Source organism: Streptomyces tateyamensis (assembly GCF_003205575.1).
GTDB classification, from domain to species: domain Bacteria; phylum Actinomycetota; class Actinomycetes; order Streptomycetales; family Streptomycetaceae; genus Kitasatospora; species Kitasatospora tateyamensis.
In genome coordinates this window covers 1-55559 of sequence record NZ_PYBW01000058.1, presented here as the reverse complement: position 1 = coordinate 55559, position 55559 = coordinate 1, and the positions used below count along the sequence as shown (strand labels likewise).

General features: G+C 72.6%; 55 protein-coding genes and 1 pseudogene (1 of these 56 running past the window's edge). 30 read left to right on the top strand and 26 right to left on the bottom strand.

The features are described 5' to 3' along the window. From C7C46_RS18480 to C7C46_RS37725, 4 genes are all read right to left on the bottom strand, one after another. Positions 1 to 1258, bottom strand: the start of a protein-coding gene (locus tag C7C46_RS18480; RefSeq protein WP_110670963.1) for an ABC transporter permease. It extends 1322 nt beyond the left edge of the window; only the first 1258 of its 2580 coding nucleotides appear in the window; its start codon is at positions 1256 to 1258; the stop codon falls past the left edge of the window. A 16-nt stretch (positions 1259 to 1274) separates the two neighbouring features. Continuing rightward, complete coding sequence (locus C7C46_RS18475; protein WP_181442406.1) at positions 1275 to 2063, bottom strand: ABC transporter ATP-binding protein; 789 nt, start codon at positions 2061 to 2063, stop codon at positions 1275 to 1277. A gap of 211 nt (positions 2064 to 2274) precedes the next feature. Continuing rightward, positions 2275 to 2859, bottom strand: coding sequence for an NADPH-dependent FMN reductase (ssuE, locus tag C7C46_RS18470; RefSeq protein WP_110670961.1), 585 nt, complete (start codon positions 2857 to 2859; stop codon positions 2275 to 2277). 68 nt (positions 2860 to 2927) lie between these two features. Beyond that, on the bottom strand, positions 2928 to 3017 hold the full coding sequence (locus C7C46_RS37725) for a putative leader peptide (protein ID WP_425470091.1): 90 nt from the start codon (positions 3015 to 3017) through the stop codon (positions 2928 to 2930). Between the two features lie 423 nt (positions 3018 to 3440). Between C7C46_RS37725 and C7C46_RS18465 the strand changes: the two genes are divergently transcribed. Beyond that, complete coding sequence (locus tag C7C46_RS18465) at positions 3441 to 4415, top strand: LCP family protein (protein ID WP_342775410.1); 975 nt, start codon at positions 3441 to 3443, stop codon at positions 4413 to 4415. 294 nt (positions 4416 to 4709) lie between these two features. Continuing rightward, positions 4710 to 5396 (top strand): TetR/AcrR family transcriptional regulator, encoded by a 687-nt coding sequence (locus C7C46_RS18460; RefSeq protein ID WP_110670959.1) that lies wholly within the window; start codon positions 4710 to 4712, stop codon positions 5394 to 5396. A 167-nt stretch (positions 5397 to 5563) separates the two neighbouring features. Here C7C46_RS18460 and C7C46_RS18455 read toward each other — a convergent pair whose 3' ends face one another. Beyond that, positions 5564 to 6202 carry a DUF4232 domain-containing protein gene (locus C7C46_RS18455; protein WP_181442405.1) on the bottom strand — a complete coding sequence of 213 codons (639 nt, stop codon included), beginning with the start codon at positions 6200 to 6202 and terminating at the stop codon, positions 5564 to 5566. A 148-nt stretch (positions 6203 to 6350) separates the two neighbouring features. Next, on the bottom strand, positions 6351 to 7514 hold the full coding sequence (locus C7C46_RS18450) for an acyl-CoA dehydrogenase family protein (protein ID WP_110670957.1): 1164 nt from the start codon (positions 7512 to 7514) through the stop codon (positions 6351 to 6353). A 184-nt stretch (positions 7515 to 7698) separates the two neighbouring features. On the opposite strand from C7C46_RS18450, the gene C7C46_RS18445 reads away from it, so the two are divergent. Next, entirely contained in the window at positions 7699 to 9039 is a 1341-nt protein-coding gene (locus tag C7C46_RS18445; RefSeq protein ID WP_110670956.1) for a UDP-glucose dehydrogenase family protein, read from the top strand. 53 nt (positions 9040 to 9092) lie between these two features. Further along, positions 9093 to 9503 carry a CoA-binding protein gene (locus tag C7C46_RS18440; RefSeq protein ID WP_110670955.1) on the top strand — a complete coding sequence of 137 codons (411 nt, stop codon included), beginning with the start codon at positions 9093 to 9095 and terminating at the stop codon, positions 9501 to 9503. A gap of 59 nt (positions 9504 to 9562) precedes the next feature. Here C7C46_RS18440 and purE read toward each other — a convergent pair whose 3' ends face one another. Both purE and C7C46_RS18430 read right to left on the bottom strand, forming a co-directional pair. After that, positions 9563 to 10090, bottom strand: a complete 528-nt coding sequence (gene purE, locus C7C46_RS18435) for a 5-(carboxyamino)imidazole ribonucleotide mutase (protein WP_110670954.1) — start codon at positions 10088 to 10090, stop codon at positions 9563 to 9565. After that, positions 10087 to 11256 (bottom strand): 5-(carboxyamino)imidazole ribonucleotide synthase, encoded by a 1170-nt coding sequence (locus C7C46_RS18430; protein WP_110670953.1) that lies wholly within the window; start codon positions 11254 to 11256, stop codon positions 10087 to 10089. The genes purE and C7C46_RS18430 overlap by 4 nt, the downstream gene beginning before the upstream one ends. Before the next feature lie 140 nt (positions 11257 to 11396). On the opposite strand from C7C46_RS18430, the gene C7C46_RS18425 reads away from it, so the two are divergent. After that, the gene (locus tag C7C46_RS18425; protein WP_110670952.1) at positions 11397 to 11924 is read left to right on the top strand and encodes a GtrA family protein; all 528 of its coding nucleotides are present in this window, start codon (positions 11397 to 11399) and stop codon (positions 11922 to 11924) included. A 34-nt stretch (positions 11925 to 11958) separates the two neighbouring features. Here the strand turns inward: C7C46_RS18425 and C7C46_RS18420 are convergent, their stop codons facing one another. After that, positions 11959 to 13212 (bottom strand): ATP-binding protein, encoded by a 1254-nt coding sequence (locus C7C46_RS18420; RefSeq protein WP_110670951.1) that lies wholly within the window; start codon positions 13210 to 13212, stop codon positions 11959 to 11961. Between the two features lie 10 nt (positions 13213 to 13222). Further along, positions 13223 to 13897, bottom strand: coding sequence for a response regulator transcription factor (locus tag C7C46_RS18415; RefSeq protein WP_110670950.1), 675 nt, complete (start codon positions 13895 to 13897; stop codon positions 13223 to 13225). A gap of 470 nt (positions 13898 to 14367) precedes the next feature. Here C7C46_RS18415 and C7C46_RS18410 point away from each other — a divergent pair, with 470 nt between their 5' ends. Continuing rightward, positions 14368 to 15882 carry a peptide MFS transporter gene (locus C7C46_RS18410; RefSeq protein WP_110670949.1) on the top strand — a complete coding sequence of 505 codons (1515 nt, stop codon included), beginning with the start codon at positions 14368 to 14370 and terminating at the stop codon, positions 15880 to 15882. Positions 15883 to 15943: 61 nt separating this feature from the next. On the opposite strand, the gene C7C46_RS18405 is transcribed toward C7C46_RS18410, so the two are convergent. Continuing rightward, a complete protein-coding gene (locus C7C46_RS18405) occupies positions 15944 to 16861 on the bottom strand; it encodes a serine/threonine-protein kinase (protein ID WP_110670948.1) in 918 nt (305 codons plus the stop codon). Positions 16862 to 17160: 299 nt separating this feature from the next. On the opposite strand from C7C46_RS18405, the gene C7C46_RS18400 reads away from it, so the two are divergent. From C7C46_RS18400 to C7C46_RS18380, 5 genes are all read left to right on the top strand, one after another. After that, positions 17161 to 17364, top strand: coding sequence for a hypothetical protein (locus C7C46_RS18400; RefSeq protein ID WP_110670989.1), 204 nt, complete (start codon positions 17161 to 17163; stop codon positions 17362 to 17364). Beyond that, complete coding sequence (locus tag C7C46_RS18395) at positions 17348 to 17869, top strand: DUF6879 family protein (protein WP_110670947.1); 522 nt, start codon at positions 17348 to 17350, stop codon at positions 17867 to 17869. The genes C7C46_RS18400 and C7C46_RS18395 overlap by 17 nt, the downstream gene beginning before the upstream one ends. Then, entirely contained in the window at positions 17866 to 18693 is an 828-nt protein-coding gene (locus tag C7C46_RS18390) for a helix-turn-helix domain-containing protein (protein WP_245984494.1), read from the top strand. The genes C7C46_RS18395 and C7C46_RS18390 overlap by 4 nt, the downstream gene beginning before the upstream one ends. A gap of 65 nt (positions 18694 to 18758) precedes the next feature. Next, positions 18759 to 18962, top strand: a complete 204-nt coding sequence (locus C7C46_RS18385; RefSeq protein ID WP_110670945.1) for a hypothetical protein — start codon at positions 18759 to 18761, stop codon at positions 18960 to 18962. Continuing rightward, positions 18949 to 19146 (top strand): hypothetical protein, encoded by a 198-nt coding sequence (locus C7C46_RS18380; RefSeq protein WP_110670944.1) that lies wholly within the window; start codon positions 18949 to 18951, stop codon positions 19144 to 19146. Before C7C46_RS18385 ends, C7C46_RS18380 begins: the two co-directional genes overlap by 14 nt. Positions 19147 to 19330: 184 nt before the next feature. Here the strand turns inward: C7C46_RS18380 and hutI are convergent, their stop codons facing one another. The 6 genes from hutI to C7C46_RS18350 all read right to left on the bottom strand — a co-directional run bounded on the left by hutI (position 19331) and on the right by C7C46_RS18350 (position 26155). Continuing rightward, positions 19331 to 20497, bottom strand: coding sequence for an imidazolonepropionase (gene hutI, locus C7C46_RS18375; protein ID WP_110670943.1), 1167 nt, complete (start codon positions 20495 to 20497; stop codon positions 19331 to 19333). After that, the gene (locus C7C46_RS18370; RefSeq protein WP_110670942.1) at positions 20494 to 21864 is read right to left on the bottom strand and encodes a formimidoylglutamate deiminase; all 1371 of its coding nucleotides are present in this window, start codon (positions 21862 to 21864) and stop codon (positions 20494 to 20496) included. The genes hutI and C7C46_RS18370 overlap by 4 nt, the downstream gene beginning before the upstream one ends. Then, on the bottom strand, positions 21855 to 23039 hold the full coding sequence (locus C7C46_RS18365; protein ID WP_110670988.1) for an allantoate amidohydrolase: 1185 nt from the start codon (positions 23037 to 23039) through the stop codon (positions 21855 to 21857). The genes C7C46_RS18370 and C7C46_RS18365 overlap by 10 nt, the downstream gene beginning before the upstream one ends. Before the next feature lie 20 nt (positions 23040 to 23059). Further along, positions 23060 to 24715 carry a urocanate hydratase gene (gene hutU / locus C7C46_RS18360; protein WP_110670987.1) on the bottom strand — a complete coding sequence of 552 codons (1656 nt, stop codon included), beginning with the start codon at positions 24713 to 24715 and terminating at the stop codon, positions 23060 to 23062. 200 nt (positions 24716 to 24915) lie between these two features. Then, positions 24916 to 25266, bottom strand: a complete 351-nt coding sequence (locus C7C46_RS18355) for a hypothetical protein (protein ID WP_110670941.1) — start codon at positions 25264 to 25266, stop codon at positions 24916 to 24918. A 31-nt stretch (positions 25267 to 25297) separates the two neighbouring features. Further along, entirely contained in the window at positions 25298 to 26155 is an 858-nt protein-coding gene (locus C7C46_RS18350; RefSeq protein WP_110670940.1) for a MurR/RpiR family transcriptional regulator, read from the bottom strand. A gap of 184 nt (positions 26156 to 26339) precedes the next feature. Here C7C46_RS18350 and C7C46_RS18345 point away from each other — a divergent pair, with 184 nt between their 5' ends. Then, positions 26340 to 26762 carry a hypothetical protein gene (locus C7C46_RS18345; RefSeq protein ID WP_110670939.1) on the top strand — a complete coding sequence of 141 codons (423 nt, stop codon included), beginning with the start codon at positions 26340 to 26342 and terminating at the stop codon, positions 26760 to 26762. A 25-nt stretch (positions 26763 to 26787) separates the two neighbouring features. Here the strand turns inward: C7C46_RS18345 and hutH are convergent, their stop codons facing one another. The 4 genes and pseudogenes from hutH to C7C46_RS18325 form a co-directional block, all read right to left on the bottom strand. Further along, complete coding sequence (gene hutH / locus C7C46_RS18340; protein WP_110670938.1) at positions 26788 to 28362, bottom strand: histidine ammonia-lyase; 1575 nt, start codon at positions 28360 to 28362, stop codon at positions 26788 to 26790. 718 nt (positions 28363 to 29080) lie between these two features. Next, positions 29081 to 30208: pseudogene (locus C7C46_RS36615) on the bottom strand (GGDEF domain-containing protein); the annotation flags it as partial. A 202-nt stretch (positions 30209 to 30410) separates the two neighbouring features. Beyond that, positions 30411 to 31610 (bottom strand): adenylate/guanylate cyclase domain-containing protein, encoded by a 1200-nt coding sequence (locus C7C46_RS18330; protein ID WP_110670937.1) that lies wholly within the window; start codon positions 31608 to 31610, stop codon positions 30411 to 30413. A gap of 135 nt (positions 31611 to 31745) precedes the next feature. Next, on the bottom strand, positions 31746 to 32642 hold the full coding sequence (locus C7C46_RS18325) for a biotin--[acetyl-CoA-carboxylase] ligase (protein ID WP_110670936.1): 897 nt from the start codon (positions 32640 to 32642) through the stop codon (positions 31746 to 31748). A gap of 225 nt (positions 32643 to 32867) precedes the next feature. On the opposite strand from C7C46_RS18325, the gene C7C46_RS18320 reads away from it, so the two are divergent. From C7C46_RS18320 to C7C46_RS18300, 5 genes are all read left to right on the top strand, one after another. Continuing rightward, positions 32868 to 34466: an acyl-CoA carboxylase subunit beta gene (locus C7C46_RS18320; protein WP_110670935.1), complete on the top strand. Its 1599-nt coding sequence runs from the start codon at positions 32868 to 32870 to the stop codon at positions 34464 to 34466. Between the two features lie 27 nt (positions 34467 to 34493). Further along, positions 34494 to 34712 (top strand): acyl-CoA carboxylase subunit epsilon, encoded by a 219-nt coding sequence (locus C7C46_RS18315; RefSeq protein WP_110670934.1) that lies wholly within the window; start codon positions 34494 to 34496, stop codon positions 34710 to 34712. Between the two features lie 91 nt (positions 34713 to 34803). Beyond that, positions 34804 to 35403 (top strand): nucleoside triphosphate pyrophosphatase, encoded by a 600-nt coding sequence (locus tag C7C46_RS18310; protein ID WP_110670933.1) that lies wholly within the window; start codon positions 34804 to 34806, stop codon positions 35401 to 35403. A gap of 50 nt (positions 35404 to 35453) precedes the next feature. Continuing rightward, positions 35454 to 36218, top strand: a complete 765-nt coding sequence (locus tag C7C46_RS18305; protein ID WP_110670932.1) for a hypothetical protein — start codon at positions 35454 to 35456, stop codon at positions 36216 to 36218. 207 nt (positions 36219 to 36425) lie between these two features. After that, positions 36426 to 38213 carry an acetyl/propionyl/methylcrotonyl-CoA carboxylase subunit alpha gene (locus C7C46_RS18300; protein ID WP_110670931.1) on the top strand — a complete coding sequence of 596 codons (1788 nt, stop codon included), beginning with the start codon at positions 36426 to 36428 and terminating at the stop codon, positions 38211 to 38213. 104 nt (positions 38214 to 38317) lie between these two features. Here the strand turns inward: C7C46_RS18300 and C7C46_RS18295 are convergent, their stop codons facing one another. Then, positions 38318 to 39247: a DeoR/GlpR family DNA-binding transcription regulator gene (locus C7C46_RS18295; protein WP_245984495.1), complete on the bottom strand. Its 930-nt coding sequence runs from the start codon at positions 39245 to 39247 to the stop codon at positions 38318 to 38320. A gap of 197 nt (positions 39248 to 39444) precedes the next feature. Continuing rightward, a complete protein-coding gene (locus tag C7C46_RS18290) occupies positions 39445 to 40881 on the bottom strand; it encodes an NAD(P)H-quinone dehydrogenase (RefSeq protein ID WP_110670929.1) in 1437 nt (478 codons plus the stop codon). Positions 40882 to 41019: 138 nt separating this feature from the next. Here C7C46_RS18290 and C7C46_RS18285 point away from each other — a divergent pair, with 138 nt between their 5' ends. From C7C46_RS18285 to C7C46_RS18275, 3 genes are all read left to right on the top strand, one after another. Beyond that, the gene (locus C7C46_RS18285) at positions 41020 to 41457 is read left to right on the top strand and encodes a gamma-glutamylcyclotransferase family protein (RefSeq protein WP_110670928.1); all 438 of its coding nucleotides are present in this window, start codon (positions 41020 to 41022) and stop codon (positions 41455 to 41457) included. Positions 41458 to 41625: 168 nt separating this feature from the next. Next, positions 41626 to 42447 (top strand): purine-nucleoside phosphorylase, encoded by an 822-nt coding sequence (locus C7C46_RS18280; RefSeq protein ID WP_110670927.1) that lies wholly within the window; start codon positions 41626 to 41628, stop codon positions 42445 to 42447. 81 nt (positions 42448 to 42528) lie between these two features. After that, on the top strand, positions 42529 to 44199 hold the full coding sequence (locus tag C7C46_RS18275; RefSeq protein WP_110670926.1) for a phospho-sugar mutase: 1671 nt from the start codon (positions 42529 to 42531) through the stop codon (positions 44197 to 44199). A 75-nt stretch (positions 44200 to 44274) separates the two neighbouring features. Here the strand turns inward: C7C46_RS18275 and C7C46_RS18270 are convergent, their stop codons facing one another. Together C7C46_RS18270 and C7C46_RS18265 are read right to left on the bottom strand one after the other, a co-directional pair. Further along, complete coding sequence (locus C7C46_RS18270) at positions 44275 to 44955, bottom strand: PH domain-containing protein (RefSeq protein WP_110670925.1); 681 nt, start codon at positions 44953 to 44955, stop codon at positions 44275 to 44277. Between the two features lie 220 nt (positions 44956 to 45175). Continuing rightward, positions 45176 to 45484, bottom strand: coding sequence for a hypothetical protein (locus tag C7C46_RS18265; RefSeq protein ID WP_110670924.1), 309 nt, complete (start codon positions 45482 to 45484; stop codon positions 45176 to 45178). Between the two features lie 278 nt (positions 45485 to 45762). Between C7C46_RS18265 and deoC the strand changes: the two genes are divergently transcribed. The 5 genes from deoC to C7C46_RS18240 all read left to right on the top strand — a co-directional run bounded on the left by deoC (position 45763) and on the right by C7C46_RS18240 (position 50698). Continuing rightward, positions 45763 to 46749 (top strand): deoxyribose-phosphate aldolase, encoded by a 987-nt coding sequence (deoC, locus tag C7C46_RS18260; protein ID WP_181442407.1) that lies wholly within the window; start codon positions 45763 to 45765, stop codon positions 46747 to 46749. A 5-nt stretch (positions 46750 to 46754) separates the two neighbouring features. After that, positions 46755 to 48233, top strand: coding sequence for an aldehyde dehydrogenase family protein (locus C7C46_RS18255; protein WP_110670922.1), 1479 nt, complete (start codon positions 46755 to 46757; stop codon positions 48231 to 48233). Then, positions 48226 to 49128, top strand: coding sequence for an aldehyde dehydrogenase family protein (locus C7C46_RS18250; protein WP_110670921.1), 903 nt, complete (start codon positions 48226 to 48228; stop codon positions 49126 to 49128). Before C7C46_RS18255 ends, C7C46_RS18250 begins: the two co-directional genes overlap by 8 nt. A gap of 225 nt (positions 49129 to 49353) precedes the next feature. Continuing rightward, a complete protein-coding gene (locus C7C46_RS18245) occupies positions 49354 to 50007 on the top strand; it encodes an ATP-binding protein (protein WP_110670920.1) in 654 nt (217 codons plus the stop codon). A 106-nt stretch (positions 50008 to 50113) separates the two neighbouring features. Next, complete coding sequence (locus tag C7C46_RS18240) at positions 50114 to 50698, top strand: Uma2 family endonuclease (RefSeq protein WP_245984493.1); 585 nt, start codon at positions 50114 to 50116, stop codon at positions 50696 to 50698. A gap of 157 nt (positions 50699 to 50855) precedes the next feature. Here the strand turns inward: C7C46_RS18240 and C7C46_RS35090 are convergent, their stop codons facing one another. Beyond that, on the bottom strand, positions 50856 to 51599 hold the full coding sequence (locus C7C46_RS35090; RefSeq protein ID WP_245984492.1) for a SigE family RNA polymerase sigma factor: 744 nt from the start codon (positions 51597 to 51599) through the stop codon (positions 50856 to 50858). Positions 51600 to 51843: 244 nt separating this feature from the next. On the opposite strand from C7C46_RS35090, the gene C7C46_RS18230 reads away from it, so the two are divergent. From C7C46_RS18230 to C7C46_RS18210, 5 genes are all read left to right on the top strand, one after another. Then, entirely contained in the window at positions 51844 to 52521 is a 678-nt protein-coding gene (locus C7C46_RS18230; RefSeq protein ID WP_110670985.1) for a response regulator transcription factor, read from the top strand. Positions 52522 to 52613: 92 nt separating this feature from the next. Beyond that, entirely contained in the window at positions 52614 to 54107 is a 1494-nt protein-coding gene (locus tag C7C46_RS18225) for a sensor histidine kinase (protein ID WP_110670984.1), read from the top strand. Beyond that, complete coding sequence (locus C7C46_RS18220) at positions 54100 to 54456, top strand: hypothetical protein (protein WP_146259121.1); 357 nt, start codon at positions 54100 to 54102, stop codon at positions 54454 to 54456. The genes C7C46_RS18225 and C7C46_RS18220 overlap by 8 nt, the downstream gene beginning before the upstream one ends. Positions 54457 to 54589: 133 nt before the next feature. Next, positions 54590 to 55249: a VanZ family protein gene (locus C7C46_RS18215; RefSeq protein WP_181442403.1), complete on the top strand. Its 660-nt coding sequence runs from the start codon at positions 54590 to 54592 to the stop codon at positions 55247 to 55249. Positions 55250 to 55311: 62 nt separating this feature from the next. Then, complete coding sequence (locus C7C46_RS18210) at positions 55312 to 55494, top strand: PspC domain-containing protein (RefSeq protein WP_110670983.1); 183 nt, start codon at positions 55312 to 55314, stop codon at positions 55492 to 55494. The last annotated feature ends 65 nt before the right edge of the window (positions 55495 to 55559 follow it).

Here is a 55559-nt window from a genome sequence, read left to right as displayed (position 1 = left end):
CCAGGCCGATGATCACCCGGACCTTGTTGGAGGCGCCCTCGCTCGGAGTGCCGTGGTCGCGCAGCGCGGCCATCGGGGCGACCCTGGAGGCCCGGAAGGCCGGGATGATCGCGGAGACCACGGTGATCACGATGCCCACCGTGTAGGAGGCGATCGGCACCGTGGCGGTGAACTCCAGCGAGGAGCTGATGTTCATCCCGACCAGCTTCATCAACCCGATCAGCAACTGGGCCAGGCCCAGCCCGGCCAGCATGCCGATCGTGGAGCCGACCACGGCGAGCACCAGCGCCTCGATCAGCACCGAGCCGTTGACCTGCCCGCGGCTGCCGCCGAGGGCCCGCAGCAGGCCGATCTCCCTGGTCCGCTGGGCCACCAGCATGGAGAAGGTGTTGATGATCAGGAAGCCGCCGACCAGCAGCGAGACGCCGGCGAAGCCGAGCATCACGTACTTCATGAAGTCGAGGACGGACCCGATCCCCTTGCTGCCGTCGGCCTGCTGCTCGGCCGCGGTCTTGACCTGGTAGCCGCTGCCGAGGGCGCCGAGCGCCTCGCTCTTGAGCTGGTCGTTGGAGACGCTGCCGTCGCCGAACGCGGCGATCGAGGTGTAGACGTCGCTCTGGCCGAGCAGGTCGTGCTGGGCGGTCGGGACGTCCAGGAAGACCAGCGCCGCACCGGGGTTGGTGCCGGTGAAGGTGGCGATTCCGGAGACGGTGTAGGTGTAGGTGCCCAGCGCGTCGATCACCTCGATCGGGTCGCCGAGGCCGAGCTTGGCCTTCTTGGCGGTGTCCGCGTCGAGCATCGCCTGCTGGGCGCCGGCCGGTGCCGCGCCGGAGGTGATCTTCATCGGGCTGCGCGGACCAGGGGTCCAGGAGCCGACGATGGTCGGAGCACCGCTAACCGGGCCCGCCTGCTTCTTGGTCTTCGGGTTGACCAGGGTGGCGTCGACCACCGAGATGTCACCCTGGGCGCTCTTCACGCCGGGCTGGGCGGCGATCTGCTGGACCGCCGAGGCCGGCACCGTCAGCGTCTTGGCGCTCGGGCCGCCCTGCCCCGCCCCGGCGTCCTTCTTGGCGGGCGCCTGGCTGATCTGGATGTCCGAGGCGGTGGAGGCGAACAGCTTGTCGAAGGTGCTGGTCGCGGTGTTGGAGAAGACCAGGGTGCCGGAGACGAAGGCCACCGACAGCACGATCGCGATCAGGGAGAGCACCATCCGGCCCTTGTGGGCGACGAAGCTCCGTAGTGAAGTCTTGAGCAGCATGAGTCCTGACCCCGCCTCAGCTGGTGCGCTTGCCGTCGAAACGGCGCATGCGCTCGAGGACGGAGTCCGCGGTCGGAGAGTTCATCTCGTCCACGATCGAGCCGTCGGCCAGGAACAGCACCCGGTCCGCGTAGCCCGCGGCCACCGGGTCGTGCGTCACCATGACGATGGTCTGGGCGAGCTCGTCCACCGAGCGGCGCAGGAAGGTGAGCACCTCGGCGCCGGAGCGGGAGTCGAGGTTGCCGGTCGGCTCGTCGCCGAAGATGATCTCGGGGCGGGCGGCCAGCGCCCGGGCCACCGCGACGCGCTGCTGCTGACCACCGGACAGCTGGGTCGGGCGGTGCTTGAGCCGGTCGGCCAGGCCCACCGTGTCCACCACCTGGTCCAGCCAGGCCTGGTCGGGCTTGCGGCCGGCTATGTCCATCGGCAGCGTGATGTTCTCCAGCGCGTTCAGCGTCGGGAGCAGGTTGAAGGCCTGGAAGATGAAGCCGATCTTGTCCCGGCGCAGCTGGGTCAGCTGCTTGTCCCGCAGCCCGGTGATCTCGGTGTCGCCGATCCAGATCCGACCGTCCGTCACACTGTCCAGGCCGGCCAGGCAGTGCATCAGGGTGGACTTGCCGGAGCCGGAGGGGCCCATGATCGCGGTGAACCGGCCGCGCTGGATGTCCACGTCGACCGCATCGAGCGCCGTGACGCGGGTCTCGCCCTGGCCGTACGCCTTGGTCACCTGCCGCGCCGCGGCGGCGTTGGCGGACGGGCCGCCAGGGTTCTCGGATGTCTGCACGGCTGCGGATGCCGTCGTCACGGTGTGCTCCTTGGTGAAGTGATCCCCCGAGCCCGGCCCCGGAAGAGAGGGTGGCCGAGCCGATGTCACCAAAGTAGAGCCTTACGGCGTACAACTCGTCATCCGCCGGGAGGACCCTGGGCGACGGGAGTCGTACGGGACGCGGACGGCCTCCCCTAGGGGACGCGCGCCCGCTGTCAGGGGCGCCCTTGCGAGCACCGCCGACGACCGGTCAGCGGCCCGCCGCCAGCGCCGGTTCGGGCCGCCCCGACAGCGCGGGTTCGGCGCGGCCCGACAGCGCTGCCGCGAAGGCGTCCACCACCGGGGCGAGCAGCACCTCGGTCTCCGGCTCCAGCACCGTCGCCCCGTCCGGGCCGGTGCCGATGTGACGGTCCAGCACGAACCAGCCGTGGGTGATGTGCGGGGCGCCCATCGAGGCGAGCACCGGGCGCAGCGCGTAGTCGACCGCGAGCATGTGCGCGGCGGAGCCGCCGGTGGCCAGCGGGAGCACCGTCTTGCCGCGCAGCGCGTGCTGCGGCAGCAGGTCCAGCAAGGTCTTCAACAGGCCTGAGTAGGCGGCCTTGTAGACCGGGGTGCCGATCACCAGGCCGTCCGCGGCGGCCACCAGCTCGACGGCCCGGGCTATCGCGGGGTTTCCGGTGTCGGCGGCGAGCAGCGCCTCGGCCGGCAGCTCGCGGGCGTGCAGGGTCACCACCCGGTGCCCGTGGTCGGCGAGCCGGGCGCCGACGTGGTGCACCAGGCGGGCGGTGCGGGAGCCAGCGGAGGGCGAGCCGGTGAGGGCGAGGACGGTGGCCATGGGGGGTTCACCTCGGGGCAGGGCGGACCGCGGGTGGGGACCGCGGGGAGTACTGCGGGCGACGGGGATCAGCCGCGGGCGAGGGAACGACAGAGCGAGCCGCTGACACGCTTGAGGTCGACGTGGCGCCGACGCGTGAGGCTGGGCTGCTGGTCCATGCCAGTCATGACAGCACGGGCCGCGCGAACCGGTCAAGATTCGTCCCGGTCCGTGATACTGCCCGGTCCAGGTCCGTGAGCTGCATCAACTCTGCTACAACAGCGGCCGAAAGCCCGTGTGGCGGCCCCGGCTCGGGCATCCTCTGTGGCATGGATGACAGGCAGCAGGGCCGCCCGGGCGGCGACGGTTACGGAGCTCAGGGCGGTCACCGGCCCCAGGGGGCAGCCGGCGGTGGCGCCTTCGGCAGCGGCGCCGAGCCGCCGCTGCCGCCCGGCCTGAACCCTCGTGGTCCCGGGGCCCGGCCCCCGGCCCAGCGCGGACCGGGCGGACCCGCCGGAGCGGGCGGAGCGGGCGGACCGGGCGGAGCGGGCGGACCCGGTCGGCCGGGTGCGCCGACCGCCCGGCGCCGGTCCCGCTGGCGCGTGGTGCGGTGGGTCGTGCTCGGCCTGGTCCTGGTGCTGCTCGGCACCGGCGTCGGCACCTACCTGTGGGCCGACTCCAAGCTCAACCAGCAGGACGTGCTCAAGGACTGGTCGGGCCGGCCGAAGGCGGGCAAGGGCACCAACTGGCTGATCGTCGGCTCGGACAGCCGCAACGGCCTGAGCGACACCCAGAAGCAGGACCTGCACACCGGGTCGGACGACGGCAAGCGCAGCGACTCGATGATGATCCTGCACATCGGCGACCACGGGAACACGCTGATGAGCATCCCGCGCGACTCCTGGGTGCCGATCCCGGCCCACCTGGACACCGCGGGCACCGGCAAGACCATTCCGGCCACCACCAGCAAGATCAACTCGGCCTTCAACAACGGCGGCGGCGAACTGCTGACCCGCACCGTCGAGCAGAACACCGGTATCCACCTCGACCACTACGCCGAGGTCGGCTTCGCCGGGTTCGTCGGCATCGTGGACGCGGTGGGCGGCGTGCACATGTGTATCGACCAGGCCGTCCAGGACAAGGACTCCGGGCTCAACCTCAAGGCCGGCTGCCAGACCCTGACCGGCCAGCAGTCGCTCGCCTTCGTCCGCCAGCGCCACCAGATGGCCGACCAGGACCTGGGCCGGATGCGCAACCAGCAGAAGTTCCTCTCCGCACTGGCCCACCAGGCCGCCACCCCGAGCACCCTGCTCGACCCGTTCACGCTCTACCCGCTGATCGGCTCGGGCCTGGACACCCTGATCGTGGACAAGAACGCCGGACTGACCGACCTGGCCGGGCTCTTCGACGCGATGCGCTCGGTCAGCAGCGGCGACGGGCGCAGCATCACGGTGCCGATCGGCAACGCCGACTACCGCACCTCCACCGGCGAGTCCGCGGTCAAGTGGGATGCGGCCAAGTCCAAGCAGGTGTTCGACGCGATCCAGAACGACACGACCGTGCCCGACGTCAAGTAGCCGCCGACCAGGACGGCCGAACCCCCTGCCGGCAGGCTCCGGCAGGGGGTTCGCGGCTCGTGCGGCGGCCGGCCGCGGGCGCCTTGCGGCGGGGCGCGGGCCGGTGCGGCACGGGCGTCGGGCGCGCACCGCTGCTGGCCGCGCTGGCCGCAGCGGCGGGCCGGCGCGATCGGCCTGTTCAACCTGGTCTTCCTGGTCGGTACCGTGCTCGGCACCCAGCTTGCCCGCAGTAGCACACCAAACCGTTCAGTTCATACACTGAGACCCGCCCCGCAGTCCCGAGTAAGGATCCCCATGGCCGCCAACACCGCCGGGCCGACCGACGAGTACGGCATCCCGATCATCCCGGAGCCGGTGGACGCCGCCCAGCGCAAGCGCCGGGCGATCATCGACGCCGCCCTGGTGGAGTTCCTGCGCGAGGGCTACTCGGCCGCCTCGATGGACGCCATCACCGCACGGTCCGGCGTCTCCAAGGCCACCATCTACAAGCACTTCGGCAGCAAGGAACGGCTCTTCCTCGCGGTGATCGGCGGGATACTGCCCACCACCTACGCCGACCTGGAGCCGTTCAACTCCACCATCGCGCAGGCCACCGACCTGCGGGCGGCGCTGATCCGGCTGACCCTCGACTGGACCCGGATCCTGCTGCGCCCGGACATCATGTCGCTGCGCCGCCTGGTGATCGGCGAGATCGACCGGTTCCCGCAGCTGGGCCAGCTCTGGTACCGGGTCAGCTACGACATGAACAACGGCCCGCTGATCGAGGCGTTCACCGAGCTCGGCGAGCGCGGCGTGCTGGACGTCCCGGACCCGGCGCTGGCCGTGCAGCAGCTGGTCGCCTGCACCGTCGGCGTGCCGCAGCTGGTCCGCACCTTCCGGCCCGAGGCCGAGCTGGCGGAGGCCGAGCTGACCCGGGTGATCACCTCGGGAGTGGACCTCTTCCTGAGCCGCTACTCGGCACCGGCAACGGCTCGGAGCTGACCGGCTCAGGACCGGCCGATTCAGCGCCGACCGCCCCGGGACGGACCGACCCGGGACCGACCGGCTGCGGTACCGGACTGACGGAGCGTCGGCGGCGCAGCTCGGCGGCCAGCACCGTGGCGGGGGCGCGACCGCCGGGCAAGTGACTGCTCGGGGGCAGCCACGGCTCAGGGGAAGACCACGCCCTGGTTGCTGGGCTGCAGCGAGCCGACCGTGAACCCGGCGGGCGAGACCGCGAGCATCTGCTCGGTCAGCGGCTTGCCGTCGGTGCCCAGCACCCGGGCGGTCAGCCGGGTGGTCTCGTCCGGCGGGGTCACCACGATGGTCGCCACCGAGGGGCAGGTCGGCGAGGCCTTGTCGCACGAGGCCCACTTGAGCCCCGAGAAAGCGGTGGTCCCGGGCTTCAGCGTGACCGCGACCGGCGCCCCGGGGTGGGCGACCCGGTTGGTCGCCAGCTTGAGCGGGCGGTCGCTCGCCTCCAGGCCGTCGTAGCCGAGGTAGCCCTGGACGGTGCAGGTGCGGCTGCCCTTGTTGGTCAGCAGCACCATCGCGGAGTCGACCAGGTCGGGCTGGATCTGGATGTCGACGGTCAGCTCCCCCGTGTGGCAGCGGCCGCCGGCCTGCGCGCTCGCCGTCGGCTCGGCGCTGCCGGTGGGGCGGGCGCTGCCCGTGGCGCCGGCAGCGCTCGGCCTGCCCGCCGTCGAGGATGGTGCGGGCGCCGCCGGCGCCTCGTCGTTGCAGGCCACCGCTCCGAGCGCCAGCACCGCCACCGTGGCGGCCGCCGCCGCTCCCCTGCTCCACCGCATGATCGCTCCCCGCCCAAGTCGTTCCGCTCTGCCGTCGATCAACACGTCGCGCCCGGGGCCGGCGGTTCGGCCGCCCGTGTCCGTACTGGGTAACAGCATGGGCGAGCCCCCGCCACTGGCAGGTGACGGGGGCTCGGCCGACTCGGGATCAGGCGCTGGGCAGGTTGCGCGCCATGACGATCCGCTGGACCTGGTTCGTCCCCTCGTAGATCTGGGTGATCTTGGCGTCGCGCATCATCCGCTCGACCGGGTAGTCGCGGGTGTAGCCGTAGCCGCCGAGCAGCTGGACCGCGTCGGTGGTGACCTCCATCGCCACGTCCGAGGCGAAGCACTTCGCGGCGGCACCGAAGAAGGTCAGGTCGGCGTCGACCCGCTGCGACTTGGCGGCGGCGGCGTAGGTGAGCTGGCGGGCCGCCTCCAGCTTCATCGCCATGTCGGCCAGCATGAACTGGACGCCCTGGAACTCGGCGATCGCCTTGCCGAACTGCTTGCGCTCCTTGACGTAGCCGCTGGCGTAGTCGAGCGCGCCCTGGGCGATGCCGAGGGCCTGGGCGGCGATGGTGATCCGGGTGTGGTCCAGGGTCTTCATCGCGGTGGCGAAGCCGGTGCCCTCGGCGCCGATCATGCGGTCGGCCGGGATCCGCACGTTGTCCAGGTAGACCTCGCGGGTCGGCGAGCCCTTGATGCCGAGCTTCTTCTCCGGGGCGCCGAACGAGACGCCCTCGTCGCCCTTCTCCACCACGAAGGCGGAGATGCCCTTGGAGCGCTTCTCGGGGTCGGTGACGGCCATCACCGTGTAGAACTCGGAGACGCCGGCGTTGGTGATCCACCGCTTGACGCCGTTGAGCACCCAGAAGTCGCCGTCGCGCACCGCGCGGGTCTTCATGCCGGCCGCGTCCGAGCCGGCGTCCGGCTCGGAGAGGCAGTAGGAGAACATGCCCTCGCCACGGGCCAGCGCGCCCAGGTACTTGGCCTTGAGCTCCTCGGAGCCGGAGAGCTGGACCGGCAGCGAGCCGAGCTTGTTGACGGCGGGGATCAGCGAGGAGGAGGCGCAGACCCGGGCCACCTCCTCGATCACCAGGACGGTGGCGAGCGCGTCGGCACCGGCGCCGCCGTACTCCTCGGGGACGTGCACCGCGTGCAGCTCGTTGGCCTCCAGTGCGTCCCGGGCCTCCTGCGGGAAGCGGCCCTGCTCGTCCACCTCGGCGGCGAAAGGCGCGATCTTCGCCTCGGCGAGCGCACGGACCGTCTCGCGGAGCATCTCGTGCTCCTCCGAGAGCTTGAAGAGGTCGAAATCGGCACTGCTCGCCATGGTGTGCGCCTCTCAGGATTCGTACCCGTTAGTTACTGTTAAGTAGGACAACATTCTAGGGCTTGCCCCTGCTCGCGGGGGACGTGACGTGGATGACACGCAACCGGCAGCCGTTACCATCGGTCCCTGCATCCCGTCCCGCTCCTGCCGGTCTACCCCCGGCGGCCCGTAAAGGGGAACCCCTGTGGCCCTGCGCATCTCGGTCATCGGTACCGGCTACCTCGGCGCGACCCACGCGGCCTGCCTGGCGGAGCTCGGGTTCGAGGTGATCGGCCTGGACGTGGACCAGGACAAGCTCGCCGCCCTGGCGGCCGGCCGGGTGCCGATGTACGAGCCCGGGCTGTCCGACCTGCTGGTCAAGCACGTGGTGGGCCACCCCGGTTCGACCGGGCGGCTGCGCTTCACCTCCTCGGTCGCCGAGGTCGCGGAATTCGCGGACGTGCACTTCATCTGTGTGAACACTCCGCAGCGCAAGGGCGAATTCGCCGCCGACATGTCCTACGTGGACGCCGCGGTGGACGCGCTGGCCCCGCAGCTGACCCGCCCGGCCCTGGTGGTCGGCAAGTCGACCGTGCCGGTGGGCAGCGCCGGCCGGCTGGCCGAGCGGCTGGCCGCGCTGGCCCCGGCCGGTGAGCAGGTGGAGCTGGCCTGGAACCCGGAGTTCCTGCGCGAGGGCTTCGCGGTCGGCGACACCCTGCACCCGGACCGGATCGTGATCGGGGTGCGCGAGGGCGGCCGGGCCGAGGAACTGCTGCGCGAGGTCTACGCGACGCCGATGGCCGAGGGCGTGCCGATGGTGGTCACCGACTACCCGACCGCCGAGCTGGTCAAGGCCGCCGCCAACTCCTTCCTGGCCACCAAGATCTCCTTCATCAACGCGATGGCCGAGGTCTGCGAGGCCTCCGGCGCGGACGTCACGCTGCTCAGCAAGGCGCTCTCCTACGACGACCGGATCGGCGGCCGGTTCCTCAACGCCGGCCTCGGCTTCGGCGGCGGCTGCCTGCCCAAGGACATCCGCGCCTTCATGGCCCGGGCCGGCGAGCTGGGCGCCGACCAGGCGCTCACCTTCCTGCGCGAGGTGGACTCGATCAACATGCGGCGCCGCTCCCGGATGGTGGAGCTGGCCCGCGAGCAGTGCGGCGGCGGTTTCCTGGACCGCCGGGTGGCGGTGCTGGGCGCGGCGTTCAAGCCGGACTCGGACGACATCCGCGACTCGCCCGCGCTCAACGTGGCCGCCCAGATCCAGCTGCAGGGCGCCGAGGTGACCGTCTACGACCCGCGCGCGATGGACAACGCCCGCAAGATGTTCCCCTCGCTCTCCTACGCCGCCTCCCCCGCCGAGGCCGCGGTCGGCGCCCACGTGGTGCTGCACCTGACGGAGTGGCAGGAGTTCCGCGAGCTGGACCCGGTGGCGCTGGGTGCGGTGGTCGCCGAGCGGCGGATCCTGGACGGGCGCAACGTGCTCGACGGCCCGCGCTGGCGCGAGGCCGGCTGGACCTACCGGGCGATGGGCCGGCCCAGCTGAGCGCTCCCGTGCCGGCGCGGAATGGCGGCCCGGCCAGGTCGGTTGTCACCGGCATGACCGACTACCGCGACCTTGACGCCGTCCGCGAGATCCTCACCCGCACCGGGGACACCTGGGCCGTGGTGGGCCTGTCCAGCAACCAGCGGCGCGCCGCCTACGGGGTGGCGCAGGTGCTGCAGCGGTACGGCAAGCGGATCGTGCCGGTGCACCCCAAGGCCGAGTCGGTGCTCGGCGAGCAGGGGTACGCCTCGCTGGCCGAGATCCCCTTCCCGGTCGACGTGGTGGACGTCTTCGTCAACAGCTCGCTGGCCGGCGAGGTGGCCGACCAGGCGGTGGCGGCCGGGGCCCGCGCGGTCTGGTTCCAGCTCGACGTGATCGACGAGGCGGCCTACGCGCGGACCACGGCGGCCGGGCTGCGGATGGTCATGGACCGCTGCCCGGCCATCGAGATCCCGCAGCTGTAGCCGTGCCCCGGGGCGACGGACCGTCAGCAGCTGAAAGGCCGTCAGCGACTTAAGGACCGTCAGCGGCTGAAGCCGAAGGAGGTCGAACCGGCGACCTTGGCGCGCAGCTTGGCGCCCTTCTCGGTCGCCTGGTGGTTCAGCTCGGTCTGGAAGTCGACCATCTTCTCGGTCAGCTCCGGGTCGAAGGCGGCCACCATGCGCACCGCGAGCAGGCCGGCGTTGCGGGCCCCGGCGACCGAGACGGTGGCCACCGGCACACCGGCCGGCATCTGCACGATCGAGAGCAGGCTGTCCATGCCGTCCAGGTAGCGCAGCGGCACCGGCACGCCGATCACCGGCAGCGGGGTGACCGAGGCCAGCATGCCCGGCAGGTGGGCCGCACCGCCGGCGCCCGCGATGATCGCCTTCAGGCCGCGGGTGTGCGCCTGCTCGCCGTAGGCGATCATCTCGCGCGGCATCCGGTGCGCCGACAGGACGTTCACCTCGTAGGGCACCTCGAACTCGTCCAGCGCCTGGGCCGCGGCCTCCATCACCGACCAGTCGGAGTCGGAGCCCATCGCGATGCCGACAACGGGATTGCTCGTCATTCGGTGATCGTGCCTCTCAGGTACGCGGCCGCGTGGCGCGCCCGCTCGCGCACGTCCTCGAGGTCGTCCCCGAAGACGGTGACGTGGCCCACCTTGCGGCCGGGCTTCACGTCCTTGCCGTACATGTGGATCCGCAGGCCCGGGTCGCGGGCCATGCAGTGCAGGTAGGCGTGGTACATGTCCGGGTAGTCGCCGCCGAGCACGTTGACCATCACGGTCCACTTGGCCCGCGGGCGCGGGTCGCCCAGCGGCAGGTCCAGTACCGCGCGCAGGTGGTTCTCGAACTGCGAGGTGACCGCGCCGTCGATCGACCAGTGGCCGGAGTTGTGCGGTCGCATCGCCAGCTCGTTGACCAGGATCCGGCCGTCCCTGGTCTGGAACAGCTCCACCGCCAGGTGGCCGGTGATCTCCAGCTCGCCGGCGATCCGCAGCGCCAGCTCCTGGGCCTCGTTGGCGAGGGCCGGGTCCAGGCCGGGGGCGGGCGCGGTGACCTCGGCGCACACCCCGTGCTCCTGGACGCTCTCCACCACCGGGTAGGCGACCGCCTGGCCGCTGGGTGAGCGGACCACGTTGGCGGCCAGCTCGCGCAGGAAGTCCACCTTCTCCTCGGCCAGCACCGCGACGCCGGCCAGGAACGGGGCCTGTGCCTCGGTCTCGTCGGCCACCACCCAGACGCCCTTGCCGTCGTAGCCGCCGCGCACCGTCTTGAGCACCACGGGGTAGCCGTCGCCCTCGGCGGCGAAGGCCGTCACGTCGGCCGGGTCGGCGACCAGCCGGTGCCGCGGGCAGGGCACGCCGATCGCGTCCAGCTTGGCCCGCATCACGCCCTTGTCCTGCGCGTTGACCAGCGCGTCCGGGCCCGGGCGGACCGCGACGCCCTCGGCCTGGAGGACCCGCAGGTGCTCGGTGGGGACGTGCTCGTGGTCGAAGGTGACCACGGCGCAGTCGGCGGCGAACCGGCGCAGGGTGTCCAGGTCGCGGTAGTCGCCGAGCACGGTGTCGCCGACGACTTGGGCCGCCGAGTCCTGCGGGGTGTCGGCGAGGAGCCTGAAGCGGATGCCGAGCGGAATGCCGGCCTCGTGCGTCATGCGGGACAGCTGACCGCCGCCCACCATGCCCACGACGGGAAATTTTGCGCTGCCGGGGAGAGTCACGGAGGCAAGGATATCCGGGCCGGTCGAAGGGGGTGCAGCGGCGGGCTGCCCGACCCGCTCCGCGGCCGGGCGGCCGTTGGGCGGACTTGGCGGTACTGCGGGGCGGGTAGCCTGGATGGCCCAGTGCCCGGACAGTACGGAGAACTCACCGGATGACCGCCAATCGCACCCACCGACGTCCCTCCCTGCTCCAGCGGCTGCGCGGCGTCTCGGGCGAGGTAGTGCAGTTCGCCGTGGTCGGTCTGGTCGGCTTCGCGGTGAACTTCGGCCTCTCCAACGCGGTGCTGCACCTGACCCACTGGGCGCCGGTGCGCTGCTCGGTGATCGGCACCCTGGTCGCGATCGTGGTCAACTACCTGGGCTACCGCTACTGGGTCTACAAGGACAGCGACGCGGCCTCGCGGCGCCGGGAGATCACCCTGTTCCTGCTGTTCAGCGGGATCGGCCTGCTGATCGAGAACGGCGCCGTCTGGTTCGCCGTCTACGGCCTGGGCATGACGAGCACCCTCGCCTACAACGGCGCCAAGGTGCTGGGTACCGGCATCGCCACGCTGTTCCGGTTCTTCTCCTACCGCACCTGGGTGTTCCGCGCGCTGCCGGAGCTGGCCGAGCCGACCGAGGTGGTGGCCGAGGCCGAGCGGCTCCTGAGCATCGAGGACAGCCCGCAGTTCGCGCGGTAGCCGCCGCTGCGCCCGGCCTGCTGCGCCTGGCCTGCTAGGCCCGGTCCTGGCCGGGTCGGGTTCGGGGCAGGAAGAGCGCGAAGACCGGAGGCTTGAGCGAGAGCAGCTCCAGCCGCCCGCCGTCCGCCTCCGCCAGGTCGCGGGCCACTGCCAGGCCGATGCCGGTGGAGTTGCGGCCGCTGACGGCCCGTTCGAAGACCCGGTTGCCGAGCTCCGGCGGCACGCCCGGCCCCTCGTCCTGGACCTCGATCACCGCCGAGCTGCCCGAGGAGCGCACCCGCAGGGTCACCGTGCCGCCGCCGTGCATCAGCGAGTTCTCGATCAGGGTGGCCAGCACCTGGGAGACCGTGCCGGGGGTGCCGGTCGCCGTGACGTGCTCCAGCCCCTCGATCACCAGCCGCCGGCCGGTGCCGCGCATCGAGGCGGCCCACTCCTCGTGCTGCTGCTTGACCACCTCGTCCAGGTCGAAGCCGGCCGCGCTCGGGCCGTGGGTGTCGCGCTGGTTGGTGAGCAGCCGCTGCACCACGTCGGTCAGCCGCTCCACCTGCTGCAGCGCGATGCTGGCCTCCTCGCGGACCGTCTCCGGCTGGTCGCAGAGCGCGGTGATCTCCTCCAGCCGCATGGAGAGCGCGGTCAGCGGGGTGCGCAGCTGGTGCGAGGCGTCGGCGGCCAGCCGCCGCTCGGCGGTGAGCATCCGGCCGATCCGCTCGGCGCTGGCGTCCAGCACCTCGGCCACCCGGTCCAGTTCGGGCACTCCGTAGCGGCGGTCGCGCGGGCGCGGGTCGCCGGAGCCGAGCCGCTCGGCGGTCTCGGCCAGGTCGGTGAGCGGCCGGGCCAGCCGGCGGGCCTGCCAGACCGCCAGGGCCACCGCGGCCTGCACGGCCAGCAGTGCGACCAGGCCGAGCAGCAGCAGCATGTTGCCGATCTCGTGGTCGACGTTGTGCCGGGACTGCTCGACCGTCACCGTCTCGCTGCTGGGACCGCTCTCGCTGGCGGTCAGCGGGTGCCCGGCCGGCGGGGTGCCGATGGTGATCACCGGCTGGCCCGGGATCCGGATCTCCGCGTAGTCGCCCTCGATCACCTGGCTGCCGATCCGCTCGCCGGTCACCGGCTCGCCGGCCGCCAACCGGGTCTCCACCAGTCCGAGCAGCCGGACCGCTGCGGCGTCCACCCGGTCCTGGGCGTTGCTGACGATGCTGCGCTTCTCGAGCAGGGCGAGCGGTACGCAGAACACCGCCACCACCACCAGCACCACGCCGAGCAGCGAGTTGATCATGCGGCGTTTCAACGGAGCGGTACTAGTTCTTCTCGAAGCGGAAGCCCACGCCGCGCACGGTGGCGATGTAGCGCGGGTTGGTCGCGTCGTCGCCGAGCTTCTTGCGCAGCCAGGAGATGTGCATGTCCAGGGTCTTGGTGGAGGTCCACCAGGTGGTGTCCCAGACCTGGCGCATGATGTCCTCCCGGGTCACCACCCGGCCGGCGTCTCGCACCAGCACCCGCAGCAGCTCGAACTCCTTGGCGGAGAGGGTCAGTTCCTCCTCGCCCAGCCAGGCCCGGTGGGACTCGATGTCGATCCGCACGCCGTGCGCGCCGGTGGAGAGCGAGTCCACGTTGCCGCGCCGCAGCAGGGCCCGGACCCGGGCCAGCAGTTCGGCCAGCCGGAACGGCTTGGTCACGTAGTCGTCGGCACCTGCGTCCAGGCCGACCACGGTGTCGACCTCGTCGGCCCGGGCGGTGAGCACCAGTACCGGGCAGCTGCGGCCGTCCGCGCGCAGCCGGCGGCACACCTCCAGGCCGTCCATCTGCGGCAGGCCGAGGTCGAGGACGACCAGGTCGACCTCCTCCTCCAGCCCCGCCTCCAGCGCCGAGGGGCCGTCCTCGCGGACCAGGACCTCGTAGCCCTCGCGGCGCAGCGCACGGGCCAGCGGTTCCGAGATAGCCGGGTCGTCCTCGGCGAGCAGCACACAGGTCATGGGCCGATCGTAGTGGTCCGGTGACGGCTTTCCGGCGGTCGGGCCCGGTAGCGGCGGAGTGCACGACCGAGCGCGCGGGGTCACGCGACGCCCCGCGCCGGCCGCCGGTTCCTGTGAAGAAGGACACAGCGGGTAACCGGGCCCGGAGCCCCGGCGATCACGGACACGTTCGGTGACACGCCCGCTGAAGGGAGAGAATCTGCGATTGGACCTTGTCTTCGAAGGCGTTGTTCCTGCCGTACCATCGATTCCCGCACTCCAAGCGGACTCGCTTGACCTATCTGTTATTCATTCGGCGTCTTTTGTCCCGTCATGTCGTGGAATATCGCGACGTACAGTGGTCCGGTCCCCATGTCATGTACCGCGGATCCCCCCTGGGCGAGCAGCCCCAGGCCGCGCGGTGCACCGGACCCGCCGCCACACCACAGGGCGCACGGAGTCCCGGACAGTCAGGCAAGGAACCACAACAGATGGCGTCAACCACCACCTGGGAGCCCGGCGTACAGCCCGGGCACCAGTCCGGCGGCGGCAAGACCTTCCTCGGGCACCCCCGCGGACTCGCCACGCTCTTCATGACCGAGACCTGGGAGCGGTTCAGCTTCTACGGCATGCGGGCCCTGCTCGTGCTCTACATGGTCGCCGGGACCAACCACGGCGGCCTGGGCATGAAGGTCGCGCTCGCGACGGCGATCTACAGCGTCTACAACGCGATGGTCTACCTGCTCGCCCTGCCGGGCGGCTGGATAGCCGACCGCTTCCTCGGGGCCCGCAAGACGGTGGCCCTCGGCGGCGCCGTGATCATGATCGGCCACTTCCTGCTGGCGGTCCCGGTCAAGGCCTCGTTCTTCGTCGGCCTGGTCTTCATCGCGGCCGGCTCCGGCCTGCTCAAGGCCAACATCTCCACCATGGTCGGCCACCTGTACGACGGCCCGAACGACCCCCGCCGGGACGGCGGCTTCACCATCTTCTACATGGGCATCAACCTCGGTGCCTTCGCCGCCCCGCTGGTCATCGGCACCGTCGGCCAGAGCGTCGACTGGCACCTGGGCTTCGCGCTGGCCGGCGTAGGCATGGCGCTGGGCCTGGGCCAGTACCTGATGGGCACCCGCCACCTGAGCGCCAAGAGCGACGTGGTCGGCTCGCCGATCACCGCCGCCGAGAAGAGCGCGCTGCTCAAGAAGGGCGCCTTCTGGGTCGCGCTGGCCCTGGCCTTCTACGCGGTCGTGGTGCTGACCGGCCACTTCACCATCTCCTGGGCGGTCTGGCCGCTGTCGATCGCCGGCATCGCGATCCCGGTGCTGGTCTTCGCCCGCTTCAAGCGGGACAAGGAACTGACCGAGTCCGAGCAGTCCAAGATCAGCGGCTACATCTGGTTCTTCGTGGTCGCCGCCGTGTTCTGGATGATCTACGACCAGTCCGGCTCCACCCTGAGCGTGTTCGCCGACGACAACACCAACCTGTCGCTCCTCGGCTGGCACTTCCCGTCCAGCTGGTTCCAGTCGCTGAACCCGCTGTACATCATGGCGCTGGCCCCGGTCTTCGCCTGGCTCTGGGTGTGGCTGGCGCGCCGCGCCAAGAACCCCAGCACCACCATGAAGTTCGCCATCGGCCTGCTGATGATCGGTGCCTCGTTCTTCGTCATGATGCTGGCGATGGCCGCGGCCTCCGGCGGCGTCAAGGTCAGCCCGCTCTGGCTGGCCCTGGTCTACCTGGTCCAGACGGTCGGCGAGCTGACCCTGTCTCCGGTCGGCCTGTCGGTCACCACCAAGCTGGCCCCGGCCAAGTACGCCAGCCAGATGATGGGCGTCTGGTTCCTCGCCGTCACCGCCGGTGACTGCGTGGCCGCCGTGATCCAGCTGGGTCTGGGCGACGCGACCGGATCCACGGTCTACTTCGCCATCCAGGGCGCGGCGGCGATCGTCGCCGGTGTCGCGCTGGTGATGTACCGCAAGAACGTGATCCGGCTGATGGGCGACGTGCACTGACGCCCGTCGCTCGGCTGGTCGGTGGCCCGGTACGCGGTTCGCGTACCGGGCCACCGGCGTTTCAGGTGGCCAGGCGGATGCGGTCGCGCCAGCTGATGTTCGTTGGCGCTGCGCTTGCCACCGGTTGTGGCGCGGCCGTCCGGCAGCTCCCGCAGCGCTGCTCGCCCAGCACTGGTCGGAACGCGCGGTCGCAGTCCTCGCAGGTGGTCAGTGGGGGTGCTGCCGGACGGGCTCGCCTCGGCTCGGGCATCAGCTCGCGCAGCCGCCAGCGGAGCAGGGCCGCAGGGGACTTGACCGGCTGCGGGAGCGCAGAGGTGAGCGCGTGCCGCAACTCCGCCGGGGTCGCGCCCCGGGCCAGCCACTCGGCGGCGAGGGGGGCGAGCCGGGCTGCCTGGCGGGCACCCAGCGCCAAGCCGGGCGCGACCTGACGCAGCGACAGCAGCAGCTGCTCGGCGGCGGCCTCGCCGGGAGCGCGCGACTCGGGCTCGGGCTCGCCTCGCTTCTCGGGCTTCTCGCGCGGCGGGACCGGTAGGGGGGATTCCTTCTCCTCCGGTAGTTCCACTACCGGGGTTACGGTGCCGGGCGACGGGATGTCCGGCGGACCGTCCTGCCGCTTCCCGACATCCGGTACCCGGTCAGCAGGGCGCCGCCCGAGGAAGATCGCCTCCGCCTCGGCCTCGGTCAGCGGCACGCTCGACACCAGCGACTCAGTCCGCAACCGCCCGGCCTTGCTGCGCTTCACCACGCTGTGCAGCAGCCCGGCCCGGCCCAGCTGCCGCCGCGCCCGGTCCACCGTGAGCCGCCCGCCGGCCAACCCGGCCGCCAGCTCAGTCACGGTGGTCGCCCGTGCGGCCTCGCCGGACAGGGCGAGCGCCCGTACCAGCAGCCGGAAGGCGGTGTCTGACAGTTCGTCATCCCAGATGTGCGCGTCGGCAATCCGGGTGTGGGCGCCCGCAGGCGCGATAACATTCCTGAGCATCCTTCAGTGGCCTCTTCCACTCACGGGTGAAGAGCCCGGCACTGGTGCTGTGAACACCGGCCGGGCTCGCCCCTTTTCCGCAGGGGCGACCCGTTCACGGCGGACAGTACACGTCTGCGTAGTCGAATAGCCACATAGGGTGATCACACCACAGCCACGCACCACCCCCGCGCGCCCCTCGCGCCCCCGGCTCCCCCAACGCGCTCGTGGTGATTGCGCGTTACCGCAAAGAGACCCTCTTGCCTCAACCGCATCACTACGGAGAGCATCGATGGGGATACAGACGAAGGGGAGTGACGGTGAAGCTCACACAGTTGGACAGCGAGTGTGAAGTCGGCCCATGTCCGACGATCTACGCCACGGACACCGACGAACTGGTTGTGCAGGGGTTCAGGATCGACGACCCGGAAGCACTCGCGGCAATGCAGCTCCCGGAGAATGAGACGGCCGTTCGCATCCCCGTGGCGCTCCTGAGGCGGGTGGCTCGTGACCATCTCACGTGACTCGTTCGACGCACTGTTCGACGGCTTCCAGGAGGAAGCCTTCCGGCTGGAGACCTTGGACGACTACACCGGCTCCTCCAACCCCGAGAACCTTCGTGCTTTCTTCGCCGGCGAGGAGAAGCCGGCCGACTTCAGTGCCGCCTGGCTTGCGCAGATCCGGTCGAACACCGAGGTGGGCAAGCGCATGTACCGGGTGCACATCTTGACCCGACCACTAACCGACTACCTGCGCTACGAGCTTGGTTGGGGCTACCGGAGCAACCAAACGGCGGGTGAGGAGTTCTTCATCCTGGATGTCACCAACAGGCCGAACCCACTGGAAGGCGTGCCGGACTTCTGGATGTTCGACAACGCAACGGTCGTCTCCATGACCTATGACAGTGATGGAGCCTTCCTCGGTGCGCTTCCCGAGGACGAGCCCGAGAAGTGGCAGAAGTGGCGGGACCTCGCCATGAGCCAGGCCGAGCCGTTCCCCAAGTGGTGGGAGCGGTACGGGAAGGCGTGAAAAGCGACATCGGCAGCACGCTACGGGAACTGCGGCAGGCCAGCGGAAAAGAGGCTAAAGTCGTGGCCCGTAGCGCTGCCATGTCCCAGTCCAAGTTGAGTCGGATCGAAACCGGCAAGCTCGCCCCGACAGCCCTGGACGTGGACCGGATCCTGACAGCGCTCGGCGTGTCGGCCGAGATAAGAGCGAAACTGACCGATTTGGCCCGGCGAGAGGCGACCGAGGCTACGGCATGGCGGCTCTACCGCCGGAGCGGACTGCACCATCACCAGGACGCCATCCGATCTATGGAGCACGACACCCGGCTGCAGCGAGTCTTTCAGATCTCCTGCGTTCCCGGCCTGTGTCAGACACCGGAATACATTCGAGGCCTCCTCCGTCAGCGCGAACTGACGGAGGAGGCCATTTCGCGCATGGTCAGCGCACGGGCCAGGCGGCAGGAAGTACTTTACGACACCGAAAAATCGTTCCGGTACCTCATCACCGAATCCGTGCTCAGATGGCGCCTGCTGCCACCACTGGCCATGGCCGTACAGCTGGACCGATTGATCACCCTGTCAAGGCTGCCGAACGTACGGGTCGGAATTCTCCCGCTCGCTGCTGATATGACCGAGGCGCCGACTTCGTCGTTCGTTGTCTATGACAGTCGCATGGTGATCGTGGAAATCCCGCATGCGGAGATCACGACCAGCGAGCCGAGAGACGTCGAGCTGTACCTGGAAAAATTCCAGCGCTTCGAGGAATTGGCGGTTTCTGGAAGCGCCATGCGGGAGCTGGCCGCTGATATCCGAGACAGCTTCTTGCGGGGACGCGAAAACAGCTAGAAATATGCCCCACGGCACCTTACGTTGGCTCCGCATCCAGACCCCCCGTCGGGAGGAGCCCCACCGTGCCCGTTTCCGACCGAAAGACCGCCTCCCCGGCCGAGATGGCTGCTGTCCTCGCCGAGTACGACCCCCTCTACTTCGAGCGCCGGGGCCGCCGCAGCAGCACGGTCGTGGCCCACCTGCGCGGCGCTCCGCACGGGTATCCGTTCTGCGAGTGCGGCGGGGAGAAGTGCCCGAACAAGGGGTGGAGCGATGACGTTGCCTGACAACGCCGTTGACGAGTGCGCCGAGTGCGATGCCTTCGACACGCTGGCCGCCAAGGCACGAGCCTTGTTCGACCACTCCGCCGTCACCGACGTGCGGGTCCTGCGTGCCCGGCATCAGAGCGCGGGTCTGTGCACCCGCGCCGAGGGCCGCCCGCTCGGCCCGTGGCTTCGCGGTGGGGGGTGACCGGATTCGAACCACCCGGCGATTCAGAGGTCCTGACAGGGCTTCGGGAGAGGGTCCGAGAGCTCAACCGCCGCTCCGCACAACGGCTGCTCCTGAACGGACTGCCCGCGCCCGACCAGCCCGCGGCCCATCCGCGCCACCCCGCAGCGGAGCGAGGTGGCGCGGAACCGGGTCGGCCTGAGTCTCAGAGCTCCCGGACGCCCGCGCGCCAGACCGCTGCCGTCAGGGGGACGCCAGGGCGGTAGGCCAGGTGGACCGGGCTGGGGGCGTCGAGGAGCAGCAGGTCGGCGCGGGCGCCCGGGGAGATGTGGCCGACGTCGGTGCGGCGCAGGGCGCGGGCGCCGCCTGTGGTGGCGGCGTGGACGGCCTCGTCCGGGGTCATGCCCATCTCCCGGACCGCTACCGCGATGCAGAAGGCCATCGAGGTGGTGAACGACGAACCCGGGTTGCAGTCCGTCGAGAGGGCCACCGTGGCGCCCGCGTCGAGGAGGCGGCGGGCGTTCGGGTAGGGGGCCCGGGTGGAGAACTCGGCGCCGGGGAGCAGGGTGGCCACCGTGGCGGAGCCGGCCAGGGCGGCCACGTCGGCGTCGGTCAGGTGGGTGCAGTGGTCGGCCGAGGCGGCGCCCAGTTCGACCGCGAGCTGGACGCCCGGGCCGTGCGAGAGCTGGTTGGCGTGCACCCGGGGGGTGAGGCCGCGCTCGATGCCCGCGGTCAGGACGGCCCTCGCCTGGTCGCCGTCGAAGGCGCCCTGCTCGCAGAAGACGTCCACCCAGCGGGCGTACGGGGCGCAGGCGTCGAGCATCTCGCCCGTGACCAGGTCCACGTACGCCGACGGGTCGTCAGCGAACTCGGGGGCCACCACGTGGGCGCCCAGGTAGGTGGTCTCGGAGGTGTACGTGGCGGCGATCCGCAGCGAGCGGGCCTCGTCCTCGACCGTCAGGCCGTAGCCGGACTTGCACTCGACGGTCGTCGTGCCTTGGCGCAGCGCCTCGGTGATGAACCGGGAGACGTTCGCGGAGAGCTGTGCGTCGGATGCGGAACGGGTCGCCGCGACCGTGGTGCGGATCCCGCCCGCCGTGTAACTCTGGCCGGACATCCGGGCGTTGAACTCCGCCGTCCGGTCCCCGGCGAAGACCAGGTGGGCGTGCGAGTCGACGAAGCCGGGCAGCAGTGCCCGCCCCTCGGCGTCGAAGGCCTGGTCGGCGGCCGGCGCCTCGGCGGCGCGGCCGGTCCAGGTGACCACCGAGCCGTCGATCACCACGGCGGCGTCCTCGACCAGGCCCAGCAGCCCCGGGCATGACGGGTCGTTGGTGACCAGGGTGCCGATGTTGGTGATGAGCGTGCTGGTCATGACACCTTCAGGGAGGAGACGGCGGTCTGCAGGGCGGCACCGGCGTCCGGCACCAGGGTGTGTACGCCGTCGGCGACGATCCGCCGGCCGCCGACCACCACGTCCCGCACGTCGGCGGCCGAGGCGGCGAAGACGGCGATCTCGGCGCCCAGCCGGGGCACCGAGCCCGCGGTCCGCACCGAGTCCAGCGCCAGCACCGTGAAGTCGGCCAGCGCCCCGGCCTCGATCCGGCCCGCCTCCGGCCAGCCCAGCGAGGCGTGCCCGTCCTCGGTGCCCGCGCGCAGCAGCGCGTTGGCCGTCCAGTGGCCCCGGGTGCGGGTGCGCAGGCGCTCGTTCAGCTCCAGCGCCCGCGCCTCCTCGAACGGGTCGATCACCGCGTGGCTGTCGCTGCCCAGGGTGACCGGGCAGCCGGCGCTGGCCAGGGTGCGGGCCGGGCCGATCCCGTCCGCCAGGTCCCGCTCGGTGGTCGGGCACATGCAGATCACGGTGGAGGAGTCGGACAGCAGCTTGATGTCCTCCTCCGTCAGGTGGGTCGCGTGCACCGCGCTGGTGCGCGGGCCGAGCACCCCGTGGTCGGCCAGCAGCCGGGTCGGGGTGACGCCGTGCGCGGCCAGGCAGGCGTCGTTCTCGGCGGTCTGCTCCGACAGGTGCACGTGCAACGGCGCCTTGCGCATCGAGGCCCAGTGCGCGACCGTGCTCAACTGATCGGCCGGCACCGCGCGCACCGAGTGCACGGCGGCCCCGATCCGGGCGTGCGGACGGGGCGTCAGGGCGGCGGCGCGCTCCGCCCAGGCCTCGGCCGTGCCGTCGCCGAAGCGCAGCTGAGGCTTGGTCAGGTCCGCTCCGAAGCCCGAGGAGAGGTAGCAGGTGTCCAGCAGGGTGATCCGGATCCCGGCCCGGGCGGCGGCCTCGATCAGCGCCTCGCCCATCGCGTTCGGGTCGGCGTAGCGGGCGCCGCCCGGTGCGTGGTGCAGGTAGTGGAACTCCCCCACCGCGGTGATCCCCGCCAGCGCCATCTCCGCGTAGACGGCGGTGGCCAGCGCCAGGTAGCTGTCCGGGTCCAGTGCGCCGGCGAACCGGTACATGGTGTCGCGCCACGTCCAGAAGGTCCCGGAGCCGACCTGCACGGTGCTGCGCAGCGCCCGGTGGAAGGCGTGCGAGTGCGCGTTGGCCTGCCCGGGCACCGTCAGGCCGCGCAGCCGCACCGCGCCGTCCGGGCAGGGCCCGCTGTCCGGCAGCACCTCGGCGATCCGCCCGTCGGCGGCCACCCGCACCAGGACGTCCGGCTCCACCACGGGACCGTTGACGTGCGGCAGCCAGGCGTGCTCGGCCCAGTACGTCGTCGCCGCTGACGTGCCTACTGACATGCGAGGTCCTCCAGGACGTCCGCGAGGGCCGAGACGCCCGCCAGGCAGTCGGGCAGTTCGGCGTGCTCGGCCGGCGAGTGCGAGACACCGCTCGGGTTCCGTACGAACAGCATGGCGGTCGGCACCGCCGAGGCCAGGATTCCGGCGTCGTGTCCTGCCCCGGTGGGCAGTACGGGGGCGCCGTGCAGGGTGGCGGCGATCCGGTCGCGCAGCGGCACGTCGAAGTCCACCACGGGGGTGTAGGACTCGCGGGTCAGCTCGACCTTGACCCCGTCGCGCTCGCCGCGCTCGGCGGCGGCCTGGTGGATCTGCTCGACCAGCTCGGTCAGCGTCGCCTCGTCGGCCGCCCGGGAGTCCAGCCAGCCGCGCACCAGGGAGGCGATCGCGTTGGTGCCGTTGGGCTCCACCGCGATCTTGCCGAAGGTGGCCAGCGCACCGGCCAGCCGGGCCTTCTTGCGGGCCGCCAGCACCGTGTTGGCGTAGGTGAGCATCGGGTCGCGCCGGTCGTCCAGCCAGGTGGTGCCGGCGTGGTTGGCCTCGCCGTGGAAGTCGAACCGCCAGCGGCCGTGCGGCCAGATCGCGGAGGCCACCCCGACCGGCTGATCCTCGGCCAGGTACCGGCCCTGCTCGACGTGCAGCTCGACGAAGGCGCCGATCCGGGCCAGCCGATCGCGGTCGGCGCCGATCGCGGTCGGGTCGTAGCCGGCCCGCTCCATCGCGTCCGGCAGCCGCACCCCGTCGGCGTCGCGCAGCTCGACGGCCTGCTCGGGCGCCAGCACCCCGGCGGCGAGCCGGGAGCCGATGCAGGCCACGCCGAACCGGGCCCCCTCCTCGTCGCCGAAGTTGACGATCGCCAACGGCTTGGCGAACCGCGCTCCCCTCCCGCGCAGTTCGTCCAGGGCGGCGAAGGAGGAGACCACGCCGAGCGGGCCGTCGAAGGCGCCGCCGTCCGGCACCGAGTCCAGGTGCGAGCCGGTGACGATCGCGCCCGTGCCCTGCGGGTCGCCCAGCCAGGCCCACTGGTTGCCGTTGCGGTCCAGCTCGTAGTGCAGGCCGCGGTCGCGGGCCTGCTGCTCGAACCAGGCCCGGCACTCGGCGTCGGCGCCGTTCCAGGCGTGCCGACGGTAGCCGCCGGACGCGGCGGAGCGGCCCACGGGGAGCAGCTCCGCCCACATCTCCTCGAAGGACGGCAGGGTCACAGCTCGCCCATGGGGATGCGAACGCCCCGCTCGCCGGCGACCTCGTCGGCACGGTCGTAGCCGGCGTCCACGTGCCGGATCACGCCCATGCCCGGGTCGTTGGTGAGCACCCGGCGGATCTTCTCGCCGGCCAGCGCGGTGCCGTCGGCGACCGTGACCTGGCCGGCGTGGATCGAGCGGCCGATGCCAACGCCGCCGCCGTGGTGGATGGAGACCCAGGACGCGCCGGAGGCGACGTTGACCATGGCGTTGAGCAGCGGCCAGTCGGCGATCGCGTCGGAGCCGTCCAGCATCGCCTCGGTCTCGCGGTACGGGGAGGCGACCGAGCCGCAGTCCAGGTGGTCGCGGCCGATCACGATCGGGGCGGACAGCTCGCCGCTGGCGACCATGTCGTTGAACCGCTCGCCGGCCTTGTCCCGCTCGCCGTAGCCGAGCCAGCAGATCCGCGCCGGCAGGCCCTGGAAGTGCACCTTCTCCTGAGCCATCTTGATCCAGCGGTGCAGCGACTCGTTCTCCGGGAACAGGTCGAGCACGGCCTTGTCGGTCTTGGCGATGTCCTGCGGGTCGCCGGAGAGCGCGGCCCAGCGGAACGGGCCCTTGCCCTCGCAGAACAGCGGGCGGATGTAGGCCGGCACGAAGCCGGGGAAGGCGAAGGCGCGGTCGTAGCCGGCCTGCTGGGCCTCGCCGCGGATCGAGTTGCCGTAGTCGAAGACCTCGGCGCCGCGGTCCTGGAAGCCGACCATCGCCTCGACGTGCCTGGCCATCGACTCGCGCGAGCGCTGGGTGAACTCGGCGGGCTTGGCGGCCGCGTAGTCGGCCATGTCCTCGAAGGCCACGCCGGTCGGCAGGTAGGAGAGCGGGTCGTGCGCGCTGGTCTGGTCGGTGACGATGTCGATCGGTGCGTCCATCGCGAGCAGCTGCGGGAAGACCTCGGCGGCGTTGCCGAGCAGGCCGATGGAGAGCGGCTGCTTCTTGTCCCGGGCGGCGGCGGCCAGCTCCAGGGCGTGCTCCAGGCTGGTCGCCTCGACGTCCAGGTAGCGGTGCTCGATCCGGCGGGCGATCCGGGACGGGTCGCAGTCGACGCAGATCGCCACGCCGCCGTTCATGGTGACGGCCAGCGGCTGGGCGCCGCCCATCCCGCCGAGGCCGGCGGTGAGGGTGACGGTGCCCGCCAGCGTGCCGTTGAAGCGCTTGTTGGCGACGGCGGCGAAGGTCTCGTAGGTGCCCTGCAGGATGCCCTGGGTGCCGATGTAGATCCAGGATCCGGCGGTCATCTGGCCGTACATGGTGAGCCCCAGGCTCTCCAGCCGGCGGAACTCCTCCCAGTTGGCCCAGTCGCCGACCAGGTTGGAGTTGGCGATCAGCACCCGGGGGGCCCACTCGTGGGTCTGCATCACGCCGACCGGGCGGCCGGACTGGACCAGCATGGTCTCGTCCTGCTTGAGGCCCTGCAGGGTGCGCACCATCGCGTCGAAGGAGCGCCAGTCGCGCGCGGCCTTGCCCGTGCCGCCGTAGACGACGAGCTTGGAGGGGTGCTCGGCCACCTCGGGGTCGAGGTTGTTCATCAGCATCCGCAGGGCGGCCTCCTGCTGCCAGCCCTGGGCCGTCAGCTTCGTCCCGCGCGCCGCGCGCACCTCTCGCGGACCACTCACCTGCTGCTCCGTCATGCTGCCGGCCTCCTTGCGGATGGTTTCATTCACGATTGACTGGACTGAATATATCCAATCATCCGGAGCCAGGCCAGAGGCTCCGCAGTCCCAATCCTGCGGTCGCCACCGTGATGGCGGCACGCGGTGTTCACCCGCCCAGGCGGGCGGCGCCCAGCCCGGGGCGGACGGGCGGCGCTCCCCGCTCAGGCCGCCTCGTCGCCGTCCCAGTCGATGCCGATCTCGGCCAGCCAGGCGCGGTCGCGGGCGGCGGTGTCGGCGGTGTCGAGCGGGAGCATCGGCAGGCCGGGCGGGCGCGGGATCTCCTCGATCGGGCCCAGGCCGTAGGGCTCGCCGGGGTTGGTGACGGCGGTGGCGGGCTCGCTCAGGCCCACGTGCACCACGCTCTCGTCCCCCGGCTCCAGCACGGTCAGTCCGGGGCGCGGCGGACCGGCCAGCGCCACCCGGCGGCCGCAGCTCGGACAGGCCCACTCCTCGGCGCCCGTGGCGAGCTTGCCGACCGGCCGCATTTCGTGGATCACGCGCATCGCGGACACCCCCGTTCGTCCTGTCCAGGGGATGCCCGGATTACTCCAGGAACAAGCCTCGGGCCGCCGCCGACTGCTCGATCGCCTCCAACCGGGCCTCGGCGCCCGGCAGTTCGTCGCACATGGTCTGCAGCAGCACCCGGCCCAGCACCATCGGCGCACAGGCGGTGTCGAAGACCAGGCCGGTGCCGACCTCGGCCGGCAGCATCAGGTCGGAGAGCGCGGCCACCGGCGCGAAGGCGCTGTCCGCCACGGTGAGCACGGTCAGTCCGCAGTCCCGGGCCACCGCGAGCGCGTCCATCAGCTCGCGCGGGTAGCGCGGCAGCGCGAAGCAGAGCAGCGCGGTGGCCCCGGCCGCACGGGCCTGCTCGATCCGGTCGGCCAGCATCGAGCCGCCTTCGGAGATCAGCCGGATGTCCGGGTGCACCTTGGCGGCGAAGTAGGCGAAGCCGTAGGCCTGGGCGGAGGCTGCCCGCAGGCCCAGCACCGGCAGCGGCCGGGAGGCGGCCAGCAGCCGGGCCGCGCGCACGATCGGCTCCGGGTCGGCCAGCAGCGCGGCCAGCCGCTGCAGGTGCGCGATCTCGGCCAGCACCGCCTGCTGGTGCTCGTTGCGCACCACCTCGGCGGGGCTCTCCGGCACCGCCGTCTCCCCGCCGCCGAGCTCGCGCAGCCGCCGGCGCAGTGCCGGGTAGCCGTCGTAGCCGAGGGCGACCGCGAACCTGGTCACCGAGGGCTGGCTGACCCCGGCCAGCTCGGCCACCTCCACGCTGGACAGGAACGGCGCCTCGGCGGCGTGCCGCACCAGGGCGTGCGCGATCCGGCGCTGGGTGGGCGTCAGGCGGTGGCCGTCGAACAGCACCAGCAGCCGGGCGGACGGGCCGGGCGACGGCTCGCTCATGTACGGGGTCCCTTCGGCGGTGGGTGTCCGATCGACTGTGCAGCAGCCGCGGTACGAGGGGCAATGATGTCTCGTCGGCCGGACCGGAACCGACCCGGGGCTCCTCAGGGTCACCCTGATTTCTCCCCGATAGCGCGGTGACTGCGGCTGGACCCCGCTCACCACCAGCGGCCAGGCTGGTGCCATGGACGACAGCCGCCCCACCGAATTCCGCAGCGAACTCGACGCCGCTCTGCAGGCCCGCAAGGAGCTGGGGCCCGAGTACGAGACCGAGTTGGTCGACTCGTTCCTCTCCCGGATCGACGCCCGCCTGGACGCCCGGGTGGAGCACCGGGTGGCCGAGCGGCTGGACGCCTACGAGTCCGACCGCGGCGGCCGGGGCCCCCGCACCCGCCGCGAGCGGGACGGCAAGCGCGGTTGGGGCGCGATGCCGATCGTCTCGCTGGTCTTCGCGATCCCGCTGACCGCGATCGGCGCCAGCCACGGCCTGCCCGGGATGCTGATCTCCTGGGCCGGCATCGTCGGCGTCAACCTCGCGGCCGTCGGGGCCGAGCAGCGCGAGCAGCAGCGCCAGGCGGCCAACGCGCGCCGGAGCGAGTGGGCCTGACGGCCCACCCGCTCCTGACGACGGGTCAGGCCAGCGGGCCGGTGACCTGCTCGACCGCGCGGATCAGCGCGCCGGAGGCGACGAACGCCTCGGCGGCGGCCAGGTCCGGCGCCAGGAACCGGTCCCGGCCGGCCCCGCCGACCCCGGCCTCGCGGGCGGCGGCCAGCGCCGCGGCGGTGGCCGGAGCCGATGCCACGGTGCCGTCGGCGGTGCGGATCTCCAGGGCGCGGGCGGCGGCGGTCAGCTCCACGGCCAGGATCCGGCCCAGGTTCTCGACCGCCTGGCGCAGCTTGCGGGCCGCCGACCAGCCCATCGAGACGTGGTCCTCCTGCATCGCGGAGGACGGGATCGAGTCCACCGAGGCCGGCACGGCCAGCCGCTTGTTCTCGCTGACCAGGGCCGCCTGGGTGTACTGAGCGATCATCAGACCGGAGTCCACGCCCGGGTCGTCGGCCAGGAAGGCCGGCAGGCCGTGCGAGCGGCCCTTGTCCAGCAGCCGGTCGGTGCGGCGCTCGGAGATCGAACCGAGGTCGGCGGCCGCGATCGCCAGGAAGTCCAGCACGTAGGCGACCGGGGCGCCGTGGAAGTTGCCGTTGGACTCCACCCGGCCGTCCGGCAGCACCACCGGGTTGTCGACGGCGGCGGCCAGCTCGCGCTCGGCCACCGTGCGGGCGTGCGCCACGGTGTCGCGGCCGGCGCCGGCCACCTGGGGGGCGCAGCGGATCGAGTAGGCGTCCTGCACCCGCGGCGCGTCGTCCTGGTGGTGGCCGGTCAGGCCGGACCCCTTGAGCACGGCGAGCATGTTGGCGGCGCTGAGCGCCTGGCCCGGGTGGGGGCGGATCGGCCCGTGCAGCTCCGGGGCGAGCACCTTGTCGGTGCCGAGCAGCGCCTCCAGGCTCATCGCGGCGGTGATGTCGGCGGTGGTGAACAGGCGCTGCAGGTCGGCGATGGCCATCACCAGCATGCCGAGCATGCCGTCGGTGCCGTTGATGAGGGCCAGGCCCTCCTTCTCCAGCAGCTCGATCGGGGCGATCTCGGCCTCGGCCAGCAGCTCGTTGGCCGGGCGCTCGGCGCCGTCCGGGCCGTAGGCCAGGCCCTCCCCCATCAGCACCAGGGCGCAGTGCGAGAGCGGGGCCAGGTCGCCGGAGCAGCCCAGCGAGCCGTACTCGCGCACCACGGGGGTGATGCCGGCGTTGAGGATCGCGGCCATCGTCTCGGCGACCAGCGGGCGCACGCCGGTGCGGCCGGACGCCAGGGTCTTCATCCGCAGGAACATCAGGGCGCGGGTGACCTCGCGCTCCACCGCCGGGCCCATGCCGGCCGCGTGCGAGCGGACCAGCGAGCGCTGCAGCTGGGCGCGCAGCTCGGGGCTGATGTGGCGCACGGCGAGCGCGCCGAATCCGGTGGAGACGCCGTAGACCGGGCGCGGCTCGGCGGCCAGCGCGTCGATCCGGGCCCGCGAGACGGCCATCTCGGCGAGCGCGTCGGGGCCGATCTCCACCCGGGCGTCGCCGCGCGCGACGGCGAGCACGTCCTCGGCGGTGACGTCGGCCTTGCCGACCTGAACAAGCGGCGCGTCGGCGGCCGGAGCACTGTGCATATCCATATGCACTATCAGATCAGCTGAATGAAGATATGACAACCGCCTGTTCGGCTGTTCGGCTGTTCCCACAGGACCGAACTCAGCTCGGCGGCGGTGAGGCCGGTCCGGCCAGGGCGACCGCCACCAGCGCCCGCAGCGCCGGAGCGACCTGGCCCAGCGGCAGCGTCGCCTCGTCGGCGAACAGCTCGACCAGCCAGCCGCCGGCCGGGTTGACCCCGCCCGCCGCCACCATGCCGCGGTAGCCGCCGACCATGAGCACCGCCTCCTCGGCCGGGTCGTTGCCCACCGCCCCGGTGCGCAGCGCGAAGCTGCCGCCGCGCACCGCCCGCCGGGTGAGCGGGTAGTGCTCCAGGTCGAAGACCGCGTCCGGCGCCTCGATCCGGGCCCGCTGGCTCTCCAGCCGGCGGGCCGCCGCGGGGGACAGCTCCTCGCCGCGCAGGGCGGGACCGCTGGTCATCCGGTACACGGCGTGCCGGGCGGTGTGCATCAGCCGCGAGCCGGGCGGCACGTAGGAGATCCACCAGGCCACCGCGTCCAGCAGCCGGGCCGCCGTCTCCGCCACCGCGGCCAGGCGCCCCAGGGTGTCCGCCGGGTGGTGCAGCCGCGGGCCGTGCTCCTGGTCCAGCGCGGCGAGCACCACCGACAGCAGCTGCCCGGGGTCGGCGCTGTGCGCGGCGCCGCGGAAGCGCCGCCGGTCGGCGTGCGGCAGCCGCACCCCGCTGCCGGGCCGCGGCGCCCGCCCGTCCGCCCGGTGGTGCGGGTCGGCCGCGTCGGCCAGCAGCACGGTGGGGTCGGGGGCCAGGCCCGGGCCGTGGCTGCGCCCGGCCACCACCGGGTGCGCGGCGCGGGCCGCCTTGGCCCGGTACTGCGCGGCGTCGGCCAGCCGGAAGAGGCGGTCCGGGGTGGAGACCGGCCCGATCGCGTCCCCGGTGGAGGCCACCCCGCAGGCCACCCCCTCCCCGTGGGCCAGCTGCAGCGCCTTGGCGCACAGCTCCTCGGCCACCGCGACCACCTCGTCCGCCTTCTGACCCTCCGCCAGCAGGCAGAACTCGTCCCCGCCGAGCCGGGCGGCCAGCGAGCCGGGCAGCTTGGCCCCGGCCATCGAGAGCTGGTTGGCGAACCGTTCCAGCAGCCGGTCGCCCATCTCGTGGCCGTGCTGGTCGTTGATCCGCTTGAGCCCGTTGACGTCGCAGACCACCAGCGAGACCACGGTGTTGTCGCGGTTGTGGGCGGCCAGCGCGGCCTCCAGCCGGGCGTCCACCGCGCGCCGGTTGGCCAGCCCGGTCAGCGGGTCGGTGAAGGCGAGCCGGCGCAGGTCGGCCAGCCGCTCGGTCTGCGCCAGGCCGGCCGAGATCTGCGCGGCCAGCAGGGTCGCGTACTGGGCGTCGGCCTCGGTGAAGACCGGCAGTCCGGCGCCGCGGGCCAGGTAGAGCTCGCCCCAGGCCTGCCCGTGCAGCACGATCGGCGCCACCAGGCAGCAGGACCGCCCGCGCCGGCGCAGACCGGCGGCGCGCTGCTGGCAGAACGGGCCGGCGCCCGGGTGCGCGGTGGCGGCGTGCGGCACCAGCTCCTCCGCCGTCTGCACCCAGGCCCGGGGCAGCCGGCCGGTGCTCCAGTGCTCGTCCAGGTAGGTGACGATCTCGGGGAAGTCGGCCACCGGGTAGGACTCGTCCTCCGGGACCTCCTCCTCCCCCGCGGCCAGCTCGCCGTGGTTCACCAGCACCCGCAGCCGCCCCGACTCCCGGTCCCAGACCGAGACCGCCGCCATCGTCGCGCCCAGCGCCGCGGTGGCCCGGGCGGCCGCCGCCCGCACCGCCTCCAGCGCGCTCTGCGCCGCCGCCATGTCCTGGGCCAGCTCGACCACGGCTTGCAGCCGCTGGTCCAGGCCGCTGGCCACCACCGCGTCTTCGGGCGACCCATCGGGGTGTTCGAGCTCGGCCATCACGAGACCAGACTAGGGCGATGACGGAGTGAAATGCCCGAATTCGTCGGAAAAACATCCGTCAGGCCGCCGCGCGTCCGGTCGCCCGACCGGATCCGCCGGGTCAGGCCGCGGGCCGGCCGCGCCGGGTCAGCAGCCAGGGCTCGACCAGGCCGAGCCCGCGCACCGGTCGGCGCCACATCGCCTGCAGGTGGAAGCGCGGCTGCCCGCCGGGCGCGGCCGGTGCGCCCAGCGCCCCCAGCGGCGCCCCGGAGTGCGCGGCCAGTGCCTCGGCCAGCTGGGCCTGCGCCGTCCCGGTGCCGTCCGCGGCGCCCTGGGCGGCCGCGCCGGCCTGCTCCAGTACGGCGGCGAACTCCCCGTCGATCAGCACCGCGTCCCGCTGCGCGATCGAGGTGAGCCGGCTGGCCAGGTTGACCGTCGTGCCGAACACGTCGCCCATCCGCGAGGTGACCGTGCCGAAGGCCATCCCGACCCGCAGCGCCGGGATGTTCTCCTCCCCGGTCAGCGTCTCGACCAGGCTGAGCGCGATCTCCGCGGCCGTCACCGGGTCCTCCGAGACGAACAGGATCTCGTCGCCCAGGGTCTTGATCAGCCGGCCGCCCTGACCGGCGATCAGGTCGGCGCAGGTGGACTCGAAGGTCTCCACCAGCGAGCCGAGCTCCTCCTCCTCCAGCCGGCGGGAGAGCCGGGTGAAGCCGACCAGGTCGGCGAAGCCCACCGCGAGCCGGCCGCTGGTGATCTCGGCGTCCTCGGCGGCCTGCACCACCCGTCCGGTGACCGCGGCCAGCTGCCGGCGCCAGACGTAGACGAGGAACTGCTCCAGCTCCGGCAGCAGCAGCTCGACCAGCGGGTAGGCCACCTCGGCCCGGGTCAGGCCGGGCTCGGCGGCCTGGGTGAGGTTCTCCAGGAAGGTGTCCATCTGCCAGCCGGCCAGCCGCGCGGTGGTCTGGCCGGTGGAGCGGGCCACCTGGATCGCCATCGACTCGTTGATCAGCCCGGACTCCACCAGGCCGGCCAGGCGGCGCAGCGCGATCACGTCGCCGTCGTTGAGCGCCCGGGACTGGCCGATGTCCGGGAAGCCCATCGCCCGCCAGAACCGGGTGGCCAGCTCCATCGGCACCTCGGCGGTGCGGGCGGCCTGGTACGGGGTGTAGCGCCGCGGGGCCCCCAGGATCAGCTCCTCCAGGTCCAGGGCCACGGTCTGGTCCGCGTCCTCGGACCCCGCGTTGCCGCGGGTGCCGGCCCTGGGCTCCTGCCCGCCGTCGTCGTCTGCCACCGGTCCGTCCCCGTGCGGTCGCCGCACTTGCCGTGAGGTCCCATCCTGCGGTGAGGCGCGACGCGCGGTCGCACACGACAGTGGCGCGCCTCACACCGTGCCAGGTGGCATCGTCGCACGGAATCCGCCGATCCGGAGCATCCGGGAGCGAACACTGCCACGTCAGGCGCTGCGCGGCTCCGGTCGCACGTGCACCACGTCACCCGCGCCGACCGCCTGCCGGCTGCCGTCCGCGGTGCGCACCACCAGCCGCCCGTCGGTGTCCAGCGCCACCGCCTCGCCGCGCAGTTCGCGGTCCCCGGGCAGTTGGACCAGCACCTGGCGGCCCAGCGTGGTGCAGCGCGCGGCGTAGGCCGGCAGCAGCCCGCTGGCCTGCGGGTCGCCGGCCGCCCCCTGCCACTCCCCGTACAGCTCGGCGAACTCGCGCAGCAGCGCGCGCAGCAGGGTGGCCCGGTCGGTCACCTCGGCACCGGCCAGCGCGAGCGAGGCGGCGGTGGGCACCGGCAGCTCGTCCGCGCGCAGCGTGACGTTCAGACCCAGGCCCGCGACCACGGCCTCGCCGGTCAGCTCGGTGAGGATGCCGCCGAGCTTTCGCTCCTCGCCGTCGATCTCCACCTGCAGGTCGTTGGGCCACTTCAGGCCCACCGACACGCCCGACACCCGGTGCACGGTCGCGGCCACCGACACGCCGACCAGGATCGGCAGCCAGCCCAGCCGTTCGCGCGGCACGGTGGGACGCAGCAGCATCGACAGGAAGAGGCCGGAGCGCGCCGGGGCGCTCCACGCCCGGTCGAGCCGGCCGCGCCCGGCGTACTGGCGCTCGGCCACCAGCACCGCACCCTCGGGCTCGCCCTCGCGCGAGCGGGCGGTCAGGTCGGAGTTGGTGGAGCCGGTCTCCTCCACCACGTCCAGCGCCGTCCACCGGCCGCCGGGCACCAGCAGGTCGCGGCGCAGCGCCTCGGCGTCCAGCGGCGGGCGGTCCAGATCGGTCCAGGGGGACGGACCGGCGTGGCCGAAGCCACGCAGTCCACTGCGGCGGGGTCGATCAGCCTCGGTCATGGGCCCAGCGTAGGGGGCGGGGGCCGCTCGGCCGGGCCGACGCGGAGGGACTGCCGGTAGCCGTACGCCGACCCATCGTCCCGCAGCAACGCTCGTTAACACACTGTGTCGCTGGCCATAACACCGGTGCCGCGCGGCTGGCTAGGCTACCCGACGGTAGTTCGTGGCAGCTGCCCGTTCCACCTGCCCTCCACCCCTGACTGTTCACGTGAGGAACCCCACGGGATGACCGACCTGCCCACCTCGCCGGACCCGCACACCACTGCCGGCAAGCTCGCCGATCTGCGCCGCCGGATCGACGAGGCGGTGCACTCCGGCTCCGCTGCGGCGGTCGAGAAGCAGCACGCCAAAGGCAAGTTGACGGCCCGCGAGCGCGTGCTCGAACTGCTCGACGAGGACTCCTTCGTGGAGTTCGACGAGTTCGCCCGGCACCGCTCCATCAACTTCGGCCAGCAGAAGAACCGCCCCTACGGCGACGGCGTGGTGACCGGCTACGGCACCGTCGACGGCCGCCAGGTCGCGGTCTTCGCCCAGGACTTCACCGTCTTCGGCGGCTCGCTCGGCGAGGTGTTCGGCGAGAAGATCGTGAAGGTGATGGACTTCGCGCTGAAGACCGGCTGCCCGGTCATCGGCATCAACGACTCCGGCGGTGCCCGGATCCAGGAGGGCGTGGTCTCGCTCGGCCTGTACGGCGAGATCTTCCGCCGCAACGTGCACGCCTCCGGTGTGATCCCGCAGATCTCGCTGATCATGGGCCCGTGCGCGGGCGGTGCGGTCTACTCCCCCGCGGTCACCGACTTCGTGGTGATGGCCGACCAGACCTCGCACATGTTCATCACCGGCCCGGACGTGATCAAGACGGTCACCGGCGAGGACGTCGGGATGGAGGAGCTCGGCGGCGCCCGGACCCACAACACCAAGTCAGGCAACGCGCACTACCTGGCGGCCGACGAGAAGGACGCCATCGAGTACGTCAAGAACCTGCTCTCCTACCTGCCCTCCAACAACCTCGCCGAGCCGCCGGTCTTCCCGCAGGCCGCCGACCTGGCGGTGACCGAGGAGGACCTGGAGCTCGACACCATCGTGCCGGACTCGGCCAACCAGCCGTACGACATGCGCAAGGTGATCGAGCACGTGCTCGACGACGGCGAGTTCCTGGAGACGCAGCCGCTGTACGCGGGCAACATCGTCACCGGCTTCGGCCGGGTCGAGGGCCACCCGGTCGGCGTGGTGGGCAACCAGCCGATGGACCTGGCCGGCTGCCTGGACATCGCCGCCAGCGAGAAGGCCGCCCGCTTCGTGCGCACCTGCGACGCCTTCAACGTCCCGGTGCTGACCTTCGTGGACGTGCCCGGCTTCCTGCCCGGCACCGGGCAGGAGTGGGACGGCATCATCCGCCGCGGCGCCAAGCTGATCTTCGCCTACGCCGAGGCGACCGTGCCGCTGATCACCGTCATCACCCGCAAGGCCTTCGGCGGCGCCTACGACGTGATGGGCTCCAAGCACCTGGGTGCCGACCTCAACCTGGCCTGGCCGACCGCGCAGATCGCGGTGATGGGTGCGCAGGGCGCGGCCAACATCGTCTACCGGCGCGAACTGGCCGAGGCCGCCGCGGCCGGGCAGGATGTGGAGGCCCGCCGGGCCGAGCTGGTGGCCGAGTACGAGGACACCCTGCTCAACCCGTACCTGGCGGCCGAGCGCGGCTACGTGGACGCGGTGATCGCGCCCTCCGAGACCCGTACCCACATCGTCCGCGGGCTGCGTGCGCTGCGCGGCAAGCGCGAGGTGCTGCCGCCGAAGAAGCACGGCAACATCCCCCTGTAACGACCCCGGCGAGGAGAGCTGCAAGCGATGTCCGAGTTCCAGGTGCTGCACGGTCAGCCGACCCCCGAGGAGCTGGCCACCGTCCTGGCGGTGGTCCAAGCCCGGGCCGCCGCCGGCCAGGCCGCGCTCGACGCGGCCGCCACGGCGAGCGGCCCGGCCTCCGCGTGGACCGACCGCGCCCGCGCCATGCACCCGCTGCCCCGTCCCGGCGCACACGCCTGGCGCACCTCGGGCTGGGCGCGCTGAACTGAACCGTCGCTCCCTTCCCGCTCCGGCGGCGGGGGAGCGACGGGCTCCAGGGCGAGTCATCCGATTGGCACGCCCTAGGCTGGGCGGCATGACTGATCGCCGCCCGCTCGTGCTCGCCTCCGCCTCCCCCGCCCGCCTGGGCCTGCTGCGCCAGGCCGGGCTCGACCCGCAGGTGATCGTCAGCGGGGTGGACGAGGACGCGCTGACCGCCGACAGCCCGGCCGAGCTGGCCCTGGTGCTGGCCCGGGCCAAGGCCGCCGCGGTGGCCGACCGCCTCACCGGCGGCGAGCTGGTGATCGGCTGCGACTCGGTGCTCGAACTGGACGGCCAGGCGCTCGGCAAGCCCGCCGACGCCGCCGAGGCGGTGCGCCGCTGGCACGCGATGCGCGGGCGCTCCGGCGTGCTGCGCACCGGACACTGCCTGATCGACACCGCCACCGGCCGGCAGGCCGGCGCCACCGCCTCCACCACCGTGCACTTCGCCGAGCCCGACGACGCCGAGATCGCGGCCTACGTGGCCAGCGGCGAACCGCTGCACGTGGCCGGCGCCTTCACCCTGGACGGCCGCTCGGCCCCCTTCGTGACCGGCATCGAGGGCGACCACGGCAACGTGATCGGCCTGTCGCTGCCGCTGCTGCGCACCCTGCTGGGCGAACTCGACCTGCGCATCACCGACCTGTGGAGCTGACGGAGCCTCACCGCTAGGCTGGCGCCGCCGTCGCACAGGGGGAGGGCCGGATGGCGGACATGGTGCTCAACCTCGTGCTGGGACTGCTCACCAGCGCGATCGGCGCGGCGGTCGGCTGGCTGGTCCAGTTCCTGCGCCGGCGACGGCGGTTGGACCGGCTGCGCACCTTCTTCGGGATGCCCGGCGGCAGCGACTGCCTGCTGGTGGTCAACCGGCACGTCAGCGCGAACAGCGGCCAGAGCGTGCACCGCAGCGACGTCAGCGCCCTGATGGAGCTCGCGGTGCTGGTCAGCTCCTGCGGCGCCCGCCCGGAGATCGTTTCGCACGACCAGGTGCACGAGGGCCTCGGCGAGAAGGCCGAGTTCTGCCTGGGCGGCCCGCACAGCAACGAGCGCGCCGCGGCCCACCTGCTGTGGCGACTGCCCAACGTCACTTTCCAGTACGCCCCGGGCACCTGGGGCTCGGTCACCGTGGGCGAGGACGAGTACCACGGCGAGCCCTCCAGCCAGACCTCGCCGGGCTGGAGCTACGCGCTGCTGGCCCGGCTGGACCCGGGCGCCGGGCGCCGGCCCACCTTCCTGATCCTGGGTCAGGCCGCGATCGCCAACCACGCGGCGGTGCGCTTCCTGGTGCGCCGCCAGCACGAGCTGATGCGCCGTTACGGCCCGCACGGCAGCTTCGTCCTGATGCTGCGGGTGATCAATCCGGGCAAGTACGGACCTGACGAGGTCGAGCTGGTGGCCGACGTGACGGCTGCCGCGACCACCCCAGCACCCTCCGCCACCTCCCAGAGTCCGGCCGCGCTCGCCCCCTGATGTGGCGAAGACCACCGCAGCCTCAAGGGCGCTCCAGTGATACCCCAAGCCCCCGGCGTACCGTTGCCACCTGCGACCCTCCCGCTGTGTGCGCGCATGATCACCATGTGCGTGACGCTCCGTGTGGGCAAGCTCACCACCTGGGGCTACTCGCCGGTACTACCCCCTCATCCCTAAACTCCATCGAGGTTCAAGAAGGGAGCCACAGTGCGCAAGGTGCTCATCGCCAACCGCGGAGAAATCGCTGTCCGCGTTGCCAGGGCGTGCTCGGACGCCGGTATCGCCAGTGTCGCCGTCTATGCCGAGCCCGACCGGGACGCGCTGCACGTGCGCGTGGCCGACGAGGCCTACGCTCTCGGCGGCGACACGCCCGCGACCAGCTACCTGGACATCGCGAAGGTCCTCAAGGCGGCCGCCGACTCCGGTGCGGACGCCGTCCACCCCGGCTACGGGTTCCTCTCCGAGAACGCCGAGTTCGCCCAGGCCGTGCTCGACGCCGGCCTGGTCTGGATCGGCCCGCCCCCGCAGGCCATCCGCGACCTCGGTGACAAGGTCACCGCCCGGCACGTGGCCCAGCGCGCCGGCGCGCCGCTGGTGGCCGGCACCCCCGACCCGGTCTCCGGGCCGGACGAGGTGGTGGCCTTCGCCGCCGAGCACGGCCTGCCCGTCGCGATCAAGGCCGCCTTCGGCGGCGGCGGCCGCGGCCTCAAGGTCGCCCGCACCCTGGAGGAGATCCCGGAGCTGTACGAGTCCGCGGTCCGCGAGGCGGTGGCCGCCTTCGGCCGCGGCGAGTGCTTCGTCGAGCGCTACCTCGACAACCCGCGCCACGTCGAGACCCAGTGCCTGGCCGACCGGCACGGCAACGTCGTCGTCGTGTCCACCCGCGACTGCTCCCTGCAGCGCCGCCACCAGAAGCTGGTCGAGGAAGCCCCCGCCCCGTTCCTGACCGCCGAGCAGAACGCCGAGCTGTACCGGGCGTCCAAGGCGATCCTGCGCGAGGCCGGCTACGTCGGTGCCGGCACCTGCGAGTTCCTCGTCGCCCAGGACGGCCTGATCTCCTTCCTCGAGGTCAACACCCGCCTGCAGGTCGAGCACCCGGTCTCCGAGGAGGTCACCGGCATCGACCTGGTCCGCGAGATGTTCCGCATCGCCGACGGCGAGGAACTGGGCTACGACGACCCGCCGGTGCGCGGCCACTCCTTCGAGTTCCGGATCAACGGCGAGGACCCGGGCCGCAACTTCCTGCCCGCCCCCGGCACCGTCACCCTGTTCGCCCCGCCCTCCGGGCCCGGCGTGCGCCTGGACGCCGGCGTGGAGTCCGGCTCGGTGATCGGCCCCGCCTGGGACTCCCTGCTGGCCAAGCTCATCGTCACCGGCACCGACCGCAAGCAGGCCCTGCAGCGCGCCCACCGGGCGCTGGCCGAGTTCAAGGTCGAGGGCATGGCCACCGCCCTGCCCTTCCACCGGGCCGTGGTCACCGACCCCGCGTTCGCCCCCGAGGTCCACGGCTCCCAGGCGCCGTTCACGGTCTACACCCGCTGGATCGAGACCGAGTTCGACAACACCATCAAGCCGTTCGCCGGCGGTGCGGTCGAGGGCGAGGAGCCCGACGGACGCGAGACCGTGGTCGTCGAGGTCGGCGGCAAGCGGATCGAGGTCTCGCTGCCCGCCTCCCTCGGCGCGGCCACCGCCTCCGCCTCCGCCCCCGGCAGCGCCGGGGCGGGCAAGGCCAAGCGCCGTGTCGGCGCGAAGAAGGCCGGCGCGGCCGTCTCCGGCGACACCCTCGCCTCACCGATGCAGGGCACCATCGTCAAGGTCGCGGTGGAAGAGGGCCAGGTCGTCGCCGAAGGCGACCTGATCGTCGTCCTGGAAGCCATGAAGATGGAACAGCCCCTCAACGCCCACAAGGCCGGCACCGTCGTCGGCCTCAAGGCCGAGGTCGGCGCCAGCGTCAGCAGCGGCGCCGCCCTCTGCGAGATCAAGGACGCCGAGTAACGGCCCCGGGCTGACCCCGCGTCAGCTCCCTCTGGATGGCCCGCTGGTCGACTCCGACCGGCGGGCCATCGGGTTCCCGGGCCGCCCCGGCCCGCGCGGCGCCCTCACCTGGCCCCGGCGGCCAGGCGGGTGGGCAGGTGGCCCGGTGGCGCCTGGTGCGGGGCCGGGCGGCGCGGTCCGGGCAGCGGGGCGCTGCCGGGACCGGGCGCGCGGCGCGGCGCGCCGGGCGGCTGGACCTGCTGCGGGTGGCGCTCCAGGCCGGGGTGGCCGGGCGGCTCGGCGACCAGGCCCAGCGGGGCCAGGGCGATCTGCACTCCGCAGTCGGCCAGCGCGTCCAGCTCGCGGGCGGTCGGGTCGTGCCCGGCGGCCTGCTCGTCGGTGACCAGGCGGGTGATCGCCTCGGTCGGCACCGTCTGGAACATGCTGTCCGCGCCGAGCTTGGTGTGGTCGGCGAGGACGATTACCTCGGCGGCCGACTGCACCAACGCCCGGTCCACGCTCGCGGAGAGCATGTTGGCCGTAGAGAGGCCGCGCTCGGCGGTCAGTCCGCTGCCGGAGATGAATGCCTTGGTCACCCGCAGGCCGCTCAGGGCCTGTTCGGCTCCGCTGCCCACCAGGGCGTAGTTGGAGCCGCGCAGGGTGCCGCCGGTCATCACCACCTCGACCCGGTTGGCGTGCGCGAGGGCCTGGGCGACCAGCAGCGAGTTGGTGACCACGGTCAGGCCCGGCACCCGGGCCAACCGACGGGCCAACTCCTGGGTGGTGGTGCCGGCCCCGATCACCACCGCATCCCCCTCCTCGACCAGCGTGGCCGCCAGATCGGCGATCGCGCTCTTCTCGGCGGCGGCGAGGTGGGTCTTCTGGGGGTACCCGGGCTCACGGCTGAAGCCGCCGGGGAGCACCGCGCCGCCGTGCCGGCGGTCGAGCAGCCCCTCGGCCTCGAGCGCCCGCACGTCCCGGCGGACGGTCACTTCGGAGGTCTGGACCACGCGTGCCAACTCGCGGAGCGACACGGCTCCGTTGGCGCGCACCATTTCGAGAATCAACTGGCGACGTTCTGCAGCAAACACAGAACCGACGGTAACCCCCTGGGCGGTCGGCTTTCAGGCGTTTGCCGCTAGTAAGAGGAACTCCGCCCCGCTCGGCGGCGCGCGGGCTTACAATGCGCGCCGCGGAGCTCCGGCGTACCCCGGCCGAGTGGGCGAACCGCCCGCGCGAGGGGGTGAAACGATCAGGATTCGCTCTCGGCCCGCTTGCGAATGTGCAGCTGGCGGGCGGCTTCGGCAGTCGAACCGGACAGCGAGGGGTACACCGTGAAAGCGCTCGCCACCTGCTCGACCGTCAAGTTGTTGTCCACCGCGAGCGAGATCGAGTGAATCAGTTCGCTCGCGCGCGGCGCGACCACCACACCGCCCACCACGATGCCGGTGCCCGGGCGGCAGAACAGCTTCACGAAGCCGTCCCGGATGCCCTGCATCTTGGCCCGCGGGTTGCCCCGCAGCGGCAGCTTGACCTCGACCGCGTCCATCTTTCCGCAGGACACGTCCGCCGCGGTGTAGCCCACGGTGGCGATCTCCGGGTCGGTGAAGATGTTGGAGGCGATGGTCTTCAGGTTGAGCGGCTGCACCGCGTCGCCCAGCGCGTGGTACATCGCGATCCGGCCCTGCATGGCCGCAACCGAGGCGAGCATGAAGACGCCGGTGCAGTCGCCGGCCGCATAGACGCCGGGGGCGGAGGTGCGGGAGACCCGGTCCACCTTGATCTGGCCCCAGTCGTTCAGCTTGACCCCGGCCTCCTCCAGGCCCAGTTCCGAGGTGTTGGGGATCGAGCCGACCGCCATCAGGCAGTGCGTGCCGCTGACCACCGTGCCGTCGCCGAGCTGCGCCTCGACCCGGTCGCCCACCCTCTTGACGCTCTCGGCGCGCGAGCGGCCGAGCACGTTCATGCCGCGGCGGCGGAACACGTCCTCCAGCACCTCGGCGGCGTCCGGGTCCTCGCCCGGCAGCACCCGGTCCCGGCTGGAGATCAGGGTGACCTTGGAGCCCAGCGCCTGGTAGGCGCCGGCGAACTCGGCGCCGGTGACGCCGGAGCCGACCACGATCAGCTCCTGGGGCAGCTCCTCCAGGTCGTAGACCTGCTTCCAGTTGAGGATCCGCTCGCCGTCCGGCTGGGCGTCCGGCAGCTCGCGCGGGCGCACCCCGGTGGCGATCAGCACCGCGTCGGCCCGCAGCGACTGGGTCGACCCGTCCGGGGACGCCACCACCACCTCGCGCGAACCGTCCGCCGCCTGGCCGCCGGCGCCGAGCCGGCCGGCGCCGCGCAGCACCGTGACCCCGGCGCGGGTGACCGACTGGGTGATGTCGTGCGACTGGGCGATCGCCAGCCGCTTCACCCGTCGGTTGACCTTGCCCAGGTCCACGCTGATCGCGCGCTCACTGTCGCAGGCCAGCCGGATGCCGAGCTCCTGGTAGGAGGCGTCGAAGCCGGTCATCACCTCCGCCGTGGCGATCAGGGTCTTCGAGGGCACGCAGTCGGTCAGCACCGCCGCGCCGCCCAGGCCGTCGCGGTCGACGACGGTCACCTCCGCGCCGAGCTGAGCCGCCACCAGGGCCGCCTCGTAGCCGCCGGGTCCACCACCGATGATCACGATCCGAGTCACGTGCACCATTGTCCCGCACGCCGACGCACACACGTGCAGCGGGCCGCTGGTTCGTGCGGGTCACCAATCGGTGTGACGCACCGCACAGCGCGCACCCCGGCCCGGCGGGCCCTTGATCGGGTTGCCAACTCCCGTAGGCTGACGCCCATGTCGCTCTACGCCGCGTACGCCACCAACCTCGACGCCCGGCAGATGAGCCGCCGCGCGCCGCACTCGCCGTTGCGCGGCACCGGCTGGCTGGACGGGTGGCGGCTGACCTTCGGCGGCGAGCACCTGGGCTGGGAGGGCTCGCTGGCCACGGTGGCGGAGGACGAGAAGGAGCGGGTCTTCGTCTCGCTGTACGACGTGGCGCCGATGGACCTGGAAGGCTTGGACCGCTGGGAGGGCCTGCAACTGGGCATCTACCGCAAGGTGCGGCTGCGCGCGCAGACCCTGGACGGCTCGATCCCGGTCTGGACCTACGTGCTGAACGACTACGAGGGCGGGCTGCCGGCCGCCCGCTACCTGGGCCTGATCGCGGATGCCGCGGAGAGCGCCGGGGCGCCCGACGACTACGTGCACGAGCTGCGCCGCCGCCCCTGCTGACCGGCCGGCCCGGGGGCCCCGGCCGCCGCGCGGACAACTGGAGTTTCCACCGAAGGCACCCCCCGGCCACTGCCGATAACCGGTGTTTTCCGGTCAAACGGGTAACGATCCGGCATGGTCCGACCCCGGGTTCTACGCGCGTAGGGTTTTCTTGTCTATCCTCGCGGTGTGAACGCTTCTCCTCAGACCGCCGTGTCCGACGACCCCTACGCAGCCGCCCAGGCCGCCGCTGCCCGCCTGCGCGAGCTGACCGGTGTCGAGCGGCACGACGTCGCCCTGGTGATGGGCTCCGGCTGGGTGCCGGCCGCCGACCTGCTCGGCGAGACGGTGGCCGAGATCTCGGTGACCGACCTGCCGGGCTTCCCGCCCCCCGCCGTGGCCGGGCACGCCGGCAAGATCCGCTCCGTCAGGGTGGGCGGCAAGTACGCCCTGGTCTTCCTCGGCCGCAACCACTACTACGAGGGCCACGGCGTGGCCACCGTGGTGCACGGGGTGCGCACCGCCGCCGCCGCCGGCTGCGGGATCGTCGTGCTGACCAACGGCTGCGGCGGCCTCCGCGAGGGCTGGCAGCCCGGCCAGCCGGTGCTGATCAGCGACCACATCAACCTGACCGCCGACTCGCCGATCGTCGGCGCCAACTTCGTCGACCTCACCGACCTGTACGCCAAGCGGCTGCGCGAGCTGTGCCTCGAGGTGGACCCGACCCTGGACGAGGCCGTCTACGTCCAGTTCCGCGGCCCGCACTACGAAACCCCGGCCGAGGTCAACATGGCCCGGGTGATCGGCGGCGAGCTGGTCGGCATGTCCACCACGCTGGAGGCGATCGCCGCCCGCGAGGCCGGCGCCGAGGTGCTCGGCATCTCGCTGGTCACCAACCTGGCGGCCGGCATCACCGGCGAGCCGCTGAACCACGCCGAGGTGCTGGAGGCCGGCAAGGCCTCCGCCGAGCGGATGGGCGCCCTGCTGGCGAAGGTCCTGGAGCGGATCTGACCACCCTGCGGCCCGGGCACCCGCACTGTGCGGGTGCCCGGGCCGATCCCTGAGCCCTGACGACCAGTTACGGAGTTAGCGATGGCCGAGACCACCCTCCTGCTCGACCGGGCCCGCCAGTGGCTGGCCGAGGACCCCGACCCCGACACCCGCGAGGAGCTCGCCGCCCTGCTGGCACGCGCCGCGGAGCCCGCGGTGGCCGCCGAGCTCGCCGAGCGGTTCGCCGACCGGCTCCAGTTCGGCACCGCGGGCCTGCGCGGCGAGCTGGGCGCGGGCCCGATGCGGATGAACCGCGCCGTGGTGATCCGGGCCGCCGCCGGCCTGGCCTCCTACCTGCGCGCGAACGGGGACGGCGGCCTGGTGGTGGTCGGCTACGACGCCCGCCACAAGTCCTACGAGTTCGCCCGGGACACCGCCGCGGTGATGGTCGGCGCCGGCCTGCGCGCCGCGCTGCTGCCGCGCCCGCTGCCCACCCCGGTGTTGGCCTTCGCGATCCGCGAGCTGGGTGCGGCGGCCGGCGTGATGGTGACGGCCAGTCACAACCCGCCCCGGGACAACGGCTACAAGGTCTACCTGGGCGACGGCGCGCAGATCGTGCCGCCGGCCGACGCCGGGATCGCCGCCCGGATCGACGCGGTCGCCTCGCTGACCGAGGTGCCGCTGGCCGCCGACGGCTGGCAGGTGCTCGGCGAGGAGGTGCTGGACGCCTACCTGGCCCGCGCGCTCACCGTGCTGGACCCGGCCGGCCCGCGCGAGCTGGAGGTGGTCTACACGCCGCTGCACGGGGTCGGCCGGGACACCCTGCTGGCCGCCTGGAAGCAGGCCGGGTTCCCGGCTCCCACCGTGGTGGCCGCCCAGGCCGAGCCGGACCCGGACTTCCCGACCGTGGCCTTCCCCAACCCGGAGGAGCCCGGGGCGATGGACCTGGCCTTCGCCACCGCCGCCACCGTCGGCCCCGACCTGGTGATCGCCAACGACCCGGACGCGGACCGCTGCGCCGTCGCGGTGCCGGACCCGGCGGCCGGCAGCGGCTGGCGGATGCTGCGCGGCGACGAGGTCGGCGCGCTGCTCGGCGCCGCGCTGGTGGCCAAGCACGCCACCGGCACCTTCGCCACCACCATCGTCTCGGCCACCCTGCTCGGCCGGATCGCCGAGGCGGCCGGCCTGGACTACGCCGAGACGCTGACGGGCTTCAAGTGGCTCTCCCGCGCCGAGGGCCTGCGCTACGGCTACGAGGAGGCGCTGGGCTACTGCGTGGACCCCGAGGGCGTGCGGGACAAGGACGGGATCACCGCCGCGCTGCTGATCGCCGAGCTGGCCGCCACCCTCAAGCGGTCCGGGCGCACCCTGACCGACCTGCTGGACGACCTGGCGCTGACCCACGGCCTGCACGCCACCGACCAACTCTCGGCCCGGGTCGAGGACCTGTCGCTGATCACCGCCGCCATGGGCCGGCTGCGCGAGCAGCCGCCGACCGCGCTGGCCGGCCTGCGGGTCACCCGGGCCGACGACCTGAGCGCCGGCTCGGCCGAGCTGCCGCCGACCGACGGGCTGCGCTACTACCTGGCCGGCGAGCAGGTGCGCTCGGCCCGGATCGTGGTCCGCCCCTCGGGCACCGAGCCGAAGCTCAAGTGCTACCTGGAGGTGGTGCTGCCGGTGGCCGGCGCCGCCGAGCTGGCCGACGCCCGCCGGGCCGCGGCCGGGCTGCTGGCCGCGCTCAAGCGGGACCTGGCGGCGGCGGCCGGGATCTGACCGGCTGTCCTGAGGTACGGCTGAGGCCGCCCACCCCCGCGGGGGTGGGCGGCCTCAGCCGTACCTCAGGACAGCTCAGATGTTGATCAGCACGATCAGCGCGACCAGGCCGGCCACCGCCGGCACGATCACCGGCCAGCACCAGCGCACCTGGGTCTCGCCCTGGGCGGTCGGCAGCGACGCGTTGATCTCCGCGCGCTCACGCAGGAAGTCGACCACCTGGTCGGACCAGGCCCGGGTCGGGTCCGGCGCGCCGAGCACCGAGTTGCGGCCCGCGCGGCTCACCGCGCCCACCCGGGCGGCCCGCGGGTCGCCGGCCCCGGCGGACATCGCGTCGCGGCGCATCGCCTTCTTGCGCTGGCGCAGCGAGACCGGCACGGCCCACACCTGGTAGGTCCGGCCGCCGGTGGTCAGCTCGGCCGAGTAGCCGGAGCGCAGCCCCTCGAGGGCCGCCCAGGGCACCGTGATGGTGCGCAGCGGGTTGCGCACCACCATCCGGTCGCGGCCGGCCAGCACGGCCGGCCGCAGCGTGTAGGCGAAGATCGGCAGGCCGAAGACCAGGAGCGCGGCGACCGCGATCCACGGCGTCCGGCCGGTCCCGTTGAGGATCGCGTCGACCACCAGCCAGCCGGCGGTCAGCAGCAGCAGGATGCCGGAGATCATGCCGGGGGTGGAGCGGAAGACCTGGTCAGCGGTCTTCGGCCCGTCGGCGGGGGCGGCTGCGCCGTGGTGCGGCAGGCCGTGGGAATCGGTCATGAGGACGATTCTGCCAAATCCGACCCGGCTTCCAGCGGGGCGCGTCGGTCACTTTTCGGCCGCGACCCGGACCGGCCGGTTCGCGGGCGCCCGAAACGGCGCAGGCCAGGGCCGCTCGGCCGCGGCAGGGACCGGCTCTGCGGGGCCCCGTTCAGGCCAGGGCGCCCGGCCCTGAACGGGCTACCCGAACCGGTCACCTGAACGGGTCAGGGCCGGCCGGTCAGCCGCGCTGCCGGCGCAGCAGCACCACCGCGCCGTAGAGCAGCAGCACCAGCACCGCACCGGTGGCCGCCCCGGCCAGGTCGTCCGTGACCACCAGCACCGAGTCGCTGGCCCGCAGCACCCGCGGCCCCGCCCCCACCACGCCGATCAGTCCGGCCAGCCCCGGCAGCCACTCCAGGTGGCTGGGCCGGCGGGCCGGACCGGTCCGCCGGTGCCGGTAGCCGCGGACCGTCACCGCGAGCCGCACGCTCACCGCGATCATCAGGAACCCGGTCCAGACCATGGGCCACTGTGCCGAGTCGAACACCGTGCCACCTCCCCCGGCCGCCCCCGCCGTACAGAGGGGCCTCCCCTTGACAGGGACGCTACCCGGCTAGCGTCCCGCCGAGTCCAGCGATTGGCTTGATCTGCGCGAGATTTGAGCTTTCTCGCCGTTTCTCGTGACAGGGGCTCAGGTCATCTGGCATATTCCGCCCGCAATCGGCGAGGAGGGCGCTCCCCGACCGGGCAGGTCTCGGTCACGCATCGAAAGAGCAGCCCCCGCTACCACTTGCCTACGCGCGTAGATATGCTGATCTGGTGACTATGTCCACTCTCGCAGCCCATGCCCCCGGCGTTGCGGGCGGCGGCCTGAGCGACGTCGCCGCCTCCGAGGCCTCGCTCCGCCGCTTCCTGCACGGCCTTCCCGGCGTCGACGCGGTCGGCCTGGAGGCCCGCGCGGCCGCGCTGGGCACCCGGTCGATCAAGACCACCGCCAAGGCCTTCGCCATCGACCTCGCCATCTCGATGATCGACCTGACCACGCTGGAAGGCGCGGACACGGTCGGCAAGGTGCGCTCGCTCTGCATCAAGGGCAAGCACCCGGACCCCACCGACCCGGACACCCCGCAGGTGGCCGCGATCTGCGTCTACCCGGACATGGTCGCCACCGCCAAGGCGGCGCTGGCCGGGACCGCGGTCCAGGTCGCCTCGGTCGCCACCGCCTTCCCGGCCGGCCGCGCCGCGCTGCCGGTCAAGCTGGCCGACACCGCCGACGCGGTGGCCGCCGGTGCCGACGAGATCGACATGGTGATCGACCGCGGCGCCTTCCTCTCCGGCCGCTACCTGGAGGTCTTCGAGGAGATCCGCGCCGTCAGGCAGGCCTGCGAGCGCGGGGACGGCACGGCCGCCCACCTCAAGGTGATCTTCGAGACCGGCGAGCTGCAGACCTACGACAACGTGCGGCGCGCCTCCTGGCTGGCGATGCTGGCCGGCGCCGACTTCATCAAGACCTCCACCGGCAAGGTCGCGGTCAACGCCACCCCGCCGGTGACCCTGCTGATGCTGGAGGCGGTGCGCGACTTCAAGGCCGCCACCGGCACCCAGATCGGCGTGAAGCCGGCCGGCGGGATCCGCACCACCAAGGACGCGATGAAGTACCTGGTGATGGTCAACGAGACGCTCGGCGACGACTGGCTGTCCCCGAACTGGTTCCGCTTCGGCGCCTCCAGCCTGCTCAACGACCTGCTGATGCAGCGCCAGAAGCTGCGCACCGGCCGGTACTCCGGTCCCGACTACGTGACGGTGGACTGATCACCATGGCCAAGAAGAACGTCGCCAAGGACGTCCCCGCCGCCGCGCGGCCGGTGTTCGAGTACGCGCCCGCGCCGGAGTCCCCCGCCGCGGCCGGGGAGCTCGCCACCTCCTACGGCCACTTCATCGGCGGCGAGTTCGTCGACTCCAGCGGCAGCGAGGCGCTGAAGACCGTCAACCCGGCCACCGAGCAGGTGCTGGCCGAGTTCGCCCAGGGCACCGAGGAGGACGTGGACCGCGCGGTCGCCGCCGCCCGGGCCGCCTTCGCCGACTGGTCCGCGCTGCCCGGCAGCGAGCGGGCCAAGTACCTGTTCCGGATCGCCCGGATCGTCCAGGAGCGCTCCCGCGAGCTGGCCGTGCTGGAGTCGATCGACAACGGCAAGCCGATCAAGGAGACCCGCGACGTCGACCTGCCGCTGGTCGCCGCGCACTTCTTCTACTACGCGGGCTGGGCGGACAAGCTGGACTTCGCCGGCTTCGGCCCGAACCCGAAGCCGCTCGGCGTGGCCGGCCAGGTCATCCCGTGGAACTTCCCGCTGCTGATGCTGGCCTGGAAGATCGCCCCGGCCCTGGCCACCGGCAACACCGTGGTGCTCAAGCCGGCCGAGACCACCCCGCTGACCGCGCTGCGGTTCGCCGAGATCTGCCGCCAGGCCGGTCTGCCCAAGGGCGTGGTCAACATCGTCACCGGCGACGGCCGCACCGGCGCCGCGCTGACCGCCCACCCGGACGTCAGCAAGGTCGCCTTCACCGGCTCGACCGCGGTCGGCCGGGCGATCGCCAAGCAGCTGGCCGGCAGCCGCAAGAAGCTCTCGCTGGAGCTGGGCGGCAAGGCGGCCAACATCGTCTTCGACGACGCGCCGATCGACCAGGCGGTCGAGGGCATCGTCAACGGGATCTTCTTCAACCAGGGCCACGTCTGCTGCGCGGGCTCCCGGCTGCTGGTCCAGGAGTCGGTCCAGGACGAGCTGCTGGACGCGCTGAAGCGCCGGATGGCCACCCTGCGGGTCGGCGACCCGCTGGACAAGAACACCGACGTCGGCGCCATCAACTCGGCCGCCCAGCTGGCCCGGATCACCGAGCTGGCCGCGGCCGGCGAGGCCGAGGGTGCCGAGCGCTGGGCCCCCGCCTGCGAACTGCCCGCCGCCGGCTACTGGTTCCGCCCCACCCTGTTCACCGGGGTGAGCCAGGCGCACCGGATCGCCCGGGAGGAGATCTTCGGGCCGGTGCTGTCGGTGCTGACCTTCCGCACCCCGGCCGAGGCGGTGGAGAAGGCCAACAACACCCAGTACGGGCTCTCGGCCGGCATCTGGACCGAGAAGGGCTCGCGGATCCTCTGGACGGCCGACCGGCTGCGGGCCGGCGTCGTCTGGGCCAACACCTTCAACAAGTTCGACCCGACCTCGCCGTTCGGCGGCTACAAGGAGTCGGGCTACGGCCGCGAGGGTGGCCGCCACGGTCTGGAGGCCTACCTCGATGTCTGATGTCGTGACGCGTCTTGACGTCTTCAAGACGTACAAGCTGTTCGTCGGCGGGAAGTTCCCGCGCTCCGAGAGCGGACGGGTGTACGAGGTGACCGACGCAAAGGGCCAGTGGCTGGCCAACGCCCCGCTGGGCACCCGCAAGGACACCCGGGACGCCGTGCTGGCCGCCCGGGCCGCCGTCAAGGGCTGGTCCGGCACCACCGCGTACAACCGCGGCCAGGTGCTCTACCGGGTGGCCGAGATGCTGCAGGGCCGGCGCGAGCAGTTCACCGCCGAGGTGGCCGCCGCCGAGGGCCTGGGCGCCAAGAAGGCGGCCGCGCTGGTCGACCAGGCGATCGACCGCTGGGTCTGGTACGCGGGCTGGACCGACAAGGTGTCCCAGATCGCCGGCGCCGCCAACCCGGTGGCCGGCCCGTTCTTCAACCTCTCGGTGCCCGAGCCCACCGGCGTGGTGGGCATCGTGGCCCCGCAGGCGGGCCACGGCCACTCCTTCCTTGGCCTGGTCTCGGTGCTCGCCCCGGTGATCGCCACCGGCAACACCGCGGTGGTCGCGGTGGCCGCCGACGCGCCGCTGCCGGCCCTGTCGCTGGGCGAGGTGCTGGCCACCTCGGACGTGCCCGGTGGCGTGGTCAACCTGGTCTCCGGCCGCACCGCCGACCTGGCGCCCACCCTGGCCTCGCACCAGGACGTGAACGCGCTGGACCTGGCCGGAGCGATCGCAGGCGAAGGACCCGGCGCGGCGGCTTCGCTGGAGGCGCTGGCGGCCGATACATTGAAGCGGGTGCTGCGCCCGGCGGTGGATCCGTCGGCGCAGGACTGGACTCTCGCCCCGGGGACCGACCGGCTGCTCTCCTTCCTGGAGACCAAGACGGTCTGGCACCCGATGGGCCAGTAGTCCGGACCCACCCCCGAAGACGGCCGTCCCACCTGCCCCCACCCCCCCAGGGGCCGGGGCGGCCCCGACGGACCCGCGCCTCTCCCCCCTGGCGCGGGTCCGTCCTGCCTTGTCCGGCTGCCGACCGCGCGTCACCGGTGCTGTGGCGCATGTCATCCCCGGACTATGCCAGTTGTGCCCCGGGCGGTTCCGTCAGCGGGCCTCCATGCATCAGACTGGTGTCCCGTGAGTGACTCCTCGCTGAACCCTCTCCCTCCTGCCCGCGCCCGGGTGATTTTGCTCTCCGGGCCGTCGGGATCGGGGAAGTCCTCGCTGGCCCAGCGGTGCGGCCTGCCGGTGCTCCAGCTGGACGACTTCTACAAGGACGGCGACGACCCCACCCTGCCCCGGCTGCCGGACGGCAGCGGCACCGACTGGGACTCGCCGCTCAGCTGGCACCGGGCCGACGCGCTGGCCGCGATCCGGGTGCTGACCGAGTTCGGCCGGGCCCAGGTGCCGGTCTACTCGATCCGGGCCAACGGCCGCGACGGCACCCACCTGCTCGACCTCGGCGGCGCCGACGCCTTCGTCGCCGAGGGCATCTTCGCCGCCGAACTGGTGGCCCAGTGCCGGGCCGAGGGCCTCTTGGGCGACGCGCTCTGCCTGCGCAACCGCCCGCTCACCACGGCCTGGCGGCGGTTCCGCCGGGACGTGCGGGAGGGCCGCAAGTCGGTCCCGGTGCTGCTGCGCCGCGGGTGGCGCCTGATGCGCGCCGAGCGCTCCATCGTGTCCCGCCAGACCGACCTCGGCGCCCACCCCTGCGACGTCCCTGAGGCCGCCGACCGCATCCGCGCGGTCGCGGCCCTCCCGTCCCCGCAGGCGGTCCCGGCCGGCCGCTGACCGTCACCCCTGCGGAGGACCCGGCCCGGCAACCGGTTCCCCGGCCTCACCGTGCGGCTAGATTGGGCATCAGACGCTGTCGGTCCCGTACCGCGAGGAGGAAGCCGTGGCAGCCGCGCCGATCGACTGGATAAACCCGCCAGGCCGTAGATGGACGTACGAGCAGGTCAAGGACCTCGACCTGCCCTTCGACTTCGACCTGGTGGATGGGGAGATCGTGCCTCGGGGGATGACCAGTCACTGGCACAACACCGTTCGGGACAAGCTGTACCTGCACCTTGAACTCGCCCGGCGGGCCCCGTTCGCGGTCAACTCCGAGCAGTGCGTCCTGATCGACGAGTACAACCCGCCCAAGCCCGACGTGGTGGTGTTCGACAAGGCCGGCCTGAACGTCTTCTCGCTGGAGTGCCTGCCGGTCGCCTCGGTGTCCCTGGCCGTCGAAGTGGTCTCCCCCGGCTCGCGCTCGGACGACAGGTTCCGCAAGCCCGGGCTCTACGCCGAGGCCGGCATCCCGTACTTCTGGCGGGTGGAGCGCGGCACGGACGACCTGCCCGAGGTGTTCGAGTTCTGGCTGGACCGCGAGGCGGGTGTCTACACACCTGCACCCGGTGGCGGACACCATGTCAGGACGCTCAAGACCGAACTGCCTTTCCCGGTCGAGATCAACCTCCAGCGCCTCGTCGAGCTCTGAGCAGCGTGCGAAGCAGTCGGACCCGGCGTCCTCTCCCGAGACGCCGGGTCCGACTGTTCGGTGGGCGCAACTGAGGTCACGCGCGGGGGCTCCCCCGAGCCTCGCGCGGCTGTGCGCCCGTTTCCCCGTCCCCCGACGGGAGTTCACCGGGCTCCGGTCAGGCCACCAGTTCGCCGAAGGCGCGGCTGGTGTCGCCGGTGCGGTTGAGCTGCTCGTCGTCGCGCAGCCGGCGCAGGGCGCGCCAGATGCTGGACTTCACGGTGCCGACGCTGATGTCCAGGATGTCGGCGATCTCCGGGTCGGTGCGGCCCTCGTAGTAACGCAGTACCAGCATGGTGCGCTGGTTCTCCGGCAGCTTCGCCAGCGCCTGCCAGAGCACGGCGCGCAGCTCGGTGCCGCCCATCGCGTCGGTGTCGCCGACGGTCTCCGGCAGCTCCTCGGTCGGGTACTCGTTCAGCTTGCGCCGACGCCAGGCCGAGATGTGCAGGTTGGTCATGGTGCGCCGCAGGTAGCCCCCCACCGCGGCCTTGTCGGTGATCCGGCCCCAGGCGCGGTAGGTGGAGAACAGTGCGGTCTGCAGCAGGTCCTCGGCCTCGAACCGGTCACCGGTCAGGTGGTAGGCGGTGGCGTACAGGGAGGCGCGGCGCTCGCGCACGTACGCGGTGAACTCCGTGAGGTGGTCCACCTCGGCGGCCGAGTGCTCCTCCTGCGCGCCTCCCTGTCCGACGACCTGCGGGCGCTCCTCCACCGGCAGCAGCTGGAAGAGGGTGGTGCCCTTGGCGGTCCCGTGCGTCCTGCTCGCCGCGTTCCCCCGGCGGCCCCCCGAGCAGTTCTCGACCCGACCGCGCGGAGATGAACACTGCGCGTCCCAGATCTTCCTGGTCTCGAGCGTTGCGTTCATCATTGCGCCCCCATGGTCGGTACGTGCGGGTCCGTTCGGTGCCGCCGCCCGGGGCTCTGACCTGCGGCCCCGTCGCGGTGACAAGGAAAATCCTGCCCGCCGCCCGTCATGGCGGTGTCCGGCGACTGTCACAGCGGTGTCACAAGGAGGGGGTCCTTGGTCCCGCAGTGGTCCTCGACACCCTTGACGCCCGTTGCGGCTCCGGCGGTTCCCGGCGGTGCACCCGGTGGGCCAGAATGACCGGGTGCCATTCCTGCTTCTGATCGAGGACGACGACGCCATCCGTACCGGCCTCGAACTCGCCCTCACCCGCCAGGGCCACCGCGTGGCCACCGCCGCCTCCGGCGAGGACGGGCTGCGGCTGTTCAAGGAGCAGCGCCCCGACCTCATCGTGCTGGACGTGATGCTGCCCGGAATCGACGGCTTCGAGGTCTGCCGCCGGATCCGCCGCTCCGACCAACTGCCGATCATCCTGCTGACCGCCCGCTCGGACGACATCGACGTGGTGGTCGGCCTGGAGTCCGGCGCGGACGACTACGTGGTCAAGCCGGTCCAGCCACGGGTGCTCGACGCCCGGATCCGGGCCGTGCTGCGCCGCGGCGAGCGGGAGAGCTCCGACTCCTCCGCCTACGGCTCGGTGGTCATCGACCGCTCGGCGATGACCGTCACCAAGGACGGCCAGGACCTCCAGCTGACCCCGACCGAGCTGCGGCTGCTGCTGGAGCTCAGCCGCCGGCCCGGCCAGGCGCTGTCCCGCCAGCAACTGCTGCGCCTGGTCTGGGAGCACGACTACCTGGGCGACTCCCGCCTGGTGGACGCCTGCGTGCAGCGGCTGCGGGCCAAGGTGGAGGACGTGCCCTCGGCCCCCACCCTGATCCGCACCGTCCGCGGCGTCGGCTATCGTCTCGACCCGCCCGCCTGAGGAGCAGGCCCCGAGCGAATGGCTGACCTGACGACGTGACCGATCACCACGACGGCGACCGCCCGCTGTCCACGCTGGGGCGCCGGCTGCTGATGACCACGCTGCGCCTGGGCTCGCTGCGGGTGCGGCTGGTCGCGGTCTTCGCCGTGGTCGCGCTGACCGCGGCCGTCTCCGCCTCCGGGATCGCCTACTGGCTGAACCGGGACGCGGTGCTCAAGCGCGCCCAGGACAGCGCGCTGAAGGACTTCCGGGTCTCGCTCAGCCGCAACGTCTCCGGGCTGCCGCTGGGCGCCTCCTGCCCGGACCTGACCGGGCTGGCCAACGACGTCGCGAGCTCGGGCCTGGGCTACACCGTGGTCGTGGTGGACGAGGCGCAGCCCGGCTGCACCGCCACCTCCGACTCGCGGTTCACCCTGACCCAGGTGCCCTCCACGCTGGTCGCCGCGGTCGACCGGCCGCGCCCGGTCGGCGAGGGCAACCCGTACGCCTACCACCTGTACTGGCAGCGGGTGGACCTGGGCGGCGCGCCCTACCTGGTCGGCGGCACCAAGGTGGTCCCCACCGGGCCGACCGCCTACATGTTCAAGTCGCTGGACAACGAGCGGGCCGACCTGGACACGCTCGGCTGGTCGCTGGCGGTGGCCACCCTGCTGGCGCTGATCGCGGCCACCCTGCTGGCCCAGGCCGCCTCCGCCACCGTGCTCCGCCCGGTCCGTCAGCTCGCCGACGCCGCAAGGCGGTTGGGCGAGGGCAAGCTGGACACCCGACTCACCGTCAGCGGCGCGGACGAACTCGCCGACCTGGCCCGCACCTTCAACAGCACCGCCGAGGCGCTGGCGGCCCAGGTCGAGGAGCTGAGCGCCCGGGAGGCGCAGAGCCGCCGCTTCGTCGCCGACATGTCGCACGAGCTGCGCACCCCGCTGACCGCGATGACCGCGGTGACCGACATCCTGGAGGACGAGGCCGACGCGCTGGACCCGATGATCGAGCCCGCCGTGCGCCTGGTGGTCAGCGAGACCCGCCGGCTCTCCGACCTGGTGGAGAACCTGATGGAAGTGACCCGGTTCGACGCCGGCACCGCCAAGCTGGTCGCCGACGAGGTGGACATCGCCGACCTGGTGATGTCCTGCATCGACGGCCGGGCCTGGTACGACGCGGTCGAGCTGGACGCCCCGCGCGGAGTGCGGGCGATGGTCGACCCGCGCCGCCTGGACGTGGTCTTCGCCAACCTGATCGGCAACGCGCTCAAGCACGGCGGCTCGCCGGTGCGGGTGCAGGTGTCGCAGGAGCCGGCCGGGGTGGAGGTGCGGGTCAGCGACAGCGGCCCCGGCATCCCGCCGGACGTGCTGCCGCACGTCTTCGACCGGTTCTACAAGGCCGACAAGGGCCGGGCCCGCTCCGAGGGCAGCGGGCTGGGCCTGTCCATCGCGATGGCCAACGCGCAGATCCACGGCGGCACCATCACCGCCGCCAACGCACCGCAGGGCGGTGCGGTGTTCACCCTGTGGCTGCCGCTCAAACCGCCGCCGCGGCCCGGGGACGACCCGGCCGACGCGGCACCGAACGGAGCTGGTGACCATGGCTGAGCCGCGCGGCGCGGGACGGCGCCTAGCCCTCGCGGGGGCGGTGGGACTGCTGGCGCTGCTGGCCACCGGCTGCGGGATCCGGCCGACCGCGGTGCCGGTGGACGCCGGGGCGCCGGCCAGCAGGACCGCCTGCCCCAGCCCGGTGCGCCCGCCCGCGGCGCCCAGCAGCCCCGCCGCCGGCGCGCTGAAGGGGCCCGGCTCCGGACCCCCGAAGGGCACCGGCCGCCCGTCCGCCGAGGCCGGCCCGCAGGCGTCGCCGGCCGCGCCCGGCGGCAGCCTGTTCAGCGCCCAGCCCTCGGCGGCGCCCAGCCCGAGTCCGAGCCCGAGCGGCACGCTGCGCTGCCAGTGACCCGGGCCGGCCTGACCTGATCGGCCCGGCTGCCCCGTCCCGGCGGACTCGATCCGGCCCGGCTGCCCCGTCCCGGCTGATCCGTTCGGGTGCCCCGGGAACCGCAGGTCGCCGCCCTCGCGTCCTCGGTGGCGTGCAGCGAGATGGCACCGGCAGGCGACAGGCGCGCGACGGGGTGCGGATCAGCGATCGACGGCAGGGGCAGCAGGCCCCGCCGGACGGCTCAGGTCCGCCGGCTCCGGCGCTCCCCAGGGACCGCGAACTGCCGTTGCGCTCGCTCGGCCTGGTCCTGATCGGGCTCTACTTCCTGCTGCTCTGCTGGCTGGCGGTCCGCCAGGCGCCGCCCGCCTGGGCGTACGACGCCAACCTGACCCCGTTCGCCAGCGTGCAGCGCTCGCTGGCCGACGGCGACCTGGACCAACTGCTCGGCGCCCTGGCGCCGGCCGCCCCGCTCGGCGTGCTGGTGCCGCTGGCCGGCGGCCGGCTGCGCACCGCCTGGTTCCCGTCCTTCGTGCACGCGACCGCCTGCGCCGCCCTGGTGGCCACCGGATTCGAGGGGATGCGCACGGCCCTCGGCGACCAGGTGCTGAACGTGGACGACATCCTGCTCGGGGTGATCGGCGCGGCCCTGGCCCACCTGCTGGTGGTGCCCGTCGGGCGGGCCGCGCTGCGCGGCCGACCGGCGCGGCCGACCGCTCCTCTCAGGGAAGACCCTGAGCCGGACCCGCAGATCCCGGCCGACCGCCCCGGTGAGACCCGGGGGTCGCGGATCGGCATCCGGATGGACGCCTGAACGCACCCCGCGGGCCGAGGATGGAGCTGTTCACCCGGTCACCGACCTCGCAGGAGCCCGTCATGCGCACCCTCGCCCGCCCTCGCCACAACCGCCTGATCGCCGGCGTCTGCGCCGGGGTCGCCGAGCGCTTCGGCCTGACGCCGTCGACCGTGCGGCTGATCTTCCTGGCCTCGCTGCTGCTGCCGGGGCCGCAGTTCCTGCTCTACCTGGCGCTCTGGCTGCTGCTGCCGCAGGAGCCGTGACGCGCCGGCACCACGGCGCCGCAGCGGCGCAGCAGAGCAGCAGCGGCGAACGCCGCAGGGCGCGG

Coding starts and splice junctions, on each gene's coding strand:
- hutI (WP_110670943.1), bottom strand. CDS start 20,497: ATGACCAGCACGCTCATCACCAACATCGGCACCCTGGTCACCAACGAC.
- C7C46_RS18310 (WP_110670933.1), top strand. CDS start 34,804: ATGACTGATCGCCGCCCGCTCGTGCTCGCCTCCGCCTCCCCCGCCCGC.
- C7C46_RS18295 (WP_245984495.1), bottom strand. CDS start 39,247: ATGGTGCGCGCCAACGGAGCCGTGTCGCTCCGCGAGTTGGCACGCGTG.
- C7C46_RS37725 (WP_425470091.1), bottom strand. CDS start 3,017: ATGGACCAGCAGCCCAGCCTCACGCGTCGGCGCCACGTCGACCTCAAG.
- C7C46_RS18275 (WP_110670926.1), top strand. CDS start 42,529: ATGGCCGAGACCACCCTCCTGCTCGACCGGGCCCGCCAGTGGCTGGCC.
- C7C46_RS18410 (WP_110670949.1), top strand. CDS start 14,368: ATGGCGTCAACCACCACCTGGGAGCCCGGCGTACAGCCCGGGCACCAG.
- C7C46_RS18455 (WP_181442405.1), bottom strand. CDS start 6,202: ATGCGGTGGAGCAGGGGAGCGGCGGCGGCCGCCACGGTGGCGGTGCTG.
- C7C46_RS18380 (WP_110670944.1), top strand. CDS start 18,949: ATGACGTTGCCTGACAACGCCGTTGACGAGTGCGCCGAGTGCGATGCC.
- C7C46_RS18405 (WP_110670948.1), bottom strand. CDS start 16,861: ATGCTCAGGAATGTTATCGCGCCTGCGGGCGCCCACACCCGGATTGCC.
- C7C46_RS18345 (WP_110670939.1), top strand. CDS start 26,340: ATGGACGACAGCCGCCCCACCGAATTCCGCAGCGAACTCGACGCCGCT.
- C7C46_RS18320 (WP_110670935.1), top strand. CDS start 32,868: ATGACCGACCTGCCCACCTCGCCGGACCCGCACACCACTGCCGGCAAG.
- C7C46_RS18365 (WP_110670988.1), bottom strand. CDS start 23,039: ATGTGGGCGGAGCTGCTCCCCGTGGGCCGCTCCGCCGCGTCCGGCGGC.
- C7C46_RS18225 (WP_110670984.1), top strand. CDS start 52,614: ATGACCACGCTGCGCCTGGGCTCGCTGCGGGTGCGGCTGGTCGCGGTC.
- deoC (WP_181442407.1), top strand. CDS start 45,763: ATGTCCACTCTCGCAGCCCATGCCCCCGGCGTTGCGGGCGGCGGCCTG.
- C7C46_RS18440 (WP_110670955.1), top strand. CDS start 9,093: ATGACCGACTACCGCGACCTTGACGCCGTCCGCGAGATCCTCACCCGC.
- C7C46_RS18270 (WP_110670925.1), bottom strand. CDS start 44,955: ATGACCGATTCCCACGGCCTGCCGCACCACGGCGCAGCCGCCCCCGCC.
- C7C46_RS18220 (WP_146259121.1), top strand. CDS start 54,100: ATGGCTGAGCCGCGCGGCGCGGGACGGCGCCTAGCCCTCGCGGGGGCG.
- C7C46_RS18255 (WP_110670922.1), top strand. CDS start 46,755: ATGGCCAAGAAGAACGTCGCCAAGGACGTCCCCGCCGCCGCGCGGCCG.
- C7C46_RS18250 (WP_110670921.1), top strand. CDS start 48,226: ATGTCTGATGTCGTGACGCGTCTTGACGTCTTCAAGACGTACAAGCTG.
- C7C46_RS18325 (WP_110670936.1), bottom strand. CDS start 32,642: ATGACCGAGGCTGATCGACCCCGCCGCAGTGGACTGCGTGGCTTCGGC.
- C7C46_RS18450 (WP_110670957.1), bottom strand. CDS start 7,514: ATGGCGAGCAGTGCCGATTTCGACCTCTTCAAGCTCTCGGAGGAGCAC.
- C7C46_RS18315 (WP_110670934.1), top strand. CDS start 34,494: ATGTCCGAGTTCCAGGTGCTGCACGGTCAGCCGACCCCCGAGGAGCTG.
- C7C46_RS18285 (WP_110670928.1), top strand. CDS start 41,020: ATGTCGCTCTACGCCGCGTACGCCACCAACCTCGACGCCCGGCAGATG.
- C7C46_RS18290 (WP_110670929.1), bottom strand. CDS start 40,881: ATGGTGCACGTGACTCGGATCGTGATCATCGGTGGTGGACCCGGCGGC.
- purE (WP_110670954.1), bottom strand. CDS start 10,090: ATGACGAGCAATCCCGTTGTCGGCATCGCGATGGGCTCCGACTCCGAC.
- C7C46_RS18305 (WP_110670932.1), top strand. CDS start 35,454: ATGGCGGACATGGTGCTCAACCTCGTGCTGGGACTGCTCACCAGCGCG.
- C7C46_RS18460 (WP_110670959.1), top strand. CDS start 4,710: ATGGCCGCCAACACCGCCGGGCCGACCGACGAGTACGGCATCCCGATC.
- C7C46_RS18370 (WP_110670942.1), bottom strand. CDS start 21,864: ATGTCAGTAGGCACGTCAGCGGCGACGACGTACTGGGCCGAGCACGCC.
- C7C46_RS18350 (WP_110670940.1), bottom strand. CDS start 26,155: ATGAGCGAGCCGTCGCCCGGCCCGTCCGCCCGGCTGCTGGTGCTGTTC.
- C7C46_RS18425 (WP_110670952.1), top strand. CDS start 11,397: ATGACCGCCAATCGCACCCACCGACGTCCCTCCCTGCTCCAGCGGCTG.
- C7C46_RS35090 (WP_245984492.1), bottom strand. CDS start 51,599: ATGAACGCAACGCTCGAGACCAGGAAGATCTGGGACGCGCAGTGTTCA.
- hutH (WP_110670938.1), bottom strand. CDS start 28,362: ATGCACAGTGCTCCGGCCGCCGACGCGCCGCTTGTTCAGGTCGGCAAG.
- C7C46_RS18415 (WP_110670950.1), bottom strand. CDS start 13,897: ATGACCTGTGTGCTGCTCGCCGAGGACGACCCGGCTATCTCGGAACCG.
- C7C46_RS18210 (WP_110670983.1), top strand. CDS start 55,312: ATGCGCACCCTCGCCCGCCCTCGCCACAACCGCCTGATCGCCGGCGTC.
- ssuE (WP_110670961.1), bottom strand. CDS start 2,859: ATGGCCACCGTCCTCGCCCTCACCGGCTCGCCCTCCGCTGGCTCCCGC.